The following is a 51,960-nucleotide window of genomic DNA, read 5'->3' as shown; positions in this document are numbered from 1 at the left end:
ACGAACGGACCAAGCTCTCTTACGGTGCTATGCCCAGGGGGTGACGGTCCCGCCCATCCGATCCCCGGCCGGCGGCCACCGACCGGGGATCACCGAACCTGCTACGAGTCGGCGAGAATCAACATGCAAGGGGGTCTGGAGGGCAAGATCGCTCCACCACTCCCTCAGCCCCCAGCACGCCCCAGATAGCCGAACTGCTTCAGCAGCCCGTCGATGGTGCCGTCGGCGACGAGGGCGTCGATAGCCTGGTCGATCTGGCTGCGCAGGAAACTGTTGCGGGCCGAGACGAGCGCCCCGACATGGGTTTCGGAAGCCGGGATGGGGTCGTTGGCGATCACGTGCAGTTCGGCCGCCTCAGGTCGTTCCTGCTGCAAACGCGCCAGCACCGGCTGCCACAGGATCATGCCGGCAATGGTGCCGTCGAGCACGCGGGTGGTCATCAGGTTGGGGTCGGCATAAGGCAGCCGCACCCAGCGCTCGGGCTTGCTGCGCTGCTGCGCCCAGGTGATGTAGTTCATCTCGCCCATCGAGGCGATGGCGGTACCCAATCGCTGGTCTTTGGGGATATCGCCGAGGCGCTGCCAATCGGGGTTCTTCACCGCGAGAACGAAGGGGATGGTGGCGTAGGGACGGGTGATCGAGAAGCTCTCCGACGCCGGGGTATTGGGCGACACCGAAACGCCCATGAACATGTCGCAGTCATTGTTCATGGCGAGGTTGAGTTCGTCCATGAAGCCGTCGCCGGTGAGCGGGAAGCCACCAAAGCCCTCCATCACCTTTACCTCGAGGAACAGCGCCTCGCCCAACGCCTGAGCCACGGCCTCGTCGAACTGGCGGCTGAGGCTGGTGCGGTCGAAACAGACCTGGATGGTGTCGCCGGCCTGCCGGCGGGTGTTGTCGAACTCTTCGGGCGGCACGCTCGAGGTCTGGGCCAGGGCCGCGCCAGTCGAGAACAGCAGCAGCGCCGGGGCGAGCAATTTCAGCATGATAACTTCCTCGAGCGTTTTCACAATTTAGGCGCACCGGAGAAGGTGGTGTGCTCGACCTTCGACCACCCACCGGCTGTCATCCCTGCGAAAGCAGGGATCCATTTCGCCTCCCGTGCCAGCTGCGAGTTGGGTCCCTGCCTTCGCAGGGATGACATCGAGGGTTAGGCGATTGCAGTGGTTCGACCTATCCGTGACCTAATAAAGAAAGGGGCCGGCGGCCCCTTTCGCAGTCGTTCCGATCAGCTCACTCAGCTGGCCGCTTTGGGCAACTTGAAGACGAAGATCGAGTTGCCCGAACCGGTCGGCAGCGGGATCTCCGGGAAGGCCGAGGAGATCGAGCTTGCGGCATTGGAGTAGCCGGTGGGCACCACGAGATACTGCTCGCCGTCGATCTCGTAGGTCGAGGGGTAGCCGCCGACCGGGGCGTTGAGGCGCTGCGACCAGACGACCTCGCCGGTCTCCTGATCCCAGGCGTTGATGTTGCGGGCGGCGTCGCCACCGAACACCAGGCCGCCGGCGGTCGCCAGCACCGACGAGGTCATCGACGGACGGCTGCGATACTGCCACTTGTGGTCGCCTTGGGTGGTGTTGATGCTGACTGCATCGAGCAGGCCCGCATCGGTGATGCCTTCAGGCAAGACGCGCGGGCCGAACTTGACGGCGCCCACGGCATTGCCGGCGGTGAACTCGACCTGGGTCGGGGCCACGGTGTTGCAGGCTTCGGTCAGCGGCACGTAATAGGCCTGGGTGAGCGGGCTGTAGGAGCCGGTCATCCAGAGCTTGCCACCCGACACCGAGGCGCAGACGAGGTGCTCTTCACCAACGGCCTGCGAGATCAGGTCGGTGTTGATCTGCACCGTGCCATCGGCATCGACGCCGGTCACCACGTTCTGCTTCACCGTATCCTTGTGCCACAGGTACTTGCCGGTATCGCGATCGAGCGCGAAGACGATGCCGTTCTTGCCCGCGGCGGTGATCAAGAGGTGCTGCGTCTTGCCGTCTACTTCCTGGTCGACCAGGACGCGCTCGAACGGGCTGTCGAGATCCCAGTTATCGCGCGGCAGGTGCTGGTAGTACCACTTGAGCTTGCCGGTCTCGACGTCGAGGGCGAGCGTCGAGTTGGTGTAGAGCACGCTGCCATCGCCCGAGCCGCGGATCAGCTCGGAATAGGGGCCGGGCATGCCGATGCCCCAGAAGGTGGTCTTGGTTTCCGGGTCGTACGCGCCGGTGGTCCAGGGCGTGCCGCCCCAGCGGTTTTCCGGCGGCACATCGCCCCAGCTCTCGCCCTGCTTGGGGTTATCGGGATCGTCGATGGTGTTGAAGCGCCAGAGCTCGTCACCGGTGTTGATGTCGTGCGCCATGATGAAGCAGCCGCCGGCGGTGCCGGCGATCGAGCAGCCGGAAATGGCCGAGATGATCTTGCCGTCGGCGATCAGCGGGCCAACCGTGTAGCTGTAGCCCTTCTGGGTATCGAGGACCTGCTTCTCCCACACCGGCTTGCCGTCCTTGGCATTGAGCACGACGATCTTGGCATCGACGGTGGTGAGGATGACCTTGTCGTCATAGAGCGCGATCGAGTTCTTCTGCCGGCGCGCCTGGTTGATCTGGTAGCTCCAGGAGGCAGGCAGTTCGGTGAGCGTCGGGCGATATTGCCAGATCAGGTCGCCGGTCTTGGCGTCGAGCGCTTCGACGATGTTGTTGTTGGTCTGCAGGAACATGATGCCGTCATGCACGAGCGGCGCGGTTTCCTGGATGCCGGCTTCGGCCATCGGCCAGGCCCAGGCGAGCTGCAGCTTGCCCACGGTATCCTTGTTGATCAGGTCGAGCTGGCTGTAGCCCTGGTTGTTGTAGTTCCCGCGGAACATCAACCACTCTTCCTTCGGCGGGTTCGCCAGCATGTCGGCGGTGACCGGCGCGTAGTTCTTGGTGCGCTCCGGGGCCGGCGCAGCCGCCGCATCCTGTGCAAGGGAAGGACCGGCAAACAATGCCAATGCGGTCGAAGCGACCAACACGGACTTCAAAAGTTCGATTTTCATCGAGACCTCCTAAAAGCGGCACACCTCAGCAGTGCGCCAGATAACTCAGTTGGCAGCGGGCGCGGCGACCGTGGGGAGCGTCTTGCCCCAGGTGAAGGCCTGCGGAACTGCGGGAGCGGTTGCGGCGGGGGCTGCTGCTGCGCCGGGGGCCGGGCCACCGGGCAACTGCTTGCCCCAGGTGAAGGCCTGCGGCACGGCCGGCGCGGCGGCCGCCATGGTATCGGCGGGAGCCGCCGGGGTGGCGGCTGCAGCAGCGGCGGCACCGGCCTGGGTCTCGGCCGGCAGCGAAATCGCCGCAAGCTTGTCCGGATCGGTGGTCAGCGGTTCGTCGCCCGGCTCGGCGCCGTTGAACTTCATGATGTAGGCGATGATGTTGAGATAGGTCTCATCGCCGAGCTGGCCCGGCGCCGAGGGCGGCATGGCAACATGGATAAAGTCATAGAGGCCGCCGGCCGTCGCCCAGTTCTGCATCACGTCGGAGCCAGCCAGACCCGGGGCATCGGGGCCCTCGAGCTGCTTGCCGTGACATTGGGCGCAGTTGGAATTGTAGGCGGTCTCGCCTGCGGTGGCCTGTTCGGCAGTGAAACCTCCGGCAAAAGCCGGCCCGGCGGCGACAGCCCCGGCCAGAGCCGCGACGACTGCCAATGGGGTGATTTTTGAGGACAATTCAGTCTCCCGAGATTTGGGGCAAGCGCGTCCCAGAGAGCCGACTCCGCCAACACGCAAGGCCTCAGCCTCTGACATGTCAGTGGGTCGCGCTCAACCTCACTTGAAGGGAAAATGGTTCGGCGCGCACTGCCAAACTCAAAATAGTTCTACACAAAATAGTTAGGGAACCAACTCTTGCGAGAATCGTTGGTAGCCTTTTGTGCCGTATCGATCCGCAAGCCGTGCGAGTTCGCCCGAGCGCTCCAGTTTGCCGATGGCGGCTTCGACCGCCCGCTTCAGCGTCTGGTCGCCCTTCCAGAGCCCGAAGGCCATGCGGTATTGCGGAAATTCCGCCGCGGGCAGGGCGAACACCTCGACACCGGCGGGCAGGACCAAGGCCGCGAGGCCCGAGCGTTCGGTGACGCCGAAGCTCGCCGCGCCGCTGTCCAATACCCCGGTGAACTGCAGCGCAGAGCGCGCCGGCATGGTGCGCCAGCCGTTGCGGCGTAACCAGCCCGAGACTTGCAGCCGATCGAGCCCGCTGCTGCCGGCAAGCACGGCGACAGTCGCGCCGGCTTCCGGCAGTTCGGGGCTCTTGCCCACGCCGACCCAGCCGGTTTCGATCGGGGTGGGGATGGTCTGGAGGAAGCTGCGGGTCTGCACGGTGTCGGCGACGCCGCCGGCGATGATGTCGCACTGGGCGCGGGTCAGCGCCCAGTTGCGCGGGTTGAAATCCTTGCCGATCGAACTGAGGGTGTTGACGGAAAGCCGCAGCCCCAGATCGGCGGCCACCTTGGCCGCCAGCTCGATGTCGAAGCCGGGCTCGTTGGGGTCGCCGGTGACGAGCGGCGGATAGCTCGGCGGCACGCAGAGCTTCAGCACCCCGGTCTTCTGCCGATCGGCGAGCGAGGTATCGGGCGGCAGATAGCTCAGCGCCGTCAGCAGTGCCACGACGATCGCGAGGTTGATCGCCGGCTGCATCCAGCGATTGCGGACCCGCCTCATTGCCGCGCGAAATCGATGATGGCGATGAGGAAGAACCCGACCGCCATGGCGACGATGATCCCGATGCCCCAGCCCGGGGTGAACTGGTTGAAGTTGATCAGCACGCCGCGCAGCGCATCGACCGCGTAGGTGATGGGGTTGATCTGCACGAGGAACACCAGCCACTCGGGATAAGTCACTGCCTGCTGGGCCCGGGTGAGCGCCGGATCGAGCGGGAAGATCGAGGACGAGGTGAAGTAGAGCGGCAGGATCACCGTGTTGGAAAACACTCCGAACCCCTCGAAACTGCGGACCCGCGCCGCGAGGATCACCCCGAAGCTGGTGAGCCCGAAGGCGAGCGTGAACATCAGCGCCAGTGCCAGCGCCACCTGTTCGAGGCTCAAGGTAACATCGGCAAAGCGGGCGAGGATCAGCACCAGTGCGCCGTGCAGCGTCGCCACGGTGGCGCCGCCCAACACCTTGCCGAACAGGATCAGCCAGCGCGGCATCGGCGACACCAGCACTTCGCGCAGGAAGCCGAACTCGCGATCCCAGATCACCGACACCGCGAACTGGATCGAGGTGTACATGATGTTGAGCACGATCACCGCCGGGAACAGGAACTGGAGGTAGGTGAACGGGATGACGAAGCGGACTTCGCCATAGACCTCGCCGCGGAAATAGGGATTGAGCCCGACGCCGAGGATCAGCAGCCAGATCAGCGGCCGGCTGATGCCGCCGATCAGTTGCGCCCGGTCGCGCGTGGCGCGGGTGATCTCGCGCAGCCAGACGCCGTAGAGGCCGCGCAGCGCCATCATGGTGCGGTTCATCGCCGGCCTCCGCGCCGCCCGGCGGCCTTTTCGGCATTATGGGTATCGTCCGCCCGATCACGCAGCTGCCGGCCGGTCAGCGACAGGAAGACGCTTTCGAGCGTCGGATCCTGGAACTGCACCTCGGTGAGCTGGTCGCGGAACGCGGCGAGGAAAGCGTCGACCTCTGCGCCGTCATCGGCGGGGAGCGCGAGGCCATGCGCGCCGAGCGGTTGTGCATCGGGCCGGCGCGCCGCGATGGCGCTCAGCGCCGCCGCGTCGCGCGGGATCACGTGCAGCCAGCGATGGCCATGCTGCGTCTTCAGCGCCTCGGGCGAGCCCTGGGCGATGATCTTGCCGTGGTCGATGATGCAGATGGTGTCGGCGCCCTCGACCTCCTCGATATAGTGGGTGGTGGTGAGCACGGTGAGGTCGCGGTCGCGGCGCAACTCATCGAGGTAGCGCCAGATGCGCACCCGGGTCTGGGCGTCGAGCCCGGCGGTCGGCTCGTCGAGGAACAGGATTTTCGGCTCGTGCAGCAGGGCGCGGGCGATCTCGAGCCGCCGCCGCATGCCGCCCGAAAAGCTGCGCACGATCTCGTCGCGCCAGTCCTCCAGTTCCACCAGCGCCAGCACCGCGGCGCTGCGCTCCTTCCGCTGGCGCGACGGCATGCCGTAGACGAGGCCGTGGAACTCGAGATTCTCCCAGGCGGTCAACCGGTCATCAAGGCTCGAATCCTGGAACACCACACCGAGCGAGCGCCGCGCCTCGCCCTGCTGGCGGACCACGTCCGCCCCGGCCACGCGTGCACTGCCGCCATCGGGCTTGCGCAGCGTCGAGAGAATGTTGAGCAGCGTCGTCTTGCCGGCGCCATTAGGCCCGAGCAGGGCAAAGCTCGAGCCGCGCGCGATCTCGAGGCTCACATTGTCGAGCACGGTGTTCACGCCATAGCGGGCGCTGAGCGCGTCAACGCTGATGGCGATGGCGGGTGAAACTGGACCGGCCCCAGGCTGCGGCGAAATCATGCCGCCTGATAACATCCGGCTTTCGGGCTCGTCTAATCATCTTGAAGGCATAGTGACGCAATTGCCCGGTTCCGGGACTGTGCGCTACGCCACGAGTCCGTTGCTCGATGGTCGCTAAACTGGACTGCCGAAAATCTCGAAGGCGCCCCAGTTGGCGGGATGCGCAAACGCCGCCGGTCCTTCGGACTGCGTCATCGCAACGATCGCTCGGCGAAGCGTCTCCGCCCAGTCAGCTTCGGCATCCGCCTGCCTGGCCCCGAACCATTTTACGTTCAGGGACAAGGTGGCCGCCGACGGAACGGACCAGTGCGTGACCGCTACGGATCGAGCTCCGGCCGACAGGAAACCACGTGCCAGCCCGGACAGGCCTGAAGCATCGGCCGTTCCATCCCCGGCCGCAGTGTTGCAGGCCGAAAGGATGACGAGGTCGGCATTTAGCTTCAGCCCCATGATCTCGCTGAGGCCAAGGTAGCCGTCATCGAGCACCGAAGCGACCTGCGGCGGTGTGAAGATCAGTCCTGGCTCATCGACACCATCGAGCTCCCCGGCCATCAATCCATGCGTCGCGAACAGCAGCACGCGGTAGTCGGAGAGCGGGGTGCTCTTGAGCTTGGTTTCGCTGGCATCGACCGCGACGAAAACATCGTCGCGGCCGGCGCCGCTCAAGTGGGCGAGGGCGAAAACCTCCACCTGCGTTTCAGGTAAGGGAGCCAGTGAGTTGATGCTCGTGCCACTGGCCAGGCCGGCCATCTCCGTCCTGGTCGTAAAGCTGGCCTCGGAGTCGAGCAGCGGATTGCCAAAGCCCACGAACGGCAGTGCGGCGGTTGGGCCCTGGATTGCGCGGTCGCGCAGGCTGGAAACCGTTGGCAGGTAAATCAATGCTTTGTCCGCGCCAAGCCAGCCGATCTCGGGGCTTCGGAAATCGTCGACCGTCGCGGGCGCGTGTTCGGGAACGCGTGTCGGCAGGATCGAGAAGGGTAACGACTGCAGCGGACCATCGACGACAATCACCAGACGGCTGAAACCGCTCGTTGCATCGAGGGCCGGCCCAAGCAGCTCCTGCAGCAGCCCATGGGCATCAGCGAACGGGAACCCAAGCGGCAATGTCCCATCGGCCCGCGGTTCAACGGTCTGACGAATGGCAGCAATCCTGGAGGTCAGCTCTGCGGCGGGGATCGGCGCCGACCAAAACACCGGCTCACCCGTCTGCAACACCAGGGATCCGACCAGTTCCTCGGCGCCCGCATGCAAGACCAACAGCGCTTCGTTGGGCCTGAGCAGCTCTCTCACCTCGTTCAGCGCCAGCGGTGCAATCCCGACAAGCGTGCGGCTGGGAAGATACTGTTCCAGCACTTCATCCGCAGTCGCGAGATTACCGGTCAGCCGAGCCACTTCGGTTTGCTCGAACTCCGGATCGCCGATAGCCAGGGAGGCCCGATAATAGTTGAACATCTGCAACTGCTCGCTGGCTGCGTCGCGCGCCGCCAGGGCCTGTTGCGCAGCGGGATCGACCAGCACACGCTGCCGCTGGGCAGCCTGTGCCGTGATTGCGGTACTCCCGAGCATCGCCAACTGCATCGACTCAAAGGCTTGCGTGCTCATGGCGGTGTCGTCTCGAGCGGCCAGCACGGCGAGTTCGGCGTTCTGGGCAAGCGCCGCCTGCAGCCGCTGCAGCTTGATGATCATTCTTTGGTCGCCGGTGCGCCAGTTGGCGGTCAATGTCTCGAGCGCCATCTCGTGGGCCGCGCGCAAGCGCTCCCGCCCCGCGCCGGGCCTGCCGACACCCTCATACCGGGCAAGGCGGACAAGCGATGGAACGAGTTGCTCGGCATCTTCGGCACGCGCAGCAGCGACGACATCCGGCGAGGTGCCGATAAGCTCGATCTTCTTTTCAAAGATGCGCACCGCGTGTTCGTCGAAGACCATTGCGGCATGGGCGTAGCCGGCGCGCCGCGTCAGCCGCGCCGTCCAGTCGAGTTGCTCGACATACCCTTCGTCGCCCCCGAACTCCTCAAGATGGCTGAAATGGTTGGTCAGGAGCCCGTCGTAGTAGCGGCGCTTCCGCGCCTTGTTGTCCTCGAACATGAACTGGGCAAAGTCCGCCAGCCAGCCATTCAGCGGTGATGGTCTTTGTGGGTGGATGTGCCCCAGCGCTACGACCGTTGCCAGTTGGGCGTCGGTCATCGATCGGCCGCGCAGCCGGCTGATCCGTGACAGCTCTTCTGCCGGAACCACATCCATGAGGCCAGCGGTCCCATCGACAATGGCGGTGAGAAAGTGCTGCGCGCCGCGCTCCAGCTCCGCTTCGCTCACCAGGCTCGCGGGAAGGCTCCGAAGCATCAGGAAGGCGTCCGGCGACCCTCCGATCGCCTGCGAGCGGACCCAGCGCAGCACCTGCCTACCCACTGCGGCGCTGCACTTCTTGCAGACATCCCCCATAATGTAGGCCTGTACCAGAGGCGTAGGCTCGGCTGTATTCATCACTCGCATGTTGCCGGGAGCGATCGTTGCTTCTTCGCCCAGCCGATCCTCGATGGTGGCGATGATACGTTGCTCCATCGCCGCGTCGTCACCCGACAGTTCGTCCAGTTCCAGCAAAAGCGCTGTGTGGCTGTCCCTGTCGCGATAATCCCATGACGACATATCGCCGCCGGTGGGAGCGACGCCATATCGCAGCAGGTCCTGCGCCGTTGACACCGAGCCCTTGTCCCATTCTGCCCGGGCGAGCGCCCGGGCCAGGCGGATGGCGCCGGGGCCGTTGGGAGCGGCGGTGTCGGCAAGCCGGAACGCCTCGCGCCGAAAGTCGAGGGCCACCATGCCGCGATCAAGGTCGTCATAGATGCTGGCGAAAGTATCCATCGTACAGGCAGCGGGCGGCTCGTCGGGCAGGCAGCCCGAGCTGACAATGTAGCTGGCGGCCTGCCGGAAGAGATCCGGGCGCACGAAACGAACCGTGATCAGGTTGAAGGCATTGGAGGCTGCCCCGTTGATATCGGTCGCGAACATGCCCTCGTTGAGCGAATGGATAACCGCAAAGTCCAGCAGCCGATCGCGTTCGGCCTTGGTGCCGGAACTGAGGAAGATGTTGAGCAGCGCCGCGGTCGTCGCCTTGCTGACTTCGAGGCACGGTGTGGTGCCGTAGGCGAGCAACTCGTAGGCGGGAATCAACCGCTTCAGGTCGCGGCGCGCTCGTTCCTCCACCCTCGGCAGGATCTCCCGAGCCGTCCCAAGCAGGTCCACGAGCTCGCCCGGTCCAGCCTGATAGCCGTAACTGACATCGTAGATGCGGCCGGCCAGCTCAGCGCCAATCGCTTCCAGTTGCGGGTCCTGTGGCAGCGCACTGCAATCGAGGGCCACGGGTACGACCGGTGCCGGGTCTGGCTGCGATCCTGCAAGTGTCACCCCCGACAGCCGGCGGCCGGAAATGGCGCCGGCGAACTCTGACGGCACCGCTCCCGTCTGTTTGAGAAAGCACACTCGGGCGGCGACATTGTAGGTGTAGGCGCTGCATTGTCCGTCCGATGAACAGAGGCCCTGGCACTGCGAAAGCGAGAGATTGGCAAGCCTGCTGTCATCCATGCCCGAGCGGTAGTCGAAGCCATTCAGGTCCTGGTTGGGCAGCAGTTCAAAGCCGTCGGGATTGGAGCGGCCAAGCATCAGGTGCTCAAGCTCGGTCGGGCTGAGATCGCCGTCAGGGGTATTGCCTGCCGACTCCTCGAACCTGCGCACAGCCTCTCGCGTCTTCGGCCCTATGGCGCCATCAGCTGTCCCTTTGAGCCAGCGCCCGGCGATCAGCGCCTGCTGCAGATGGACACGATCGACATATGGCAGCTTGCCGGGGTCAACTGCGACAGCCACAGGAACGGCGGCAACCAATGCCGCTGCGATGCAGAGCAGATACCGGATCATTCCTAGAACGCTCCCAGGAATTTGCGGTTGGCGACCTGTCCGGTCGCAAAGCGCTCAGTCCAGTAGCCGTAGGTGGAGTATCCCGTACTATTCTTCAGCGCGGCATAGCGGGAGAAGTAGGTCCAGAACGAACGCACTTCGTTTCCGAGGAACGTATCAAGCACAGCGAAATCACAGAGCTGCTCGTTGGCGCACAATGTCGCCCGCTCGAAGAAACTGAATACCTGGTCGGCATTCCGGCTCGCTTCTCGTGTCGCGGCAGTCGCCGGGCTCGTCACCTGTTCACCGATATTGGCAAGCATGCTGTTGCGCTGCGCTGGACTGCCAGCGAGGGCGTCGATCTCGGCGGCTGCCTCCGAATAGATCGGCCAGATAACCCGGTTGAGCTTGTCGAAGGCAGTCCGGTAGCCGGCCGAATTCCATTCGGCGACGTACTCCAGCGAGCGATCCACCCGCAATTCATGCTGCGCCTGGAAGTACTGGTAGCCGCCCACCACGATGGTGCCGAACACCACCACCTTGGCGAGCGGCGCGAAGATGTCGTCGAGGCCCCGCGAATAGCGCTGGACTCGTGGCCAGGCAAAGTCCTTGTCGACTCCCGCCTCCTCGGACGCATTGTGCTTCTTCTGATCTTCGAACTCGGCTTGCTGTTGGTTCACGGCGCGTGCCTTGCGCGTGGGGCGACGGGTCACGGGCACAATTCCGCGAGGACATAGAGTTGTGCTGCCGGCAGCGGCTTCTGACGCCTGGAAACCGCGTCGCCCAAGCAAGTCAGCGACTCCGCCGTCAGCATGAATGACGCGTCGAGCAGACCGTCGCCGCCGCTTCCCGTTGGAAGGGCGCCGGAGCGTGTGCGTTTCGTGTCGCCGCAAGCCGCCAGATTGATTATCGCGAGTGACTGGTTGGATGCCGTCAGCTTGCTCAGCTCTGCTTGCCAAGTCTGCTCGAAACAAGCAGCCAGGGCCTCATCGAGACGCACCGATGCGTTGCAGAACATGCACGGCTCAGCTGCTGTCGCGGCAGCTGAGATCATGGTTGAAGCGGCCATGTATCCTAACGTCTTCAGAAATGACAACAGCGCCCCCCAAGTTGCTGTGCGCCAATTCAATCATGGGAGCCGCAGCAACTCAACATGTCAATATAGCTCGCCGTGTTGTTGAGGCGATCGAGGCCTGAGCCCGACGGGTCTTTGTCTCCAAGGGCTCCCGTGACCACATGCTTGTTCAGATAGGAGAGCGCTTCGGCGGCCCCGCATCGACTCGGAGCCACACCAGCCTCGCGCAGAGCAGACCCCGCGCGGCCTAGTTGCCGCCGGCGACCACCATGCAGTCGTAGTGGTTCGATTGCAGTTGCCGGCACGCCGCGCGATCGGCAAAGCCGGCGAAACGGGCGCGATAGAGCATGGCAGGACCGCTGCCGGTCTGTTCGGTATAGGGCCGTGCATCGAGCAAAGCGCCGGCCAGATCGCGCTGCGCCAGATCGAGCAGCGAGAGTGCCGCGGTCTCGCTGTCGGCGGCGGCGATCTGCACCACCCACTCGCTCGAACGGCCGAACACCGCACCCTCGGTGGGCACGTCGCCAAACTCGATAGCGGCGGCAGCGATCTGCTCGGCGATACTATCCTGCCGGTGCAGGCGCGGCAGCGGCACCGGGGTGACGCTGGCGACGATCGGCTCGGGGTTGCCCCCGGATGCCATCGGGAATGCTGCTTCGAGCAGGTTCGCCATGCGATTGTCGCGGCTCTTCGCCGTCTTGCCGCCGAGCACGACGCCGATGAGCGCCTTGCCGCCAAGTTTCACCGAGCTGGCGATGTTGAAGCCCGAGGCGTCAGTGTAGCCGGTCTTGATGCCGTCCATGCCTTCGTAGCGGTACATGAGGTTGTTGTGGCCGCGCATGTTGCGTCCGCGGAAATTGAAAGATCGCTTAGAGAAAAGCGCGTACTCCCTCGGAAAGTCGCGCATCAGCGCGATGGCCAGCGTGGCAAGGTCACGGGCCGTCGTCACCTGCAGCTTGTCGGTGAGGCCCGAGGCATTGCGGAACACCGTGCTGGTCATGCCGAGCTGCCGGGCTCGCTTGGTCATCAGCTTGCCGAACTTGCCTTCCGACCCGGCGAGATAATCGCCAAGCGCCTCGGCGGCGTCGTTGGCGGAGTGGATGATCATGCCCATCACCCCCTCGCGCACGGTGAATGTCTTTCCAGCCGGAACGCCGAGCTTGGTGGGCACCGTCGCCGCCCCGTTCTTCGTCATGACGATCCTCTCATCCCAGGCGAGACGGCCGTCGCGAAGGGCCTCGAAGACCAGGTAGAGCGTCATCATCTTGGTGAGCGAGGCGGGGCGATTGATGACGTCGGCACCGTCGGCCGACAGCACCTGACCGGTGTTGGCATCGATGATGATGTGGGCATAGCCGGCCAGCGCCGGAAGTGGCTGAATGGCTCCAACAAACAGGGCCAATATGAGCAATAACAATGATCTGGTCATAGTAGGCGTCTCGCCGTGCAAGGGATGCAATGGCGAAGTGATAGAGCGGTTGGAACGCAGCAATTAAGATAAGATTGCGGCAAACGCAGCGATGACTAATTAACCGTGAACAAGCCCAATCTCCGCTCCGCTCCCTGCCGGCGAACAGCGCGGGCCCGCCTCAGCGCGCCTCCGTCGCCCGGCTGACCAGCACCACCCCCAGGCGGGAATGGCTGCCGACAAGATGGCTGGCCAGCACGTCGGCTTCGGTGATGCTGGCGAGGTGGATTTCGCTGGGGCTGGCGCGGCCATAGTCGTAGAGCACGCCGATGGCGCCGTCGGCGAACTGGCTGATGTCGGGGCAAGAGCAGTCATACGCCCCTCGAGCAGCAGGCCGCCCTCCCAGGTCTGACCCTCATCGCCGGAGAGGAAGGCGGTGAGGTCGCGGCGTTTCGTCGTCGCATTGCCGATCGCGGTGCCGTGCTTGACCAGCAGCAGGTTGCCCGAGGCGAGCCGGCGGATGGCGCGGCGGGCGTTGATGTAGCCGATGCTGCTCGGCAGCGGTTCGCTCCAGCTTCGGACGATGTCAGGTGAATTTGTCGTACTGGTCGTGCCGGCGCAGCCAGCCCATGCCCTCGGTTTCGTTGCGTCCCTTGGGCGCGAGGTCGAGCATGGCGTAGGTGCCCATCATTACCTCGACGCCGCGGCCGAAGGTCGAATAGGTGCGGTACACCTTGCCCGCCTCATCCTTGATGAAGGCGCTCACCCCGGGCCATTCTTCGCCCGTCTCGTCCCATTGTCCAAAATTGTAGTCGATGTGCCCGCTGGCCACTTCTTCGGGGGTGAAGCTGACGCGGAAATCGTAGTTGAACGCGTTGCCATTCGAGGACACCCAGCGGAACTTCCACCCCATGCGCCGGCGGTAGCGTTCGATATCGGCCAGCGGAGCCCGCGACACCGCGAGCATGGTGACATCGTGATGGGCGAGGTGCTGGTTCATGCCGTCGGTGTGGTCGGCCATGAACGAGCAGCTGCGGCAGCCCTGTTCCCAGCCCGGGGCGAACATGAAGTGCTGGACAATCAGCTGCGACCGGCCATCGAACAGCTCAGCCAGGGTGCGCGGGCCCTCGAGCGTGTCGAACACATACGGCTTGTCGACCGCAACCCAGGGCAGGGCGCCACGCTGGCTGGCGATTTCGTCGCGGAGGTGAGTGAGCCGCTTTTCCGCCTGCAACAGCTCGCGGCGGGCGACCAGCCATTCGTCCTGGGTGACAACTGTATGCTGCATTTTCAGTCTCCTTCGATGCGGTTGAAAGTGTGACGCAGCGGGGTTGCGAGCAGTCGCAGCCACGGCGCGGCGTGGAAGATGCTCATCAGCAGGTACATCAGCGCCATGTCGTTGATCGGCAGCAGCGGCAGCGTCGAACTGCAGATGCTGGGGCCGGACATGCCGACAGCGGATACCAGCGCCAGCAGCGCAAACAGCGGGGTGGCGGCGAACGCCAGCATCGGGATTTGCGGTGCGCCTGTTGGTGTCATGGCAATGCTCCTTTCCGATGCATTGCTCGTACGCCGGTCGCATCGAGGCCTGGGAGTTACAAATGTGACGCTATTGCCCAACCGGGAGCCGGCAGGGCGCCCGGCGCGGCTGCAGCTGCTAGCGCGATCGACAGTGTCTCGGTCTCGACGCCCAGGCTAGACGCCTCGGGGACCTGGGGATTGGGTAGTCGCCACCCTGCAGCGGTTGGCCGCTCACCGGCCATCGCTAAGGGTTGGACATCGGACCTGGCCGATGACAGGAGGCTATGCCTCCGGCGCCTCATCGGCCGCATCAGGCCGCCAGACCATTTCCTGCTTCATGTCGGCATCCTGCACCAGCACCTGGACGTATGGCTCATTGGTGGCCCGGGCCGCCGCGATCGCCGCGTCGATCGCCTCCTGGCGCGATTTGAAATGCGCGAAGATGCTGCCGCGATAGGTGTACTGCCAGATGTCGTCGCGGTGGTTGACGATAAAGTGGTGCTGTTTGGCCATCGCCGATCTCCTCCACCGGAGAGCAACGCCGCGAGCGGGCGGGTCGTTGCCTTGGTTCATGGCGCGTAGCCGAAAGCGTTTCGGGCTCAGGGCTGCGAGAGGATCAGCTCTACCGCTCCGTCCAGCTCGGCACCCCAGTCGGCCGGCTCCGGCGGGACAACAAGATCGGGGCGGAGTTCGGCGGCGCCGGGAAGAAACTCGTAGTGAAGTGTCGAGACACCGACGCGTAGCCCGGAATTGGGCAGGGTGAAATGCCGGACTTCCTGCCAGCTATTGGGGGCGGCGCCGGCCGGCTCGCCGACGAGCACGGCGGTGGTCGTCGTCTTGAAGTCGGCGGCGTTGGTCATCGCGGCCGAAAAGGTGGCGCGGCCAACAAGCACGTAGAGCACGCCAGCTTGATCGAGCCAGGGACGACGGCGGATCTCGTCGATCAAGGCACGGCCGGCATTGTAATCCCCGCCGGTATTGTCGCGCAGGTCGACGATGAGGCGACGCGGGTGCGTCGCGTCGAGATCGTGCAGCAGGGCGGCGGCGTGGTCCGCGAGCTGATCATAGGAGCGCCAGTTCACGTAGACGCTGCCATCGGCAAGCGGTGCGGTCCAGAAGCCCTGGGTCGCGTGCCGTCGCCATAACGGCATTTCGCCATTGAGGAGGGCTTGCTCGGCGGCGTCAGGCGCAGCGGCCAGTTCAATCGTATCGCGCTCGCCGGTCGCCGCCTCGACGGCCAGCGTCACCGATGGAACGTTGCCGATGCCGGCGGTCGCGAGAATGTCGGGGTTGGACAGCAGGCCGGGCATGCCTTCTCTGATGAACCATTCCGTCTCGCCGGCGGGAATGAAAGCGCGCAGTTGCTCGACCACCTGAGCGACAGGCACGTTGTTCACCGCCACCAGACGCGAGCCGAGGTGGCGTCGATGGGCGACGGAAATGCCGACCACTTTCAGGCCATCCTCGAACCAGAAGAACTCGACCGGCAAACGTTGCTGCGCGCGGGGCAGGGCAACCTCGGTGTGGCCGTCGCCGGGCAGCGCGGCAAGCCTGCGAAATTCCATTGCCACGCCCATGCCGTCGAGGTCGGGTATCGCCGCACGAGCGCGCGCCACCGCGCTCTCGAACTGGGCGCGCGAAACCCGATGGAACGGCGAGGCGTGCTTATGGGTGAGGATTTCTGCCAGGTGGTCGAGATCCTCCAGCCACTGGGCGGTCGTCAGATCCAGTTGCTCCTCGGGCGGCTCGAAGAATGCCTGGGCGTCGAGCAGGGTGCGCTCGGCGCTGATGGTGCCCCTGGCCTCGCCGAGGGTGAAGTTGCCGGTCAACCTGTCGCCGTCGATGACGAGCGTCAGGTCGCCTTCCCCGCCGGCGCCGCTGAAGCGGCCGGTGATGCGGCCATCGCGCTCCGTCGCGGTCGCTTCGAATGCGCCGATCGGCATGGCAATGCTCGCCTCGACCGTTGATCCCGCCCGGCGAAGCTCCATGTGGGTCGGCAGGGGCGGCTGCGACTCGATCTGGGTTTCCCCGGCGAAGCGTTCCATCGCGTTGGGCAGTTGCTGGCCGAAAGCGGCGCCGGTGCCGGCGCCCAGCACCAACCATAGGAGGGCGCCGAGCGCCCTGGCAATCGTCGTCATCTGAGGGCCTTGAAGAACGAAGAAATGCTCGCCTACCCGCGCCGCCGATGCGTCAGGGCGCGCGGCGCGTGAAAGTCAGGTGCGTCACGCCGCCGGGCGATGAGGTGGCCTCAATCGCATAGTTCTGCTCCAGCGCCTCGAGGCCATCCCACAGTCGCACGCCACGGCCGAGCAGGATCGGGGCCACCGCAACATGGGCGTGGTCGACAAGTCCTCGAGCAAGGAAATCGCGGATGACGATGGCGCCGCCGCCGATGCGGATGCCCTGACCGCGCGCCGCTTCGCGGGCCATGCTGAGCGCCTCGGCCGGCGGGGCATCGACAAAGTGATAGGTCGTGCCGCCCTCCATCTCGATGGGCGCCCGCACATGCCGGGTAAGCACGAAAACCGGGGTGTGGAACGGCGGGTTAGGTCCCCACCAGCCTTTCCAGTCAGGGTCCTCGTGCCAGCCGGGATAGCCGAACTTGCCCGCGCCCATGATCTCGGCGCCAATCCCGACGTCGTGCCGGCGGACGAAGGCGTCGTCGACGCCGCCGCTGCCGCCCGGCTCGGCCGAGCGCTCCCGCCACCATCGGGTCAAGAACATCCACTCGTGCAACCGCTCGCCGGCATGCCCGAACGGCGCCTCGCGGCTGGTGCCTTGGCCGGTGCCAAAGCCATCGAGCGAGACGGAAAAATTCTGAACGTAAACGAGCGACATCGTCATACTCCGTGGGCTTGCCTGGTTCGGTGCGCTTACTTCGTCGTGTTGCCGGCGCCCGATCGATGGCCGGACAACCAGGGCAGCGTCCAGTTCAGCGCCAGCGTCCGGCCGGGACCGTGCACGGCAGCGAACAACAGTCCGGCGACGAAGGTCAGGTGGTTGATGAAAAGCCCCATCTGCATCGGGTTGCCCGGCCAGGTGCCCGGACCGTAGAACGCAAAGCCGAGGAACAGCACGTAAGCGGCGGCCAGCACCGCGGCCTCGGTGAACAAGGCGCCGGTGAGGAACGCCAGCAACAGGCCCAGTTCGAACAGCGCGGATGCCCAGGCAAAGAACATGGGCACCGGGAAGCCGATAGCCGCAATGGCGGCTGCGGTATGCTCCATCCCGGCGAACTTCATCAGCATCGCGACGAGGAACGCGCCGCTGAAAATCAGTCGCGCGACCACAATGGCGGTTGTGCCAAGCATTCAATTCCTCCACTAAACTGGCGGTGGGCAAGGCCTTTGCTTGCCGGCAATTGCCTGTGGTGCAGCATGAACGACGCTTCCGGCAGGCACAGGGTCGATTCTTGCGGTTCAGAGCGGCCGCCTCCGAAAGGGCGTGAGGGGCGGGTCGCGCCGCAGCCGACCCCTGTGTCCAGGATATCCGAGTGGGTTTCAGGGGCTCGTAACCGCCAGCTGGCATGGCCGGGCATCACGGTAGACTACGCATGGTTGCCTCCTTGGGAGGGGCAGACCGAGGTGCGCGCCAACCGCGTCAAAGTCGTATTCTCAGCCCACGAGAGCGTGGCGGTGGAGCATGAGGGCGTCGTGCAGGACGTGCGGGTAAGCCCCGGCAGCGCCTACCTGATGGGTACGAGTGCGACCCGGCTGCAGCGCGTCAGGGAGCACAGCGACACGCTGGATATGTACCCCGATCTCGAACTGCTGATCGCCGAGGCTGAAGCACGGGGGCTGCCGCGCTTCGCCATCGAGCCGACCATGGGAGCAGCCCCGACCCCGGCGTTCGACGTCCACCCGACTTTCCTCGGCCTTGCCCACCGGTTCCGGCAGGCCTGCATGGGCGCAGTTGCGCTGTCCGACATCGAGGCTTCTACCCTGGCGTGCCGCGCGGTCGATGCCATCCTGTCCCTGCATGGGGCCGGCAGGAAGGTGAAGACCACCGGGAAACTTGACCTGAGGCGGCTGAGGGCGGTGTGCGACTGCGTCGAGGCGAACCTGGCGAGGAAGCTTTCCTTGCCGCACTGGCCGAGATCTGCGAGCTGAGCCCGTGGCATTTCGCGGTTCAGTTCAAGGCGGCCACAGGTATGAGCCCCGGCCAATACGTGCTCGGCCGACGGCTGGAACTCGCCAAGCGACTGGTGCTGACGACGGATCTGTCGGTGTGGAATATCGCGTGGTCGGCGGGCTTTGAGAATATCAGCCATTTCCGCCGGCAGTTTCGCAGCCATATCGGCTTCTTGCCCGGGGAGTTGCGACGCGCTACCGGCCGGCACCAGGCTCGGTGAGCACGGGGCCGAGCGCAGCCAACGCGCAACGTTGACCGGCAGTGCGCTCGCCGTTGGCGCTTCGCTCGATCCGATGAGCAGCTACTTTGCGACAACAGCGTCCTCGCTATGGACGACATTCGGGCCCCATTCCGCGCCGCTGGCCGCGGTCCGCCTTGCGCGCTGCGGCAGCATGAATGTGCTTCCTTCCTCTCAGGATGCCTCGCAAGCGGCATAGTCGTCATGGTAATTGCTGCTCCATGAGCGACCTCCCGCCGCCCGAGCCGACGCTCCCCGACCCACCCGGGCGTGACCGGTGGAGCGTCTGGCCGGCGATGGCCTCCGCAATGCTGCATACCGGGGTGCTGGCGTTGCTGCTCTGGCAGCCGCTGCCGGACAGTGCCGAAGCCGCAGGGCCGGCGGCGATAGACGTGGAGCTGGTGCCGCCGCCGGAGCCGGTCAGCGCCAGCGAGCCGCCCAAGGAAGAGCCCGCCGAGGAGCCAGCGAAGGAGGCTTCGGCGGCGAGCTTGCCGCCGGGAGAGGTAACCTCGGCCGAACCACCGCCAGCGGAGCAGGCAGCTGCTCCAACGCCTGCTGCGGCAGAGGGATCCCCGCCCGAGACGCCGGCCGAAACGGCGCCCCCAAAGGCTGTATCCGAGGCGTCCGCCACTGAAGCATCGGAGCCGGTGCGGGGTACGGAGACTTCAGCAGAGACAGCTCCGATACCGCTGTCACGCCCCAAGGTGAGGGGGCTGACTGCCCCAGCCAGCGTGCCGGATGGAGCCGTCTCGGCGGTCACGGCCGACACTGGCGAGACGGCGGAAGGAGCAGCCCCGCCTGGTTTGCCGGCGGAGCCCGATGTGGCAACGCTCGAGCTGGGGGCGCTGCGCCGCGCCGAACGCTTCTATCTCGAGGCGATGCTGAGTGTTCCGAGCATGGCGCGGGCGCGCGCGATGCTCGAAACGCTGCCGCCCGAAAAGCGGCTGGCGCAAACCTGCAATATCGAAGCACTGGCCCAGGTCGGCAATGCCGGTGAGGGCCTTACGCCCGACGCGGTGATGGCGGACGCCTATGCCAGGTCGGAAATGACAGGTACCCGGCTTGCAGCGAGCGGCGCGATCTTCCGCTCCGGAGACAGGTGGTATGGCCTCGCCTTCGACTGCACGCTCAATGACGACCTCACGCGCGTCACCGCGTTTTCCTATCGGCTCGGCGCCGACGTGACCGACGCGGTGCTCGCTCGACTGAACAGGACCTAGCCGGAACGGCAGGCGGCCAGGCCCGCCACCGCGCGATCGCGTCCCCTGCAGCAGTGGGCGCTGGGTTCGCCGCATCGGCCCGGCGGATCAGCTCGTTGGCGCGCCGTGCCGATAGTGGGGCTCGGGCGGATCATCGGCCAGCGGTTCAGACAACGACCAGGCGACGGCAAAGGCAAAGGCCAACGCCGCCGGCAGGATCAGTAACGCGATCCAGATCGTCCGGCGTAATACAGCAGCCACGTCACGCGCTCCCCAAAGCGACCTCTGCCGCTTTGCACGCCGTGCCGTCCGGGAGCCATATGGACTGAGGTCGCTATCGGGTGGCCGGCCCCGCGACGCTGGCCCCGATCTGGCAGGTCCAGCGCCGGATCAGCTTGCTCATGCTGATGCGGGGTCCGACCGATTTTCACCGCGGCCGCATCGGCCTCGACCACCTGACGCTAAGCTCGGCCGAGGCGTCCAAGAATATCGGCCACCATCGTGCGCGCTTCCTCTGCGGCCGCGAGGATCGTCCCCGACTTGCGGGTGACTGCAAGGTCCAGGCCCGGATAGTAAAGCCCGCCGGCACCCATGCCGTTGACGTGGTTTGGTTGCCGGTTCGCCGTCAATGCGCCGGGCACCTTGAGCCAGCTGAAATCGCCATCAAAGCCGGTGCACCAGATGACGGTGCTGATGCCGTGTCCCGCAAGGTCCAGCGACCTGATGGGCGGTGACGGGAGATGTGCCGCCACGACTTCGGCCGGGTCATCGGTTGCGGGCGGCGCCGCAATGCCGGCGCGCGCGATATGGTCGTCGATCCGTGCGCGCAGGGCGGTGGCCGCTTCATCAGCAAAGCGGACATTCTCGGCGGCGTCATCCCCGAAGGTCAGCATCAAGCCGTCGACGCCCACGAGCCGCCGAGCAGAGTGACCCCTTGCGCGCTGAGGGCCTGCAGGCTGAGCGTCTCCAGCGCGCCTTGCAAGCTGCGGGCAGGCACAGCGCCCGACGGGAGAACGAACTCTTCGCGTCGCTGCTCCAGCGCGCCGGTCTCGACCAGCCAAAGGGCCAGGTGCCTCCCGCGATAATCTCGCACGAGCCGGCCTGTCTTGCTTGTCGCGAGAAAGACCTGTCGACCCGCGTCGGCCAGGTCTTTGGCAATCTGCCCACCCGACTGGCCGCTGCCGACCACCAGCACGGCGCCCGGTTCGAGAGCCGTGGCGGACCGATAGCTCGATGCGTCGATCTGGGCGATTCCCGCCGGGATCTGTCGTGACAGGGCCGGGCGTCTCGCCCGATTGAGGCTGCCGCTGGCGGCGACCACGTTCCGCGCTATCAACTGTCGGACATCGGTTCTGACGGCGAAGTTGTTCGCCGGGTCAGGCGTCACTTCTACGACTGCCTCGCCCAGTTGAATCGGCAGGTCGTGCCGAGCGGCATAGTCCTCCAGCAGGGCGACGAACTCGTCGCGGCTCATGGCGCCTTCCGGCTCGGTTCCCTCATAGCGATCACCGGGCAGCATCGAGAGCACATTTGGCAGATTGAAGTGGAAGGAATCCCAGCGTTGCGAGCGCCAGGTTTCGCCGATACGCCCACGTTCGATCACCACATGGGGAACGCCTGCGACGCGGAGGCCGTGGCTGACACTGAGGCCAGCCCAACCGGCGCCGACCACGACCACGTCCAGGATTTCGCTCACGTCGGTTCCCGCAGAATCGCAATCCGGCTACGATCGATTGTTGCTTGATCTCTTCGTGCCCGTCATTGCCTTGCGGCAGCAGCTTAGCTTGCGCCCGGGGTGGTGTCAGCCCGCGCTGGAGCCGGGTACGTGATCGTCGGACATCTGGTTGGTGGCTGAGGCGGGCAGCCCGGCTTTCCTCGCGCCCGCGAGCGCCAGCAGAGGCGCCTCAGGCCTTCAGCACGATCACCTTGGTGTTGACCGGGGTCTTGTCATAGAGGTCGAGCATGTCCTGGGTGATCAGCCCGATGCAGCCGCTCGAGATGCCCTTGCCGATGGTTTCGGGCACGCTGGTGCTGTAGAGCGTGTAGAGCGTGTAGACGCCGTTCTGGTAGAGATAGAGGGCGCGGGCGCCGAGCGGGTTGTCGAGGCCGGGTTTCATGCCGCCGGCATATTTGGCGGCTTCCGGCTGGCGCTCGATCATCTCCTTGGGCGGCGTCCAGATCGGCCATTCGGCCTTGCGCCCGATATAGGCATCGCCGCTCCACAGGAACCCGGCGCGGCCGACGCTGACGCCATAGCGGGTCGCATAGCCGTCGCCGGCGATGCGGTAGACATAGTGGTTGCGCGGGTCGACGATGATCGTGCCGACTGCTTCGTTGCTCGCGTATTTCACGGTGCGGCGGTAATATTTCGGGTCAATCTTGCTGATCTTGGCGGCGGGGATCGGGAACCGCTCGTTCGGCCGCGGGCCGTAGACCTTTTCGGCTTCAGCCAGACTCATCCCCGCCGGGGCGCATCCGGCCAACGCCAGGGCGCCGAGGCCGGCCAGCGAGCCGAATAGCATGGCGCGGCGGCTGAAGTTCTCCGGCCGAGCGGCCGCATCGCCTTCAAGCACGGAAATCCTGTTGTCGATGGTCATGGCCTATCCCCCATTGCCCGCGTCCTGGCGGTCACGCTGCGCAATCAACCTGTGCGCCACCCGGCGACCGCAAAGTCTTCGGCGGCGACGACCGCCCGGAAACTTCCAGCTTGCTGGCCGCCCCATAGCCCTTGCTAAGCAAATGCGAACCACAACTATGTTGGCAATGCGGCGACCGCGACAGATTGTGGTAGAATTTCCGGGCCTGTTGCCGGAGCCAGTCAGGTCTCGCAGCCAGGCGCCACGGCACCCTCCCTCGACACGCGACTTTGCCAGCCGGCGGCCCGCGCCTCTTTCTCGGTGCAGGACCAGCGTTCCATGTGCGGCAGGCCATGACGCCGGTGCAGCATGGCGGGGGAGAACCCGGTTCCAAGCTACGAACGCGTCAACCCGATGCTGTTCGAGCGCGGGGCAGCGGCGCGCATTCAAACCTTGTGGCTGCATGGCAATTCCGACCAGTACTATGCGATCGAGCACTGCCGGGAGAACTTCGAACGATTTCGATCGGCTGGTGGCGAGGGGAGGTTCGTTGCCGCGCCGATGGGCCACGCGCTGCTGTTCAAGCCGGCGCTATGGGCCGGCCAGCTCGACCGCTACCTGGGTGAGCTAACGGCCTGACCCCGCGCCGACCCGGCAGCCGGCCGATGATGCGCGCGATGCTGCGCCACCCCTGCGCATGACCCATGCGGCTGGCCGCTCGATTGTATCTTTCCCGGACAATCGACGCGATATCAGTACGTTTTCGTACAATTCCGGACGGGCTGATAAAACTATCAGTTTTCACAAATAGATAGTAACCAGTAACACCAATGAAGGGGCAGTTTTCGACGAGAGTTTCAGCGCTTGAACTGACTTGACTTGCGCGTAAAGTACTGGTGCGAGAGGGTGGCCAATACAATGTTTCGCATCGATTTGGCATTGAAGCGTGGATTCCGTTCCGGCCGGATGGGCGCGTTGCGGTCGGTGGTCGCGGCGGCCACGTTGCTGGGTGGGGCCGGCGCGGCATGCGCAGCAGAGGTGATCGTCGGGCTGACCGCTTGGCCGTCGGCTCAGGTGACCGGTCACATCATCGGAGAGCTCGCGGCCGAAAAGTTCGGCGACACGCCGGTCTTTCTCGAGCGCGGGTCGGTCGGGCTGCTGACGGCGATCGCGAAAGGCGAAGCCGACATTTACCCCGAACTTTGGTCGCCCAACCTCGATGCCGCGGTGCAGCGGGTGGGCGGGAGCCTTACGATCAGCCCGCGCTCGGTCGCCGGGCACCAGGGCATCTGCGCCACCAGCGCCGCCGTCAGGCAGACCGGCATCAGGTCGGTGGCCGATCTCACGAAGCCCGAGATCGCCGCCGCCTTCGATACCGACGATGACGGCAGGGGAGAACTGTGGATCGGCGATGGCTCGTGGTTCTCGAGCAATGTCGAACGGGTCCGTGCCCGCAGCATCGGCTACGACCAGACAATGCAGTTGCTCGAAGGCGCCGAAGCGGTGGCCATGGCTGCGGTCGACGCTGGCAGCGCGCTCGATCGGCCGGTGGTGTTCTACTGCTATTCGCCGCACCACGTGTTCGTGCTGCACGACATCGTCGTGCTGGAGGAGCCGGCTTACGACGCGGCGCGCTGGAGCATCGTCGCCCCGGCCGACGACAAGGACTGGCTCGCGCATTCGCGCGCCGAAACCGGCTGGGACAAATCGAGCCTTTCCATCGCCTTTGCCACGCGGTTGACCACCGAGCGACCGGAACTGGCCGAGATGCTGGCGCGTATGCAGTTCGAGCCGGGCGACATCGCAGCGATGAGCTATGCCGTGGAAGTCGACGGCAAGTCGCCCGAGGCGGCCGCCGAGGAGTGGCTGGCCGCCAATCGGGCCCGCGTCGAGGGGTGGTTCAAATGAGCGGCGGGGTGTCGCGGCGCCGGCTGCTGGCGCTGGCCGGGGCAGGGCTGGCAGCCGGCCTCGTCGGCGCGGGGCCGGCACGGGCGCAGGCGGTCTACTCGCAGATCTACGACGCCAAGCGCAAGAAGTGGATCGACTATGATCCGAGCCGCGCCCAGCAATATTACCAGGCCTATGGCTCGGTGCCGGCGGAGTTCAAACGCCAGCTCGTGCCGTTCCGCACCGCCGAAAAGCCCGGCACCATCATCATCGATGGCGACCGGCATTTCCTCTACCTGGTACAGCCGGATTTTAAGGCCATCCGCTATGGCATCGGGGTCGGCCGCGACGGCTTCGGCTGGGCCGGCATCGTCAGCATCGGCCGCATGGTGGAGTGGCCGTCCTGGACCCCGCCACCCGAGATGATCGCCCGCGACCCACGCTCGGCCCAATGGGCCAACGGCATGCCGGGCGGCCCCGACAACCCGCTCGGCGCCCGCGCCATGTACCTCTACGAGGGCGGCAAGGATACGATTTATCGGATCCACGGCACGGCCGAGCCCTGGTCGATCGGGCTCAACATCTCGTCGGGCTGCATTCGCCTCAACAATGATGACGTGACCGATCTCTATTCGCGGGTCGCCATCAAGACCAAAGTCATCGTCCTGATGTCGGGGGCCGCGCTCTATCGCGGCGTCTAGCCGAGCCGGAGGCTCATGATGCTCAAACCGCTACAGGTTCTCGGCGCGCCGGCACTGCTGCTCCTCGTGGCTGCCTGCGCCTCCACCGCGCCGCCTGCTGCAACCATCCGCTCGAGCGCGCTGACCGCGCCGGCCGACCTGCAGTTGCTTTGCGCCGGCGAGGCGGCGACGCGCTTCAGCGTTGCTGCCGACAAAGTGCTGCCCTCGGCGTCGCGCCCGGGCACCGTGGCCGGCACGTTCGAGGTGGACGTGCGGCTGCCGATCGGCGGGGCGCGCTGCATCATCGATGACAAGGGCAGCATCGTCTCGCTCGAACGCAGCTAACGAAATCAACGGTCTAGAGGACGTACCTAGTCAAAAGAGTCAAAAGGAGGAACCGAAATGCATCGACTGGCCAAATCACTGCTGAGCGGCATCCTGATGCTCGCCGTGCTCCAATCGCCCATGCCCATGGCGCAGGATATCGCGCCGATGGTGATGGTGCCCGATCACCCGGTCGGGGTTCCGGTCAATGGCTGCTTCCGAGCCAACGAGAACCTGTTCGGGCCCTACCGGCTCACCTTCTGCCTCGAGCGGCGCGGAACCTACGAAGTGCGCGGCGGCGGCGTCCGCTGCGATGGCCGGCTGACCTGGCGTACCTCGGGGCGCGATATTCTCATCGACCTGCAGCGTGCCTCCTGCGGGCGCGGCCGGGCCTGGGAAGAGGCCACCATCGATTGCCGCAGCTATGGCGGGCTGCTCGGGGCGATCGGCCGGGTGATCGTCGGGCAGTCGCCGCGCATTCGGACGCTCCGCTGCACCTATCACCCCACCGTAAGGGGCGAGCGCAGCCGCACGTTCACCGCGACCCGGAACTGACGGGGCAGGGCATGATCCGCCACGACGCCACGGGCCGCGGGTCCGACGGGCCAGGTTTCGTGTAGCCGTCGCGGGCAGCATCAGCCTTCTGGTGGATTTCACGCCGGCCAGGCCGCGAGGCTGTCGCTTGACACGCTTCGCAATCGCGCTGTATCTAACCAATCAGTTAGCTAACCAATCGGTTAGATAGTGGAACTGGACATGCAGCCCGACCAGGTCAGCCTCACACTTTCGGCCATTGCCGACCCGACGCGCCGGGCCATCCTCGTGCGATTGATGGATGGCGAGGCGTCGGTGAAGGAGCTGGCCGCGCCGTTCGAGATGAGCATCCCGGCGATCTGCAAGCACCTCAAAGTGCTCGAGGGGGCGGGCCTGATCAGCCGCGGGCGCAATGCGCAGCTCAGGCCCTGCCGGCTCGAGGCGGCGCCGCTGCGCGAGGCGTTCGACTGGATCGAGGAGTTCTCGAAATTCTGGGATGGCAGCCTCAACCGGCTCGACGGGTTGCTCGAACGGCTGCAGTCGGCCGATGGCTCAGGCAAGAAGAACTGAGGCGCGTCATGGATCGCGATCCCCTTGAACAGCGCGAACTGGTGATCACCCGCCGGCTGAAGGCGCCGCGCAGTCTCGTGTGGCGCACCTTCGAGGATCCGTATTTGCTGGCGCAATGGTGGGGCCCGGAGAGCTTCACCTCCGAAATCACCAGGCTCGAGTTCAGCGCCGGCGGCGCCTGGCACGTCACCATGCGGGCGCCGGACGGCGCCGAGCGCCTGGTGCGCTACAAGTTCATCGAGATCGTCGCGCCCGAGCGCATCGTCTACCGGCCGGTGCGCCCGCCCGAGGTGGCCGGGCGGCCCAACCTGCCGCCGACCTATGTCGCGACCCTCACGTTCGAAGCCATGGGCGAGGAAACCATCTTCACCATGCGCGCCGAGTTCGAGAGCGCTGCGAACCTCGACTTCGCGATGACCGGCGGGTTCTACGCCGGCACCAACCAGGCCCTCGACAAGCTCGAGCGGCAGCTCGCGTCACGCTGACAAGGACGCGATCATGCTGCGACGGACCTTCGTGAGCTTCACCCTTATCGCTGCGGCCCTCGTCGCGGCGCCCGCCATGGCCCAAACCGCAAAGGATTTTCCGATGAGCACACCCAGCAGCACCGGCAGGGTCCCGGTCGACGGCGTCGAAATTTACTACGAGATCCACGGCAATGGTCCGCCGCTCGTGCTGCTGCATGGCGGCGTCACCCCGTCCACCACCTTCGGCGCACCGCTCGAGGCGATGGCGAAGACGCAGCAGGTGATCGCCATCCACCTGCGCGGCCATGGCCACAGCAGCGACAGCGAGGCGCCCTGGAGCGGCGAGGTGATGGCCGACGATGTTGCCGCGGTCCTCCGGCACCTCGGCCTCTCCAAGGCGCGTGTCATGGGCTATTCGCTCGGTGCCGCGGTGGCGCTGCAGGTGGCGATCCGCCACCCGGACCTGGTGGAAAAGCTGGTGTCGGTCTCGGTGGCCTTCAGCACCGAGGGCGACTATCCCGAGGTGCGGCAGGCTTTTGCCGAGATGACGGGGAAAGCCGCCGCCATCGGCCAGCAACTCGCCGCCTCGCCGCTGGCCGCGCTCTATCCCGGCGTCGACTGGGAGCGGGTGATGCGCAAATCCGCCGCGATGAACCAGCCCGAGCGCGACTGGAGCGAAGCGATCAAGACCATCAAGGCGCCGACGCTGCTGGTGTTCGCCGATGCAGATTCGATCCGGCCCGAGCACATGGTGGCGTTCTGGAAGCTGTTGGGCGGCGGCCAGCGCGACGCCGGGCTCGACGGCTCGCAGCGCCCCGCGAGCCAGCTCTCCATCCTCCCCGGTACCACGCATTACAGCGTGATCGAGGCGCCGCTGCTCATCGAGGCGGCGACGGCGTTTCTGAGGCAGTAGCGCCCGTCACTTGCCGCCCAGCGCGTCGCGCAGGGCGAGGCCTTCGGTGACCCTGAGGTCGAGGTCGGCTTCGATGTGGTCGATATGGCGAAGCAGCAGGCGGCTGGCTTCGGGGGCATCGCGGCGCTCGAGCGCCGCGAGGATGTCGCCATGCTCGTTATGGCCGCAGCTGGAGGCGCCGGTGCGGCCGTAAAGGGCGATCACCAGCGAGGAGCGGGCCACCAGCTCCTCCATGAAACGGGCAAGGATGGCGTTGCCGGCAACGCTGGCCAGCAGCAGGTGGAAATCGCCCGAGGCGCGAATCTCGGCGCGTCGCGCGGTGGCGCCGCGCTCGTGCAGCAACTGCGATTCAAGCGCCAGCCGCTGGCGGAACGCCGCGATGTCGCTCGAGGTCAGGCGCCGCGCCGCTTCGAGCGCCAGCGCCGGTTCGATCAGGCGGCGGGAATTGAATACCTGGCGCGCCTCTTCCGGAGTGGGGTTGGCAACGAAGGCGCCACGGTTGCGCTCGGCTTTCACCAGTCCTTCGAAGGTGAGCATCTGCAGCGCCGCCCGCACCACCGTGCGGCTGACGTCGAACAGGGCGCCGACCTCGGCCTCGCTGAGCTTGGCGCCCGGCGCCAGCCGGCGATCGATGATCGCGTCGCGCAACTGCTCGCGGATGGCAAGCGCCCGATCCTCGCCGCCGCGGAGCGGCGCGAACGGCTGGCTGCTGGTTTTCAGGTCGAACCCCATGCCGCCCATTCATAACGGGAATCGGTCAGCGGGGAAGGGTGAAACTGAATACATCCGACGCCAGGATTGCATACAATTTTGGCGACGTTCGCGAACACGTGCCTAAATAATAGACTGCGTGACAATATGCCCACAAATTGCACATGTCACCCGCTTTGATGAAGTCGAGCATTAACAACGGGTTACCGGGAGAGCGCCGGGTTGGCATGGCCCCTGCATTGCACTTCTCGCCAACGGGGGTGCCGGATGACCAAAGCGGCCGAGATCGATCTAGCCTCAGTGACCAAGCGCTATGGCGGCACGGTCGCGGTTGACGCAATCAGCCTGAAGATCCCGCCCGGCACCTATTGCTGCCTGCTGGGGCCATCGGGCTGCGGCAAGACCTCGACGCTCAGGATGATTGCCGGGCACGAGTCGGTCTCGGATGGCGATATTGCGCTGGGCAACGCCATCGTCACCAACCGGCCGCCGGCGCGTCGCGGCACGGCGATGATGTTCCAATCCTACGCGCTGTTCCCGCATCTCGACCTCGTCGACAACGTCGCCTTCAGCCTCAGGATGAAGGGGGTCGGCAAGGCCGAGCGCCGGGCCAAGGCGCTCGAAATGCTGCAGCTGATGCAGATGGAGGCCTATGCGACGCGCCGGCCGGCGCAGCTGTCGGGCGGCCAGCAGCAGCGGGTAGCGCTGGCGCGCGCGCTGATCACCGACCCCGAGGCGCTGCTGCTCGACGAGCCGCTGTCGGCGCTCGACCCCTTCCTCAAGGTCCGCATGCGGGCCGAGCTGAAAAAACTGCAGACCCGGCTCGGCATCACCTTCGTCCACGTGACGCACAGCCAGGAAGAGGCGATGGCGCTCGCCGACCTGATCGTCGTGATGAATAACGGGCGGATCGAACAGGCGGCGCCGCCACGCGAAGTGTTCGAGCGACCGGCCACCGCGTTCGTCGCCCGCTTCATGGGCGACCACAACGTCGTCAGCGGTCGCGCCGCCACCGGCATCGGCGGGCTGGCGCTGCTCGAGGTGCCCAATGGCGGCCGCTTTGCCGCGACCGGCCGCACCGCCGGGGATGGGGCGCCGATGGATATTGCCATCCGCACCGACCACGTCCGGCTGGGCGAGCCGACGCAGCAGGGCCTCGGCTTCACCGGCACCGTTTCCAACATCGAATACCGCGGCGCTTCGGTGAAGCTGTCGGTCGATGGGGCGGGGATCGAGGACTTCACCGCGATCATCGACGAGACCAGCTTTCACCGCAAACCGGTCGTCGTCGGCGATGCGGTGCCGCTCAGTTGGGACGCCGGGGACGCCATTGTCCTCGGCCGTTTCGAGGGTTGAACGAGAAACAACAACAGGGGTTATGGCTATGAACTCAACGAGAGAAACACTGAAGGCGGCCGGAATTTCCCGCCGCAACATGCTGAAGGGCGCTGCGGCGGTGGCCGGCGCGGCGATCGGGGCAGGGGCGCTGGGCGGCTTCCCGACGGTGTGGGCGCAATCCAACATCACGCTGCGCCAGTTCGGCACAGGAGTCTCGAACCTCAATGCCATCGCCGAGAAGTGCAAAGCCGATCTCGGCATCACGCTCGAAATGACCGCCACCGACTCCGATGCCGCGGCGCAGCGCGCGGTGACGCAGCCCGACAGCTACGACATCGCCGATATCGAATACTGGATCCTGAAGAAGGTGTTCCCGGCCGGGGTGATCCAGCCGATGGATGTGTCGAAGCTCACCTACTACGACAAGATCGTGCCGCTGTTCAAAACCGGCAAGCTGACGCCGGACAGCGTCATCGCCCAGGGCACCGCGCCGCACACCGTCGGCTATGTCGACGCCATGGATTCCAAGGAATTCGCCAAGGCCGAAACCGGCTTCTTCACCATGGTGCCGACCATCTACAACGCCGACACGCTGGGCATCCGGCCCGACCTCGTCGGCCGCGAAATCTCCAGCTGGGCCGACATCATGGATCCGGCCTTCAAGGGCAAGACCTCGATCCTCAACATCCCCTCGATCGGCATCATGGATGCGGCGATGATCATGGAGGCGATGGGCAACATCAAATATGCCGACAAGGGCAACATGACCAAGGCGGAGATCGATGCGACCATCGATTTCCTGATCAAGGCCAAGCAGGACGGGCAGTTCCGCGCCTTCTGGAAGAGCTTTGACGAGAGCGTCAACCTGATGGCGTCGGGCGAAGTGGTGATCCAGTCGATGTGGTCGCCGGCGGTTGCCGCCGTCCGTTCCAAGGGCATCGCCTGCAAGTACCAGCCGCTCAAGGAAGGCTATCGCTCATGGGGCGGCGGGCTCGGCCTTGCCGCGCATCTGAGCGGAGCGCAGCTCGATGCGGCCTACGAGTATATCAACTGGTACACCTCGGGCTGGGTCGGCGGCTACCTCAACCGCCAGGGCTATTACTCGGCCGCCATGGACACCGCCAAGGCGTATATGAGCGAAGACGAGTGGGGCTTCTGGATCGAGGGCAAACCGGCGGCGGGCGACATCCTCAGCCCCGATGGCGTGGTGATGGAAAAGGCCGGGGCAGTACGCGACGGCGGCTCGTTCCTCGAGCGCATGGGCCATGTCGCCTGCTGGAACTCGGTGATGGACGAAGACCGCTACATGGTCACCCGCTGGAACGAGTTCATCGCGGCGTAAGCCTCTTCACCTCTCCCTTCGGGGGAGAGGTTGACGCGCAGCGTCGGGTGAGGGGGCCTTGGCTCCGAGCGCGGGGCAAGGCCCCCTCACCCTGTCCCTCTCCCCCAAAGGGAGAGGGGACGCTCACTCAACGCTCCGTGGAGACTGTCCGTGGTCGTCGCCGAACAAGCCATCATCGCCTCCGAACCGAAACCCGCGACCCGCCGCGCGCCATTCTCGTTCGGCGCCATCGCCTCCTACCTGCAGGCGATGCCGCTGTGGCTGATCCTGGGGTTTTTCCTGCTTATCCCGATCGTCTTTCTCGCGGTGGTGAGTTTCTGGGATTACGATTTTGCCCGGATGTATCCGGCGCTCGTCCTGACCAACTATGCCGATACGCTCGGCAGCTGGGTGACCTGGAAGACCTATCTCAACACGCTGAAATTCGCCGCCATGGTCTGGGCGCTGACCCTGTTCGTCGGCTTCTGGGTCGCCTATTTCCTCGCCTTCCACGTCCGCAAGGCGACGACGCAGACCGTGCTGTTCCTCATCTGCACGGTGCCGTTCCTCACCTCCAACATCATCCGGATGATTTCGTGGATTCCGGTGCTGGGGCGGAACGGGCTGGTCAATTCGACGCTGATCGAGCTCGGCCTCATTCCGCAGCCGATCGAGTGGCTGCTCTATTCCGATTTCGCCGTCGTGCTCGCCATGGTGCATCTGTACACGCTGTTCATGGTGACGCCGATCTTCAACACCCTGATGCGCATCGATCGCTCGCTGATCGAGGCGGCGCGCGACGCCGGCGCCAATGCCTTCCAGATCCTGTGGACGGTGATCCTGCCGCTGGCCAAACCCGGCATGGCGATCGGCACCATCTTCGTCGTCACCCTGGTGATGGCGGATTTTTCCACCGTGCAGGTGATGAGCGGCGGCCAGAGCGCCTCGGTGGCGCTGATGATGAAGAACCAGATGTCGCTGCTGCAATATCCGGCGGCCGCCGCCAATGCGGTGGTGCTGCTCGCCATCGTGCTGCTGATGGTGGGTGGCATCCTGCGCGTCGTCGATATCCGCAAGGAGCTTTGAGATGGGCGACAGGCGTGGCCTCGGCTTTTACGTGCTGGCAGCCTTTTTCGGGCTGTTCGTGCTGTTCCTTTATGGCCCGATGTCGGCCATCTTCATCCTCAGTTTCCAGGGGCCGTCGGGTGGGCTGACCTTCCCGCTCAACGGCGTGTCGCTGCACTGGTTCTTCAACCTGTTCGAAAAGCAGGCGGTGGGTGATTTCGGCGCCAGCTTCACGCGCTCGCTGCTCCTGGGGTTGATGGTGATGGCCATCACGGTGCTGGTGGCGCTGCTCGCCGGGCTTGCCTTCCGCCGCCGGTTCGTCGGCGCCACGCCATTGTTCTATTTGACCATTGCCAGCCTCGTCGTGCCCTCGATCATCGTCAGCCTCGGCATCGGCGTGCTGTTCCAGCAGATCGGCATCCGCCCGAGCTGGTTCGGTTCGGGGTTCGGGGCACACCTGACCTGGACGCTGCCGTTCGGCGTGCTCATCATGTTCGCGGTGTTCAACCGCTTCTCGGCGAGCTATGAGGAAGCGGCGCGCGATCTGGGCGCCTCGGCCTGGCAGACCTTCTGGCACGTGCTGCTGCCGATGATTGCGCCGAGCCTGATCGGGGTCGGGCTGTTCGGCTTCTCCTTGAGCTATGACGAGTTCGCCCGCTCGCTGCTCACCATGGGCAGCTTCAACACCCTGCCACTCGAAATCTACGGCATGACCACCAATGTCACGACGCCGGTGCTTTATGCGCTGGGGACGGTGACGACGCTGTTCTCGTTCCTGATCATCGGCGGCACCGTTGGGATCATCGCGCTGATCAACCGCAGGCGGCTCAAGGCGTGAGCTCCGCCAACTGCCAATCGGCTCCGTTCCGGCATACGCTCGCCCGATGAACTTCGAGATTCGACCGATGACGCGCGCCGACCTCGATGCGGCGCTTGGCTGGGCGCGTGACGAGGGCTGGAACCCGGGCCTCGACGATGCCGCCCCATTCTACGCACAGGACCCCTCCGGCTTCCTGATGGGCTGGCTCGGCACGGTCCGCATCGGCTGCATCTCGGTGGTCAAATACGGCGCCGACTTCGCCTTTCTCGGGCTCTACATCGTGCATCCGGCGCATCGCGGCAAAGGCTTTGGCAAGCGGCTGTGGGATGCCGGCCTCGCCAGCGCCGCGGGCCGGACGATCGGGCTCGACGGGGTGCCGGCACAACAGGAGAACTACCGCAAGTCGGGCTTCGGCTTCGCACATCGCAGCGCCCGCTGGGGCGGCGGGCTCAGCGGTCTCGTGGCGCGGCGCAGCTATGTGCGGCCGCTGACCTCGGCCGACCTTGCAGCGGTCTCGGCATTCGACCTGCGGCACGTCGCTGCACCACGTGAGGCGTTCCTTGCCGCGTGGCTGGCGCCATCGGCCAGCCGGCAGGCGGAAGGCTATTTCGAGGAGGGCCGCTTGCGCGGCTACGGCGCCATCCGCCGCTGCGTCACCGGCTGGAAGATCGGCCCGTTGTTTGCCGAAACGCCTGCCATTGCAGAGAATTTGCTGGCGACGCTGGCCGGCACGGCCGGCACCGACCAGGTGTTCATCGATGTTCCCGAACCGAACCGGGCCGGCATCGACATGGTCCGGCGCGCCGGTTTCACCCCGGCCTTCGAGACGGCCCGAATGTATCTCGGCGAAGCCCCGACGCTGCCGCTCGAGCAGATCTTCGGCATCACCACGCTGGAGCTGGGCTGAGTTTCGCACCGGCGGGACCGGATCGGCGGAACGGTCGGACGCTGCTACGCGCCAGTGGGCAGCTCGCTCGCTTGCGACAGTGCCGCGAGCGACTGGGCCAGGGTTTCCACCCAGGCGTCGTCAGTTTGCCAGCCGAGGTGCTGGGCGGCCGCGAGGAGGGCGCCGCCGACCGGCGGCAGGCGGGGCAGGGCGGGGGCGCGGCCGACACGGGCGGTGACGGCGCGCCTGAGCGCCGGGCTGGCGAACAGCCCGCCGGCATAACTCCACGGCAGCGTCGCAACGCCGAGCTGTCGCTCGAGTGTCAGGATATGGAGGGCAAGCTCGTCGGCTGCCGCGTCGACGATAGCGCCGGCGGCGGGATCGCCGGTTTCGGCGAGGGCAAGGGCAAGGGGCGCCAGCGCTGCGATCTGCATGCGCGGTGCATCGAGCCGGGAGGCCCAGCCAAGAAACTGGTTCATCTGGTCGTCGGATGCAAAGCCCAGCTTGTCGAACATTGCCGCGACCAGCCCGGTGGCGGGGGCGCGCCCGTCGATGGCCTTGCTGGTTGCGCCCAGCACCCGGCTGCCGATCCAGTAGCCACTGCCCTCGTCGCCGATCACGTCGCCCCAGCCGCCGGTACGGTGCGAGTGGCCCTCGGCGTCGCGCGCCCAGGCCATGGAGCCGGTGCCGGCGAGGATCAGGATGCCCGGCCCGCCGGCGAAGGCACCGAGATGGGCGGCATCGACATCATTGAGCAGGCGCTGCGGCAATGCGCCGAACAGATCGCCGATGGCCTGCTGCTGTGCCGCCGAGGCCGCCTCGACTTCGCCGAAGGCGGGCAGCGCGGCGGCGACGCCGCCGAGACCTGCGGTGGCCGCAAACGGGGTGGCCAGCTCGGCCAGCGCCTCGCGCCAGTCCGGGCTCTCCAGCGGACTGGTGCCGCGGCCGCGCTGCAGCCGGAACGCCCAGCCGCTGCGGTCGGCAGTGGCGATCAGGGTCTTGCTGCCGCCCCCGTCGATGCCGACGATGATCGCCTCGTCGGCGGCACTCGCGGGGAGGGGAGGTTGGCGAGGCATGGGCGGCGCTCCAGCTTTCGATAATCCGGCGGGCCTGCCGCCGCAATGGCCCCCGCACATAGCCGAAACCCATGGCGTCCGCCACTCCGCCCGGCCAGGCGGTCAGGCCTCGCTGGTCAGCGCTCTGCTGGCTTGGTCGCCGGCGGGGGCGCGCGCCACCCACCAGAGCAGCCCGAATATGCCGACGGCAACCACGCCGATTGCCGCCGCGGCCGCCACCGCGATGCCGGTGGTCGCTGCCCCGGCGACGAGCGAGAAGGCAAACGGCGCGGCAGAGGAGGCGATAAGCCGCGCCGCGCTGATCAACCCAAGCCGCCGGCCATAGCCGACGGAGCCGAACAGCACCAGCGGCAGGGTGCCGGAGACGATGCTGTAGAGTCCGTTGCCGAGCCCGAACAGAATGGCGAAGGCCGCGACGCCGGGCAGCCACGGCGTGCCGAGCAGCAGCACGGCGAGGCCGATCGGCAAGGCCAGCGCGCCGATCAGGGCCAGCATGGGCTGCGACAGGCCGCGGCCGAACTGCAGGTTGAGCAGCCGGCTCAGCACCTGTGCCGGGCCGAACAGCAGGGTGGCCGCGGTGACGGCCGCGCCGGCGCCGAGCGCGGACAGCATCGGCACCATGTGGACGGTGACGGCCGAGGAGACGAACCCGACCAGCGCGAAGCCGGCAAGCATCAGCAGCAGCGTGCCGCGTTGCCGCTCGGGCGGAAGCAACGCAACGGTGGCGGGGGCGTCGCGCCGCCCGGCCGAGCGCAGGCGCTGGCCGCGCGCCAGCCAGAAATGGATGGGCACACAGACGAGGAGGTTGGTCGCGGCGTAGATCAGGTAAACCTCGCGCCACGAAAGCATCTCATGCAGCGCGCCGGTGATCGGCCAGAAGAGGGTGGAGGCGAAGCCGGCAATCAGCGTCAGGTGGGTGATGCGGCGCGGCGCTTCGCGCGGCGAAGCCTGGGCAAGGGCGGCGAAGGCGGTGGCATAGAGGACGAAGGCCGAGGCGACCTCGATCGCCACCAGCCCGGCGGCAAAGACGATGCCGCTGGGGGCGAGGGCGGCCAGCACCAGGGCGAGCGTCGCCGCGAGCGAACCCCAGCCCATCAGCTGGCCCGCTCCGTGCCGGTCGGCGAGCCGCCCGGCGAACGGCGCGACCAGCCCACCCACGAGCAGCGAGGCAGAGAGCAGACCGAACAGCCACGCTTCCGACCAGCCGAACGTGGCGGCCATCGCCGGGGCCAGCGTGCCGAAGCTGTAGTAGAGCGTGCCGTAGCCGATGATCTGGGTGACGCCGAGGGCCCAGATCATCCGGGCGGGTATGCCGGTCATGGTCAGGTCAATGCGATGGTGCTGAGCGTGGTGCGGGCTGTGGCGCCGCACCCGCAGCCGGCCTCGCCCTCCGCCTTTGCCACCTCGTCGGCGACGCAGCACGAGGTGGTCGACTGGGCCGGGCCGCCGCAGCAGGAGGTGGCGGGCACTGCGTCGTCGGCGAAACTGACGCTGCAGACCCCGGTTTCCGGCAGCGCCAGGTGCACCTCGCGGGCCGCGACGGAGTCGCCGGCGAGTTCGGCTACCACCGAGCGGGCCTGCTCGAAGCCGGTGGCCATCAGGAAGGTCGGGGCGCGGCCATAGCTCTTGGAACCGATGATGTAGAAGTTCGCCTCGGGCTGAGTCAGCTCGACCACGCCATGCGGTGGCACGGTGCCACAGCTATGAAAGTTCGGATCGATCAGCGGCGACAGCGCCGGCGGCGCCTCGGTGGCGGGATCGACCGCCACGCGCAGCTCTGACAGCATCTCGAGATCGGGGCGGAACCCGGTGGCGACGACGATGCGGTCGACCATGAGCGTCAGCTCAGTCTGGTTGAGGGTGCCGATAACGGCGAGCCGGCCATCGGCCGGCGCCAGCCGGTTGGCGGCGAAGGGCGCGAGGACCTGCAACCGGCCGGCATCGATCGCCTGCTTGGCGGCAAGGCCGAGGGCGCCGCGCTCGGGCAACTGGTCGTTGAGCCCGCCACCGAGCAGCCGCTCGAGGCGGTTGCGCCGCAACGCCCACAGCACGCGGGTCTCGGGCGCCTGTTCCTGCAGCTTCAGCAGCGCCAGCGCGGTGTTGATGGCGGAGTGGCCGCTGCCGACCACCAGCACGGTGCGGTCGGCGAACTTTTCCTGCGCGGTGCCGAGAATGTCGGGGATGCCATAATCGATGAACTCGGCGGCTGCCCGCTCGCCGAGCACCGGCAGGCCATCCACTCCCATCGGGTTGGGGCGGGCCCAGGTGCCCGAGGCATCGATCACCGCCCGCACCACGCTCGCCTGTTCGCTGCCATCGGCATCGACCCAGCGCAGCTCGAACGGCGCGCTTTCGCGGTTGCGGTTCGACACCTTGTCGAGGCCGAGCCGGGTGATGGCGGTAACGCGGGCCGAGAGCCTGATAGTGGGGGCCAGCACCGGCAGCGCCGCCAGCGGCGCAAGATAGCGCTCGACGAGCTCCCGTCCGGTCGGCAGGCCCGTCGGCTCGGGCGCGTCCCAACCCGCCGCTTCGAGCAGCGCCTTGGCGGCGCTGTCGATGTTGTATTGCCAGGGTGAGAACACCCGCACATGGCCCCATTCGAGTAGCGACGCGCCGACCGAAGCGCCGCGCTCGAAGACGATGGGGGTCAGGCCCCGGGCGATGAGATGCGCGGCGGCGGCAAGGCCCACCGGGCCGGCGCCGATCACCGCAACAGGGAGGTTGGTCTCGAGCTTCATCGTAAGATTCCTAGTTTCTAGAAATATCGAAATTGAGGAGTCGAGAAGGGGCTCATGCCGCTTCCGTCGTCGCCTCCGATGAGGCGGCGCAACCTTCGGCGTCGGCGCAGCATTCGTCGGCGAGGTAACCGATCAGGCCATTCATGCTGGCATAGTTGGCCCGGCAGATCAGGGTGGTCGCTTGCCGCTCCTGGCTCACCAGTTCCACCTCGATCAGCTTCTTCAAGTGATGCGACAGGGTGGAGGAGGGGATATCGAGCTTGAGCTGCAGCTTGCCCACCGGCAGGCCATGGTCACCGGCGCGCACCAGGGTGCGGTAGATGGTCAGGCGGGTCGGATTCCCGAGAGCTTCAAGCTGCGCGGCGGCTGTTTCGATGTTCATGGAAATAGAATGGCAGTGCGACGGGCAGACGTCAAGGCTATTTCTATGATTGTCGAAGTAGGTCATTGGGCATCGAGCCCTGCGATCACCACACCCACCGTGTCATCCCTGCGAAAGCAGGGACCCAGCTTGCAGCACGCGCAACTGGCGAGTTGGGGCCTAGCTTCCCTCATATGCGCTAACTGAAGGGTGAGCCCCGGCATGAGTTTGTCACCACCGTCACCCAAGAACTCGATGTCATCCCGGCGCAGGCCGGGACACATCCTGGGATCTGGCGCCTCTTGCGCAAGAACCTCGCCGCCTCAGCATGCGCCGGGGTGACACCGCGGGTGTGGAAACATCTGCGCCAAAAACCCCTCGCTCAACCTGGCGCGCATGAGCCTCGCTGGCCTGATATTGGGTGGGGTCAACGATCGAGCCCAACGGGCTGTCCGGTGCCGTCGGTGGCTGAAACGACCCCGATAGACGGTTCGGCTACCCGCGGGGCGCGACCCGCTCCGAACAGCCAGCCGGAAAGGGCCAGCGCCAGCAGCGCCCCGACCAGTTGGGCGAGGATGAAGCCGGGCGCATCGAGCGGACGGATCCCCGAGAACGTGTCGCTCAGGGCGCGGGCGATGGTGACGGCCGGGTTGGCGAACGAGGTCGAGGCGGTGAACCAGTAGGCGGCGGTGATGTAGAGGCCGACCAGCGCCGGAACCGCTGCCGGCCTGGCGCGGAGGCCGCCGAGGATCACCGCGACGAGCCCGAAGGTGGCGACGGCCTCGGAGAACCACTGGGCCGTTCCGGTGCGCGGCGCGGTCGCGAGCTGCAGCGCCGGCAGCTCGAACATCAGGTGGGCGATGACGCTGCCGGCAAGTCCGCCTGCCAGTTGTGCGAGCACATAGCCGGCGGCCATCGGCCAGGCGATCTCGCGACGCAGGGCAAAAACCGCCGTGACGGCAGGATTGAAGTGGGCGCCCGAGATCGGGCCGAGGGTGGTGATCAGGACGAACAGCATGGCGCCGGTGGGGAGGGCGTTCCCCATCAGCGCCATGGCGGTGTCGGTGGTGAGCCGCGTCGCCATGATGCCGGAGCCCACCACCGTGGCGACCAGCAGGGCGGTGCCAAGGGCCTCGGCCGCGAGCCGTCGCGCCGGCGTCATGCCGCCCCGGACGCCTTGCTGGTCGAGCCATCCATGGCGCCGATGCCGCGCAGTTTCGAGCCGAGCGCCATCCGGTCGATGCTGTCGAGCGGCAGGTTGATGAAGGCGGCGATGCGGTTGCGCATGAAGCGCAGCGCATCCTCGAAGGCCTGACGCTGCTTGAACTCCGGCCCCCCGACCGCAGCGGGGTCTTCGATGCCCCAATGGGCGGTCATCGGCTGGCCGGGCCAGATCGGGCAGGTTTCGCCTGCCGCGTTGTCGCAGACGGTGAAGACGAAATCCATCTGCGGCGCTCCGGGCCCGGCAAACTCTTCCCAGGATTTCGAGCGCAGCCCGTCAGTGGAGATGCCGGCCGTGGCGAGCGTTTCGAGCGTCAGCGGGTGGATCTGCCCCTTGGGCATGCTGCCAGCGGAAAAGCCACGGAAGCGGCCATTGCCGACATGGTTGAGCACCGCCTCGCCCAGCACCGAACGGGCCGAGTTACCGGTGCAGAGGAACAGGACGTTGTAGACGCGATCAGCAGCAGGCATTGGAGGCTTCCTCGGGGACGCAACAGGGGGAGAATTCGGCAACCAGCGGCGCGCAGAGCTCGGGGCGGCCGCCGCAGCAATCGGAAACGAGAAAGCTGGCGATCTCGCGCACCCGCTCGAGCTCGGCGCGATAGATGATCGAACGGCTGTGCCGCTCGGACGAAATCAGCCCGGCCCGGCTCAGCACCGCCAGGTGCGTCGACATGGTGTTCTGCGGCACCTCGAGCAGCCGGGCGACCTCGCCGGCCGGCAGCCCCTCGGGTTCATGTCGCATGATCAGCCGAAAAGCGTCGAGCCGGGTCGGTTGCCCCAGGGCGACAAGCACATCCATGGCGTCAGTTGATTCCATATATCGAGGATTATCGATATGATGGTCACGCGTCCAGTGAAGGTTTTATGACGGCCTCGGCGGATCAAGGCGTGCCCGGCCTCCCTCCGAGCTGGGCCCTTTTCAGGCCGATCCCCGATGCCGATCAGCCAGCGTTTGCCGCATCCGACAATCGCACCGTCGACATCGGCATCACTGCGCCACCGACGTATGGTTGCCGTCCGGAGTGCGACAAGGCGACATTCAAGCGGCTGCTCATTCTGTCATGTAGCGCTGTAGCGTCTTGCCAATTTCCTCGACCAGCTTCTTGCGCGGCATTCCAACGAGTGGTGGAATCTTCAAGATGTGGCGGCAGAGCGCGAGGCCCAACGTCTGCGAAACGACAAGTGCCGCGCGGTCCCTTGCACCGGCCTCGCCGGACAGGGCGGCGATGAGTGGCACTGTCTGCGTCTCAAAAATCTCGCGAATGCGCTCAGCCGCCTGCTCGCTCGACGCCGCCGATCGCAGCAGCAAGGGGAGACCCTGCTCCTCCCCCTCCCACAGCCGTAGGTAAATCTCGGCCAGGGTCCGCCCCAGATCCTTGCGCGCGATCTTGTGTGGGAAGGCAGCGCTTAGTTTGAAATCCGCCGCGACGGCGAAGAGCTGCTCCTTGCTGCCGAAGTAGCGCATCACCAGCGCAGGATCGACCTCGGCGGCCGCCGCGATGCCGCGGATAGTCGTGTTCTCGTAGCCTTTTTCAGTAAAGGCGGCGCGGGCCGCTGCGAGGATGGCGGACTTGGTCCGCTCAGATTTCTTGATCGGTGCTGTGGTCATAGCAGCCATGTAATTCAACGCGTGTTGACATTCAAGCCGTGCGGTCGTATTTGGCACCACGTCAACGCTTGTTGACTTTTCCGACTATCATCGCAGCGCGACCACTTTGGAGATCGCCATGACCTTGCAGTCCACGTCCTTCGGGCGGTTGCGCCCGGCTGTCAGCCGCCGGTTCGTCATCGGCGGACTCGCCGCCGCCGGCGGTGCCGCCGTCCTGGCCGGAGTGTCCAATATGCCCCCCGCGGACTACGACACCGCGCTTGCCGAGCAGCTTCGTCCCTTTGCGACCGAGCCCTACCTGCGCGAGATGGTGCGCGCCGCAACGCTCGCAGCCAACAGCCACAACACCCAGCCCTGGCGCTACCGCATCGCCACCGGCCGCATCGACATCGTCCCCGACTTCTCGCGCCGCACGCCGATCGTCGATCCCGACGACCATCACCTCTTCGCAAGCCTTGGCGCGGCGACGGAGAATCTCGTCATCGCTGCACTGCACTATGGCCAAGCCACCGATGTGGTGGCGCCGACGTCGGTCGACGGTGAAATCGCCGTGCATCTCACCGGCACGACGAGCAATGACGCGCCACTCTTCGATGCCATCACCGAGCGCCAGAGCTCGCGCTCGACCTATGACGGCTCGGCGATTGCGAACGAGACGCTCCGCGATCTCGTCGCCATTGCAGGCACCGACAGCGTCGAGGCGATTATGGTCACCGACACGCCGCAGCGCGAGGAGATCATCGACCTCGTCCTTGCCAGCAATCGCGCGCAACTCGATGACGGCGCGTTCCGCTCCGAGCTCAAGTCGTGGCTGCGGTTCAATCCAAACGTCGCGGCGCGCATGAAGGACGGCCTCCTCAGCGCCGCCTCCGGCAATCCGAGCCTCCCCGAATGGCTCGGGCCGCTGATGTACGATCTCACCGTCAAGGCCGACGGCGACAACGACAAGGTTGCAGCGCAGATGCGATCGTCCTCTGCGCTCGTCGTCTTCTCTGCGACCACCGACGATCCGGCCGGATGGGTTGCCGCGGGCCGATCCTATGAACGCTTCGCGCTCGCCGCAACACGCGCCGGCCTCCAGCACGCCTTCGTCAACCAGGCCGTCGAGGTCGCGGCACAGCGCGCACAGCTACAGTCCACCCTCGGTCTCGGCACACGCCGGGCCGACATGATCATCCGCATCGGTCGTGGTCCGACTCTTCCCCGCTCGCTCCGTCGTCCCGTCGACGACGTCCTCATATCGTGAGGCCGGCCATGCTTACGCTCTTGCCCCGTCTACTAATTGCCGCCGTTCCGGTGATCGCACTCCTCGTCGCAGCGGCCTTCGTGCTGCCCGCCGAGTTCCCATTTTTCCTGCGCCAGCTGCTGCTCGCGGCCATCGGTATGGGCGGCATCGCGCTGGCCGAGGTCGCGATGTTCCGAACACCACTCGTCGACCTCGGCCGGCGTCTCGGCTTCACTCCGACGAGCCGGCGAACGGTGATCATCTCACTCATCGCCAGCCTGCCGATGTGGCTGTTCCTTCCGCTTGCGTCGCTGGCAGCTGGAACGCCGGTTCACGTCGCGTCAAACGGGCTCGCGCTCGTTCTCGGCATCGTCCTTGTCAACGGCCTCGCCGAAGAGGTGATCCACCGCGCCTTCTTCTTCGGCCGCCTCCGCGAGCATACGAGCCTCGCGAAAGCTGCCAGCCTGGGTGCGGCGCTCTTCGGCGCCCAGCACCTCTATCTCATCGCCACCATCGGCGTGGCCGGCGTCGCGTCCGTCGTGCTCGCCCTGCTTCTCGCCTACCCGCTGTCCCGTGCCTACGAGATGGGCGGCCGATCGATCGTCGGCCCGGCCATCCTCCACACGAGCTCGAACGCCGCCTTCCTCGTGTTCGGCGACGCGTCCAACAGCGGACTGCTGATGCTCCACATGCTCGTGGTGCTGGTCTCGATCTACACCGTCTTCCTCTTCCGCCAACCCCCTGTCCCCGCGACGGCGCATCCCGCCGCCGCTCCCGCTTCCCTCTGATCTGGAGACATCAAGATGTCCAAGCGCCTCGGAACTTCGGCCACCATCGCGACGAGTGTCGCGACGCTGGCCGTCCTCCTCTACGTCGCGACCGGCCCCGCCCTCGCGACCCTCATGCTCGTCGTATCGGCCGTCGCCTTCGCCGCCTGGCTTCGCGATGACCAGCGGACCGACGCCACCGCCGCCGTCGTCCCCTACCTCTCCGTCATCGTCGTCAGCCTCTTGTTGAGTGCCGTACGCTATTGGTCGGGCTACGCAACCCACGCCGTGACGGCGCTCCCGGCCCTGTTCGTGCCGCACTACGCGTCGGCTGACGTCACGTGGTTCGTCACCACTGTGACCCTGCCGGTCTCGCTCATGCTCCTCGGCGGCTATGCGCTGCTCCGCGGTCACGCCATCGGTCGCTACATGGCGTGGTGGACCTTTGCCTTCGCTATGGCCGACGGCGCCACCCAGGTGGCCGTCGAGTTCGCGACCGCGGGCTACGACCATCGTTTCTTCCTCGGCGCGGTGCTTGCTGCTGTCGAGATCGCGCTCGGCGCCCTTGGCTGGCTCCGTCTCGTCGGTCGCTCGGCGCCTGCCCCGGAAACCATTCAGAAGCCGCTCACCCGCCAGGCGACGATTCTGTGGTCCGTCGGCTTCTTCGTGTTCGTCGCGGCCTATGGCGTCACGCTCTACAGCCAGGCCGGGTACCTGCCCGTCATCATCATCGTCGGCTCGATGTTCGGCGGCCTCTTTGCTTGGCTGCGCACCACCGCCATCGTCCCGGCCAACCGTCTCAAGGTCGTGCCGCTCTATCTGCTGATGCTCGCGCTGTTTTACATCCACGTCGGCGAAGAAGGACTGTCCGGCTTCGCCCACGGCATCGCGCTGATCAGCGGCGTGCCGTGGTCGGAAGCCTCGTTCTTCGAGATCATCGGCCTCGTCGGCCCCGCCATCTGGGTCGCCGCCGCGCTCGGCATGTGGCTGCGTCAGCCCTGGGGCAACTTCCTCGTCTGGTTCATGATCGTCGGCATGATCCTGGGCGAACCCACGCATCACATCGTTTTCCCGGTGATGGCGGCGGTGAAGCTCGGCGTCGGCTACACCTACTTCGGAGGTATGGTCACGGCCCTGTTCCCGATGATCCCCGCGATCATCCTCGCCGCCAGTATCTTCGCCGACAGTCGTGTCGCTCGCCGGAGTGAGATGTCACCGGCTGAGGCCCTGCCTGCGACCTGACGGCGAGCACACCAGGGTGGGCAAACATCTTGCCTACCCTGGCAGCCGCAGTCCTCTCAAGCTTCCGTCAATGCTTGCTATGGGCCAGAAGCCGACTTCTATTGGCGGAGCGTGCTGGTCCCGTGGTGTTTCGGCGGCTACCTCCAGCGAGTAGAGGATCGACTAGCAGCTCGCTCACCGCTGGCGGCCAATCTTGCAGAGGTCGTTGGCAGTGAGCCGCGCTCTACTTACGGTGGCGTGCTTGCCGCTGGCTTTGCGGTGCGCTGGCCGCCCCTCCGCCAGCTTCGCCGGTACCCCTCCCATGCCCCGCGGGGGAGGATCAGGGGAGAACGGTGTCCGCCTGCGTGCAGTCTCCCCGGCGCTAAGCCGCGTTCGTCACCGGGCACTGGCCCATCGGGTCGGCAGGCATCGCCGCCTTGGCGTTGAACACGTATTTGCCTTCGCACACATCGACATCGGCGGGCCGGCCGTCGGCGCCGAGCGCGTCATAGCCCTGCTTGAGGTTGCGCCAGAACTCGATATTGGGGTTCGTGGCATGGCGGGCGAGGTTATCCTCGGTCATGCGGAAGGGGTAGAGCTCGAGCTTGAAGCTGGGGTTGCCGCCGTTGAAGCTCTCGCGCGCCAGCGCATAGATTTCCTTCATCTGCTCGTCGGTCATGGCGTAGCAGCCCACCGATTTGCAGTCGCCATGCACCATCAGGTTGGAACCGGTGCGGCCATGGGCGCGGTCGAGCTTGTTGGGAAAGCCGGTGTTGAACGACAGGTAGTAGCTCGACTTGGGGTTCATCATGCCGGGGGTGACCCGGTAGAAGCCCTCGGGGGACTGATAGTCGCCCTCCTTGATCTTGGGGCCGAGTTCGCCCGACCACTTGCAGATGGCATAGGTCTTGAACAGCCTGTAGCGGCCGCCGGTGTCGGGTTTCCAGACCTCGAGCTCCGAACTTTCCTTGAACACCCTGACCAGCATCGGCGCCGCCGGCGAGGTATCCATCGCTGCGAGCACGCTGGTGGTGCGCGCCGAAAGCGGCTGCTGGTCCTTGGCGATGCCAAGGGCAGAGCAGCCGGCGAGCAACCCGGCAAGCATGGCAGTGGCAAGCAGCAGCAGGGGGGAGGTCAAACGCATTGTCGGTACCGGGAACTGGGAGGCACCAAGGATAGAAAAGGTTGGTTACTCAAGCCTTTCGAGGGCGAGCTTTGACAAGGACGTGATCGACATTGCGGGCGCAGCCCGCGACATCCTTGGGTCGGACGTCAAGGCTGAGCAGGGAAAGCCGGCCGGCGGGCCCCGACGAGCGCTCGCGGTCGCATCCATATCCGTAACTCATAGGGCAACAGCTGTCCGCCGCCGAGCAAGCCGGGCAGGGCCCCGGCGAGGCCGCTACCCGCTGCCCAGGCTAGCGCTCGAGGCAGATGGCGACGCCCTGACCGCCGCCGATGCACATGGTGGCGAGGCCCTTATGGGCGTTGCGCCGCGCCATTTCATGCAGCAGCGTCACCACCAGCCTTGCGCCGGAGCCACCCAGCGGGTGGCCGAGCGCGATGGCACCGCCATTGACGTTGATCCGCTCGGGATCGAGGCTCAGCTCGCGGTTGACGGCGAGCGATTGCGCGGCGAAGGCCTCGTTCAGTTCGATGAGGTCGAGTTCGGCCGCCGTCCAGCCGGCCTTGTCGAGCGCCGCGCGGGTTGCCGGCACGGGCCCGAGGCCCATTTCCATCGGGTCGACGCCGGCCGAGGCATAGGAGGCAATGCGGGCCAGCGGCTCGAGCCCGAGTTGCCTGGCGCGGCGGGCCGACATCACCAGCAGCGCTGCGGCGCCATCGTTGAGGCCAGATGAGTTGCCGGCCGTGACGCTGCCCTCGGGGTCGAATATCGGCCGCAGCGCCGCCAGCTGCTCGGGCGTGGTGTCGGCGCGCGGGTGCTCATCATGCTCGACCACGATGCTGTCGCGCTTGCGCCGCACCTCGACCGGAACGACTTCCTCGGTGAAGCGCCCGGCGGCCATGGCGGCTGCCGCCTTCTGCTGCGAGCCCAGGGCGAACTGGTCCTGCTCGTCGCGGGTGATCTGATACTTGCGCGCCAGGCGCTCGGCGGTGACGCCCATATGCACATTGTTGAAGGCATCGACGAGGCCATCGACCAGCATGGCATCCTGCATGGTCACTTCGCCCATCTTGAAGCCGGCCCGGCTCTGCGGCAGCAGATGCGGGGCGCGGGTCATCGAGTCCTGTCCGCCGGCCAGGACGATATCGGCGTCGCCGAGGCGGATGGCCTGGGCCGCGAGGTGGAGCGTGCGCTGGCCGCCGCCACACACCTGGTTGATGGTCATAGCCGGCACGGCGTGCGGAATGCCGCCACCGACGGCCGACTGGCGCGCCGGATTCTGCCCGGCGCCGGCCTGCAGCACCTGACCGATCAGTACATCGTCGATCGCTGCGGGATCGACGCCGCTGCGCTCGATGACGGCACGTATGGCGATGGCGCCAAGCGCCGTCGCAGGCAGGTCGGAGAAGGCTCCGCCAAAGCGGCCGATGGGGGTGCGGGTGGCAGCGACGATGACGGCGTCTTCAGACATTGCTCTCAATCCACAGGTCGTACTTGGCGAGTCAGGACCGATTGTTGTACCGTTCGGTCCACAAACTGCTTATAGCGATGCGGTCGCGGCAGCAATCAATAAACCGACCGCCGCAAGGGGAAGAGACTTGGATACCGATATCGTCTGGCGCCCGAACGCGGCATGGGTCGCGGCTGCCAACCTGACGCGCTTTGCCGACATTCATGGCTTTGCCGGCGCCTCCTATGACGTGCTGCATCGCTGGTCGACCAGCCAGCCCGGCGCGTTCTGGAGCGCAGTGTGGGATTTCTGCGGGGTGATCGGCGACAAGGGCAGCGTCAGCTATGTGCCCGCCGCCGATGGCGGCATGCTTGATGGCCGCTGGTTCCCCGAAGCGCGGCTCAACTTCGCCGAAAACCTGCTGCGTGGCGCCGATGCCGAGCCGGCGCTGATCGAATCCGACGAAGCGGGCATATCGCGCCGCATGACGCGGGGAGACCTCCGCAATGAAGTCGCCCGCGTAGCCGCGGGGCTCAGGGCCGCCGGCGTGGTGGCCGGCGATCGGGTGGCGGGCATCCTGCCCAACCGGATCGAGGCTTTGGTGGCGTTGCTGGCGACGGCGGCGCTCGGCGCCACCTGGTCGTCCTGCTCGCCGGATTTCGGCACCGTCGCCATTCTCGACCGGCTCGGGCAGATAGCGCCCAAGGTGCTGTTCGCCACGCCGCGCTATCGCTATGGCGGCAAGGAGCACGATATCTCGGGCCGCATCGCCGAGCTTGTTGCCCAGATGCCGAGCCTCACCGACCTGGTGCTGATCGATGGCGAGTTGCCCGGTAGCGCCACCCGGACGCATCAATGGGGCGAGTTCGGGGAGGCGGGCGCGCCGCTGGTCTACACCCGGGTGCCGTTCGCGCAGCCGCTCTATGTGCTCTACACCTCCGGCACCACCGGCAAGCCGAAAGCCATCGTCCATTCGACCGGCGGGGTGCTGTTGCAGCATCTGAAGGAGCACCAGCTGCATGGCGACGTGAAGCCGGGGGACACCGTCTCGTGGTACACCAATACCGCCTGGATGATGTACCACTGGGTGATCTCGGCGCTGGCCTCCAATGCCAGCGTGGTGCTGACCGACGGCGCGGCCATTCCGAAAAGCAGTGACGGGCTCGATGTCGGCCTGCTCTGGCGGGTGGCAGCGGAGGCCGGGGTCACGCATTTCGGCATCAGCCCGAAATACCTGCTGACCGTGGCCGAGGCCGGTTATCGGCCGGCCGACCGGGTCGATCTCACCCGCCTCCGCTCGGTGCTGAGCGCGGGCGCGCCGGTGGCGCCGGATCAGTTCGAGTGGCTCTATGATGCAGTGAAGTCCGACATGATGTTCGCCTCGATCTCGGGCGGCACCGAGATCATCGGCTGCTTCATGATCGGCAACCCGACGCTGCCGGTGCGGCGCGGGCAACTCACCTCGAAAGCCCTCGGCCATGCGGTGGATGTGCTCGACGAGCGCAATGCCTCGGTGATCGGCCGGAAGGGCGATCTGGTCTGCACCGAGCCGTTCCCCTCGATGCCGCTGACCTTCTGGGGCGAGGGCGGCGACAAGCGCTATCACGACACCTATTTCGCCCAGCGCCCCGGCATCTGGACGCATGGCGACCTCGCCGAGCAGACCATCCATGGCTCGGCCATCATCTATGGTCGCACCGACACGACGCTGAAGCCGGGCGGCGTGCGCATCGGCACCGCCGAGATCTACGCCACGGTCGAGAGCTTCCACGAGGTCGAGGATTGCCTGGTGTTCGGTGCGCCGACCGCCAATGACGAGGAGATCGTGCTCTGTTTGAAGCCGATCGAGGGCGGCGCCATCTCCACCGAACTCGCGGCCCGCATTCGCAAGGCCATCCGCGAAGCGGCGTCGCCGCGACATGTGCCGCATCGCATCCACGCCATCGCGGCGGTGCCTTACACCTTGAACGGCAAGCGGGTGGAAGGCGCGGCGCGCGCCACCATGCTGGGTGAAGTCGTGAAGAACCGCGACTCGCTCTCCAACCCCGAAGCGCTCGAGATTTTCCGCACGCTCAGCCGGGACAGCGCCCTGTGAGGCAACCGTACGGCGCCATAATCGGCATCGGCGAGCTGAAGCCGGTGCGTTCGACCACGGGCGCCACGACGCTCGGGATGATCGCCGAGGTGGCGCGGCTGGCGGTGGCAGACGCGGGGCTCGAGCCCGGCGCCATCGACGGGCTGCTCGTCGGCCCGCAGGTCGGCGAAACGCCGCAGCACGTGCCGGCGACGGTGGCCGAGTATCTGGGGCTCAGGCCCGCCATGGCCAATGTGGTGGATCTGGGCGGTGCATCGGGCGCCGGCATGGTCTGGCGTGCCGCGGCGGCGATTGCCGCCGGCATGTGCGAGACGGTGCTGTGCGTCCTCGCCAATTGCCGCGAAGCCGAGCCGCCGCGTTCGCCCAACCGCAACCCGATCCGCGAGTTCGACGTGCCGTTCGGCGCCTCGGGCGCCAACGCCACCTATGCCATGATCAAGCAACGCCACATGGCGGAGTTCGGCTCGGCCGATGCGGATTTTGCGCTGATCGCCGCCGCGGCGCGCGCCAATGCGCAGCGCAACCCCGACGCGATGTTTTACGGCAAACCGGCGAGCGTCGCCGACGTGCTGGCCTCGCCGCTGATCGCCAGCCCGCTGCATCTGTTCGAAATCGTCATGCCGGTGGCGGGTGGAGCAGCAGTGGTGGTGAGCTCAGCTGCAGCCAAGGGGCGGCAGCAACCGGCGGTGCATCTGCTCGGGGCAGGGGAGAAGGTGACCCATCGGGCCCTGTCGCAGGCGCCGTCGCTGACTTCGGGGCCGCTGCAACCGGCCATCGCCCGCGCGCTGGCGCAGGCCGGGGCTGAGATCGGGGAGATCGACATCCTGTCGCTCTACGATTGCTACAGCATCATGGTCGCCACGACGCTCGAAGATGCCGGGCTCGCCGCGCCCGGTCGGTTCGGCGACTGGCTGCGCGAGGCCGATCTCAACCGGCTCAACCCGCATGGCGGCCAGCTCGGCTTCGGCCAGCCCGACCTTGCCGGCGGCATGACCCATATCGTCGAGGCCGTGCGCCAGCTGCGCGGCAACACGCCGATGCGGCAGATCGCCAATGCCCGCCTGGCGCTGGTCACCGGCAATGGCGCAACGATGAGCGAAGCCACCGCGCTGGTGCTGGGAGCTGCGGCATGAACCTCTCCGAGCTGAAGGTCCCAGGGCCGACCCGCACGGCCCTCACCGCGCCGTTCTGGACGGCAGCTGCCGAAGGGCGGTTCATCGTGCAGCACTGCGCGGATTGTGCGAGCTGGGTGTTCTACCCGCGCCAGATCTGCCCCCATTGCTGGTCGCAGCGGCTCGAATGGCGCGAGGCGTCGGGGCGGGCGCGGCTCGAGAGCTGGTCGGTGATCCATCGCCCCGGCCATCCCGGCTGGGAGCCGGCGGCGCCCTACGCCATCGGTATCGTTCGGCTGGCAGAGGGCCCAAGCATGTTGAGCCATATCCTGACGGCTGACCCTCAGTTGCACCTGCCGCTGCAGGTCCGTTTCACCCAGGTGGGGGCGGAGATCCTGCCCTGCTTCGAGCCCGCAGATGAGTGACCGGCCGACACCCGCCGCCTGGCGCATGCTGGTGCTGCTCACCGGCGCGGTGATCCTGTCGATGACCACCTGGTTCTCGGCCACCGCCATCCTGCCGCAGCTGACGGCGCAGTGGCAGCTCTCGGGCCTGGCGCAGACCTGGATGACCAATGGGGTGCAGCTCGGCTTCGTTGCCGGGGCGCTGACGCTGAGCCTGTTCAACCTGCCCGATATCGCGCCGCTGCGCTTGTTGATGGGGATAGCGGCGGGGCTGGCGGCGGCGTTCAACCTGTTGCTGCTGCTGGCGCCCTCGGCCGAGGTGGCGATTGTCCTGCGCCTGTTGACCGGGGTGGCGCTGGCCGGGGTCTACCCGCCGGCGCTGAAGCTCGTCGCCACCTGGTTCATTCGCGGCCGCGGGCTCGCCATGGGGGCGATGATCGGCGGGCTGACGCTGGGCTCGGCCTTCCCCCACCTGCTGCGCGCGCTGTTCGCCGGGCTCGACTGGCGCTTCGTCGTCGCGACGGCCAGCGCCCTGACGCTTTGTGGGGCAGGGGTGTTCCTGGCGCTCGTCCGCGAGGGGCCACACCCGTTCAGCCGCGCCGTGTTCGACCCCCGCCAACTCGGCAGGGTGGTGCGCAATCGCGCCGTGGCCTTGGCCAATCTCGGTTATTTCGGCCACATGTGGGAGCTTTATGCCGCCTGGGGCTGGTTCCTCGCCTTTGCCGGCGCAGCCTCGGTAACGGCAGGCATGAGCCCGGCTGAGATTTCGCTCCTGGTCTTCGCCATGGTCGCCTCGGGCTTTGTCGGCTGCCTCGTCGGCGGCCTCATCGCCGACCGCATCGGGCGGACACTCACCACCATCATCATGATGGCGCTGTCGGGTTCATGCGCGCTGCTGATCGGGGTGAGCTTTGCCGGCCCGCTCTGGTTGTTCGTCTCGATCGCGCTGCTCTGGGGCGCGACCATCGTTGCGGACTCGGCGCAGTTTTCCGCCATGACCACCGAGGTCGGCGACCCCGACCTGATCGGCACGGCGCTGGCCTTCCAGCTCGGTATCGGCTTTGCGCTGACCATCGTCAGCCTGACCGTGGTGCCGATGCTGGCCGCGGCCATCGGCTGGCAATGGGCCTTCGCGATATTGGCGCCCGGGCCACTGGTCGGGATCATCGCCATGCTGCTGCTGCGCCGGCTGCCGGAAGCGGAGCGGATTGCACAGGGGCGGAAGTAGGGGGCGCAAAACCCGGTAGCTCCCCGCGACCCCCTCTCTTGCGAAAACTAAGGACTTAGCTGCGCTAAGCCCAAGTCTTCGCTTTCTCCCCCGCCAAGGGGGAGAGTCCCGACTGATCCTCCGGAGCAAGTGGAAGGCACGGATCATCTCCCCCTTGGCGGGGGAGAAAGCAAAATCTTAGGTTTAGCCGTTTGGCTAAGCCTTAGATTTTGCAAGAGAGCATCTGTGTTCTCGGTCAAGCTGTTTTGGGCTGAGTAGGCTCCCATAGGCGGTTCTGCGTGAGC

At 66.3% G+C, this 51,960-nt stretch carries 54 protein-coding genes and 1 pseudogene; 23 read left to right on the top strand and 32 right to left on the bottom strand.

What is annotated here, in order from left to right:
* Positions 1–164: 164 nt before the first annotated feature.
* From VGV07_RS01305 to VGV07_RS01225, 17 genes are all read right to left on the bottom strand, one after another.
* Positions 165–986, bottom strand: a complete 822-nt coding sequence (locus VGV07_RS01305; protein ID WP_326866877.1) for a transporter substrate-binding domain-containing protein — start codon at positions 984–986, stop codon at positions 165–167.
* 251 nt (positions 987–1,237) lie between these two features.
* Positions 1,238–3,025 carry a pyrroloquinoline quinone-dependent dehydrogenase gene (locus VGV07_RS01300; protein ID WP_326866875.1) on the bottom strand — a complete coding sequence of 596 codons (1,788 nt, stop codon included), beginning with the start codon at positions 3,023–3,025 and terminating at the stop codon, positions 1,238–1,240.
* Positions 3,026–3,070: 45 nt separating this feature from the next.
* Positions 3,071–3,691, bottom strand: coding sequence for a cytochrome c (locus tag VGV07_RS01295; protein WP_326866874.1), 621 nt, complete (start codon positions 3,689–3,691; stop codon positions 3,071–3,073).
* A 162-nt stretch (positions 3,692–3,853) separates the two neighbouring features.
* On the bottom strand, positions 3,854–4,678 hold the full coding sequence (locus tag VGV07_RS01290) for a substrate-binding periplasmic protein (RefSeq protein ID WP_326866873.1): 825 nt from the start codon (positions 4,676–4,678) through the stop codon (positions 3,854–3,856).
* Positions 4,675–5,487 carry an ABC transporter permease gene (locus VGV07_RS01285; protein WP_326866872.1) on the bottom strand — a complete coding sequence of 271 codons (813 nt, stop codon included), beginning with the start codon at positions 5,485–5,487 and terminating at the stop codon, positions 4,675–4,677. Before VGV07_RS01285 ends, VGV07_RS01290 begins: the two co-directional genes overlap by 4 nt.
* Complete coding sequence (locus VGV07_RS01280) at positions 5,484–6,491, bottom strand: ABC transporter ATP-binding protein (protein ID WP_326866871.1); 1,008 nt, start codon at positions 6,489–6,491, stop codon at positions 5,484–5,486. The genes VGV07_RS01285 and VGV07_RS01280 overlap by 4 nt, the downstream gene beginning before the upstream one ends.
* Before the next feature lie 114 nt (positions 6,492–6,605).
* Positions 6,606–10,400 carry a CHAT domain-containing protein gene (locus tag VGV07_RS01275; RefSeq protein WP_326866870.1) on the bottom strand — a complete coding sequence of 1,265 codons (3,795 nt, stop codon included), beginning with the start codon at positions 10,398–10,400 and terminating at the stop codon, positions 6,606–6,608.
* 2 nt (positions 10,401–10,402) lie between these two features.
* Complete coding sequence (locus VGV07_RS01270) at positions 10,403–11,059, bottom strand: DUF4760 domain-containing protein (protein WP_326866869.1); 657 nt, start codon at positions 11,057–11,059, stop codon at positions 10,403–10,405.
* 29 nt (positions 11,060–11,088) lie between these two features.
* Entirely contained in the window at positions 11,089–11,475 is a 387-nt protein-coding gene (locus VGV07_RS01265; protein ID WP_326866868.1) for a hypothetical protein, read from the bottom strand.
* A 226-nt stretch (positions 11,476–11,701) separates the two neighbouring features.
* Positions 11,702–12,883: a D-alanyl-D-alanine carboxypeptidase gene (locus VGV07_RS01260; RefSeq protein ID WP_326866867.1), complete on the bottom strand. Its 1,182-nt coding sequence runs from the start codon at positions 12,881–12,883 to the stop codon at positions 11,702–11,704.
* A gap of 160 nt (positions 12,884–13,043) precedes the next feature.
* The gene (locus VGV07_RS01255; RefSeq protein WP_326866866.1) at positions 13,044–13,187 is read right to left on the bottom strand and encodes a hypothetical protein; all 144 of its coding nucleotides are present in this window, start codon (positions 13,185–13,187) and stop codon (positions 13,044–13,046) included.
* Positions 13,188–13,448: 261 nt separating this feature from the next.
* Complete coding sequence (locus VGV07_RS01250; RefSeq protein ID WP_326866864.1) at positions 13,449–14,150, bottom strand: thioredoxin family protein; 702 nt, start codon at positions 14,148–14,150, stop codon at positions 13,449–13,451.
* Between the two features lie 2 nt (positions 14,151–14,152).
* Positions 14,153–14,401, bottom strand: a complete 249-nt coding sequence (locus tag VGV07_RS01245) for a hypothetical protein (protein WP_326866863.1) — start codon at positions 14,399–14,401, stop codon at positions 14,153–14,155.
* A gap of 264 nt (positions 14,402–14,665) precedes the next feature.
* Positions 14,666–14,896: a hypothetical protein gene (locus tag VGV07_RS01240; RefSeq protein ID WP_326866862.1), complete on the bottom strand. Its 231-nt coding sequence runs from the start codon at positions 14,894–14,896 to the stop codon at positions 14,666–14,668.
* 86 nt (positions 14,897–14,982) lie between these two features.
* Positions 14,983–16,521 carry a hypothetical protein gene (locus VGV07_RS01235; protein WP_326866861.1) on the bottom strand — a complete coding sequence of 513 codons (1,539 nt, stop codon included), beginning with the start codon at positions 16,519–16,521 and terminating at the stop codon, positions 14,983–14,985.
* 52 nt (positions 16,522–16,573) lie between these two features.
* Positions 16,574–17,221 (bottom strand): dihydrofolate reductase family protein, encoded by a 648-nt coding sequence (locus VGV07_RS01230; protein ID WP_326866860.1) that lies wholly within the window; start codon positions 17,219–17,221, stop codon positions 16,574–16,576.
* Positions 17,222–17,256: 35 nt separating this feature from the next.
* Positions 17,257–17,694: a DoxX family protein gene (locus tag VGV07_RS01225; RefSeq protein WP_326866859.1), complete on the bottom strand. Its 438-nt coding sequence runs from the start codon at positions 17,692–17,694 to the stop codon at positions 17,257–17,259.
* 273 nt (positions 17,695–17,967) lie between these two features.
* Between VGV07_RS01225 and VGV07_RS01220 the strand changes: the two genes are divergently transcribed.
* From VGV07_RS01220 to VGV07_RS01210, 3 genes are all read left to right on the top strand, one after another.
* A complete protein-coding gene (locus VGV07_RS01220) occupies positions 17,968–18,492 on the top strand; it encodes a hypothetical protein (RefSeq protein ID WP_326866858.1) in 525 nt (174 codons plus the stop codon).
* On the top strand, positions 18,423–18,734 hold the full coding sequence (locus VGV07_RS01215) for a helix-turn-helix transcriptional regulator (protein ID WP_326866857.1): 312 nt from the start codon (positions 18,423–18,425) through the stop codon (positions 18,732–18,734). The genes VGV07_RS01220 and VGV07_RS01215 overlap by 70 nt, the downstream gene beginning before the upstream one ends.
* 239 nt (positions 18,735–18,973) lie before the next feature.
* Positions 18,974–19,972 carry a DUF930 domain-containing protein gene (locus VGV07_RS01210; protein ID WP_326866856.1) on the top strand — a complete coding sequence of 333 codons (999 nt, stop codon included), beginning with the start codon at positions 18,974–18,976 and terminating at the stop codon, positions 19,970–19,972.
* 87 nt (positions 19,973–20,059) lie between these two features.
* Here VGV07_RS01210 and VGV07_RS01205 read toward each other — a convergent pair whose 3' ends face one another.
* The 4 genes from VGV07_RS01205 to VGV07_RS01190 form a co-directional block, all read right to left on the bottom strand.
* Positions 20,060–20,212 carry a hypothetical protein gene (locus VGV07_RS01205; RefSeq protein ID WP_326866855.1) on the bottom strand — a complete coding sequence of 51 codons (153 nt, stop codon included), beginning with the start codon at positions 20,210–20,212 and terminating at the stop codon, positions 20,060–20,062.
* Positions 20,213–20,412: 200 nt separating this feature from the next.
* Positions 20,413–20,847, bottom strand: coding sequence for a hypothetical protein (locus VGV07_RS01200; protein WP_326866854.1), 435 nt, complete (start codon positions 20,845–20,847; stop codon positions 20,413–20,415).
* Positions 20,844–21,647, bottom strand: a complete 804-nt coding sequence (locus VGV07_RS01195) for an NAD(P)/FAD-dependent oxidoreductase (protein ID WP_326866852.1) — start codon at positions 21,645–21,647, stop codon at positions 20,844–20,846. Before VGV07_RS01195 ends, VGV07_RS01200 begins: the two co-directional genes overlap by 4 nt.
* A gap of 208 nt (positions 21,648–21,855) precedes the next feature.
* Complete coding sequence (locus tag VGV07_RS01190) at positions 21,856–22,548, bottom strand: L,D-transpeptidase (protein ID WP_326866851.1); 693 nt, start codon at positions 22,546–22,548, stop codon at positions 21,856–21,858.
* Between the two features lie 348 nt (positions 22,549–22,896).
* Here VGV07_RS01190 and VGV07_RS01185 point away from each other — a divergent pair, with 348 nt between their 5' ends.
* The 8 genes from VGV07_RS01185 (at position 22,897) to VGV07_RS01150 (ending at position 27,902) form a co-directional block, all read left to right on the top strand.
* A complete protein-coding gene (locus VGV07_RS01185; protein WP_326866850.1) occupies positions 22,897–23,166 on the top strand; it encodes a hypothetical protein in 270 nt (89 codons plus the stop codon).
* A gap of 279 nt (positions 23,167–23,445) precedes the next feature.
* The gene (locus tag VGV07_RS01180) at positions 23,446–24,435 is read left to right on the top strand and encodes a glycine betaine ABC transporter substrate-binding protein (RefSeq protein WP_326866849.1); all 990 of its coding nucleotides are present in this window, start codon (positions 23,446–23,448) and stop codon (positions 24,433–24,435) included.
* Positions 24,432–25,115, top strand: a complete 684-nt coding sequence (locus tag VGV07_RS01175) for a L,D-transpeptidase (RefSeq protein ID WP_326866848.1) — start codon at positions 24,432–24,434, stop codon at positions 25,113–25,115. Before VGV07_RS01180 ends, VGV07_RS01175 begins: the two co-directional genes overlap by 4 nt.
* Positions 25,116–25,133: 18 nt before the next feature.
* The gene (locus tag VGV07_RS01170; protein WP_326866847.1) at positions 25,134–25,439 is read left to right on the top strand and encodes a hypothetical protein; all 306 of its coding nucleotides are present in this window, start codon (positions 25,134–25,136) and stop codon (positions 25,437–25,439) included.
* A gap of 57 nt (positions 25,440–25,496) precedes the next feature.
* The gene (locus VGV07_RS01165) at positions 25,497–25,973 is read left to right on the top strand and encodes a hypothetical protein (RefSeq protein ID WP_326866846.1); all 477 of its coding nucleotides are present in this window, start codon (positions 25,497–25,499) and stop codon (positions 25,971–25,973) included.
* A 201-nt stretch (positions 25,974–26,174) separates the two neighbouring features.
* Positions 26,175–26,522, top strand: coding sequence for a metalloregulator ArsR/SmtB family transcription factor (locus VGV07_RS01160; RefSeq protein WP_326866845.1), 348 nt, complete (start codon positions 26,175–26,177; stop codon positions 26,520–26,522).
* An 8-nt stretch (positions 26,523–26,530) separates the two neighbouring features.
* Entirely contained in the window at positions 26,531–27,007 is a 477-nt protein-coding gene (locus VGV07_RS01155) for an SRPBCC domain-containing protein (RefSeq protein ID WP_326866844.1), read from the top strand.
* Between the two features lie 13 nt (positions 27,008–27,020).
* Positions 27,021–27,902, top strand: a complete 882-nt coding sequence (locus tag VGV07_RS01150) for an alpha/beta hydrolase (RefSeq protein ID WP_326866843.1) — start codon at positions 27,021–27,023, stop codon at positions 27,900–27,902.
* 6 nt (positions 27,903–27,908) lie between these two features.
* Here the strand turns inward: VGV07_RS01150 and VGV07_RS01145 are convergent, their stop codons facing one another.
* On the bottom strand, positions 27,909–28,634 hold the full coding sequence (locus tag VGV07_RS01145; protein WP_326866842.1) for a GntR family transcriptional regulator: 726 nt from the start codon (positions 28,632–28,634) through the stop codon (positions 27,909–27,911).
* A 246-nt stretch (positions 28,635–28,880) separates the two neighbouring features.
* On the opposite strand from VGV07_RS01145, the gene VGV07_RS01140 reads away from it, so the two are divergent.
* The 5 genes and pseudogenes from VGV07_RS01140 (at position 28,881) to VGV07_RS01120 (ending at position 34,064) form a co-directional block, all read left to right on the top strand.
* Complete coding sequence (locus VGV07_RS01140) at positions 28,881–29,969, top strand: ABC transporter ATP-binding protein (RefSeq protein ID WP_326866841.1); 1,089 nt, start codon at positions 28,881–28,883, stop codon at positions 29,967–29,969.
* Positions 29,970–29,997: 28 nt separating this feature from the next.
* Positions 29,998–31,293, top strand: coding sequence for a PotD/PotF family extracellular solute-binding protein (locus tag VGV07_RS01135; RefSeq protein WP_326866839.1), 1,296 nt, complete (start codon positions 29,998–30,000; stop codon positions 31,291–31,293).
* 234 nt (positions 31,294–31,527) lie between these two features.
* Positions 31,528–32,358: pseudogene (locus VGV07_RS01130) on the top strand (ABC transporter permease); the annotation flags it as partial.
* A 1-nt stretch (position 32,359) separates the two neighbouring features.
* The gene (locus tag VGV07_RS01125) at positions 32,360–33,175 is read left to right on the top strand and encodes an ABC transporter permease (protein WP_326866837.1); all 816 of its coding nucleotides are present in this window, start codon (positions 32,360–32,362) and stop codon (positions 33,173–33,175) included.
* A gap of 67 nt (positions 33,176–33,242) precedes the next feature.
* Positions 33,243–34,064 (top strand): GNAT family N-acetyltransferase, encoded by an 822-nt coding sequence (locus VGV07_RS01120; protein ID WP_414649899.1) that lies wholly within the window; start codon positions 33,243–33,245, stop codon positions 34,062–34,064.
* A gap of 44 nt (positions 34,065–34,108) precedes the next feature.
* Here VGV07_RS01120 and VGV07_RS01115 read toward each other — a convergent pair whose 3' ends face one another.
* From VGV07_RS01115 to VGV07_RS01080, 8 genes are all read right to left on the bottom strand, one after another.
* Positions 34,109–35,119, bottom strand: coding sequence for an N-acetylglucosamine kinase (locus tag VGV07_RS01115; RefSeq protein WP_326866834.1), 1,011 nt, complete (start codon positions 35,117–35,119; stop codon positions 34,109–34,111).
* A gap of 102 nt (positions 35,120–35,221) precedes the next feature.
* A complete protein-coding gene (arsK, locus tag VGV07_RS01110; protein WP_326866833.1) occupies positions 35,222–36,439 on the bottom strand; it encodes an arsenite efflux MFS transporter ArsK in 1,218 nt (405 codons plus the stop codon).
* 2 nt (positions 36,440–36,441) lie between these two features.
* The gene (locus VGV07_RS01105) at positions 36,442–37,857 is read right to left on the bottom strand and encodes an FAD-dependent oxidoreductase (RefSeq protein WP_326866832.1); all 1,416 of its coding nucleotides are present in this window, start codon (positions 37,855–37,857) and stop codon (positions 36,442–36,444) included.
* A 52-nt stretch (positions 37,858–37,909) separates the two neighbouring features.
* A complete protein-coding gene (locus VGV07_RS01100; protein ID WP_326866878.1) occupies positions 37,910–38,239 on the bottom strand; it encodes a metalloregulator ArsR/SmtB family transcription factor in 330 nt (109 codons plus the stop codon).
* Positions 38,240–38,645: 406 nt separating this feature from the next.
* Complete coding sequence (locus tag VGV07_RS01095) at positions 38,646–39,380, bottom strand: MIP/aquaporin family protein (protein WP_326866831.1); 735 nt, start codon at positions 39,378–39,380, stop codon at positions 38,646–38,648.
* Positions 39,377–39,910, bottom strand: coding sequence for an arsenate reductase ArsC (locus tag VGV07_RS01090; RefSeq protein ID WP_326866830.1), 534 nt, complete (start codon positions 39,908–39,910; stop codon positions 39,377–39,379). Before VGV07_RS01090 ends, VGV07_RS01095 begins: the two co-directional genes overlap by 4 nt.
* Entirely contained in the window at positions 39,897–40,259 is a 363-nt protein-coding gene (locus VGV07_RS01085) for a metalloregulator ArsR/SmtB family transcription factor (RefSeq protein WP_326866829.1), read from the bottom strand. Before VGV07_RS01085 ends, VGV07_RS01090 begins: the two co-directional genes overlap by 14 nt.
* Positions 40,260–40,493: 234 nt before the next feature.
* Entirely contained in the window at positions 40,494–41,060 is a 567-nt protein-coding gene (locus VGV07_RS01080) for a TetR/AcrR family transcriptional regulator (RefSeq protein ID WP_326866828.1), read from the bottom strand.
* Positions 41,061–41,157: 97 nt separating this feature from the next.
* On the opposite strand from VGV07_RS01080, the gene VGV07_RS01075 reads away from it, so the two are divergent.
* The 3 genes from VGV07_RS01075 to VGV07_RS01065 are packed head-to-tail and all read left to right on the top strand — an operon-like array spanning position 41,158 to position 44,285.
* Positions 41,158–42,297 carry an Acg family FMN-binding oxidoreductase gene (locus VGV07_RS01075; RefSeq protein ID WP_326866827.1) on the top strand — a complete coding sequence of 380 codons (1,140 nt, stop codon included), beginning with the start codon at positions 41,158–41,160 and terminating at the stop codon, positions 42,295–42,297.
* 8 nt (positions 42,298–42,305) lie between these two features.
* Positions 42,306–43,064: a CPBP family intramembrane glutamic endopeptidase gene (locus VGV07_RS01070; protein ID WP_326866826.1), complete on the top strand. Its 759-nt coding sequence runs from the start codon at positions 42,306–42,308 to the stop codon at positions 43,062–43,064.
* A 15-nt stretch (positions 43,065–43,079) separates the two neighbouring features.
* A complete protein-coding gene (locus VGV07_RS01065; protein ID WP_326866825.1) occupies positions 43,080–44,285 on the top strand; it encodes a hypothetical protein in 1,206 nt (401 codons plus the stop codon).
* A gap of 361 nt (positions 44,286–44,646) precedes the next feature.
* On the opposite strand, the gene VGV07_RS01060 is transcribed toward VGV07_RS01065, so the two are convergent.
* A complete protein-coding gene (locus VGV07_RS01060; protein ID WP_326866824.1) occupies positions 44,647–45,408 on the bottom strand; it encodes a murein L,D-transpeptidase family protein in 762 nt (253 codons plus the stop codon).
* A 271-nt stretch (positions 45,409–45,679) separates the two neighbouring features.
* Positions 45,680–46,858: an acetyl-CoA C-acetyltransferase gene (locus tag VGV07_RS01055; RefSeq protein WP_326866823.1), complete on the bottom strand. Its 1,179-nt coding sequence runs from the start codon at positions 46,856–46,858 to the stop codon at positions 45,680–45,682.
* A 127-nt stretch (positions 46,859–46,985) separates the two neighbouring features.
* On the opposite strand from VGV07_RS01055, the gene VGV07_RS01050 reads away from it, so the two are divergent.
* From VGV07_RS01050 to VGV07_RS01035, 4 genes are read left to right on the top strand one after another with little or no spacing between them, the layout of a single operon-like run.
* Entirely contained in the window at positions 46,986–48,932 is a 1,947-nt protein-coding gene (locus VGV07_RS01050; protein WP_326866821.1) for an acetoacetate--CoA ligase, read from the top strand.
* The gene (locus VGV07_RS01045) at positions 48,929–50,065 is read left to right on the top strand and encodes a thiolase family protein (protein ID WP_326866820.1); all 1,137 of its coding nucleotides are present in this window, start codon (positions 48,929–48,931) and stop codon (positions 50,063–50,065) included. The genes VGV07_RS01050 and VGV07_RS01045 overlap by 4 nt, the downstream gene beginning before the upstream one ends.
* Positions 50,062–50,469 (top strand): Zn-ribbon domain-containing OB-fold protein, encoded by a 408-nt coding sequence (locus VGV07_RS01040; RefSeq protein WP_326866819.1) that lies wholly within the window; start codon positions 50,062–50,064, stop codon positions 50,467–50,469. The genes VGV07_RS01045 and VGV07_RS01040 overlap by 4 nt, the downstream gene beginning before the upstream one ends.
* The gene (locus VGV07_RS01035; protein WP_326866818.1) at positions 50,462–51,676 is read left to right on the top strand and encodes an MFS transporter; all 1,215 of its coding nucleotides are present in this window, start codon (positions 50,462–50,464) and stop codon (positions 51,674–51,676) included. The genes VGV07_RS01040 and VGV07_RS01035 overlap by 8 nt, the downstream gene beginning before the upstream one ends.
* The last annotated feature ends 284 nt before the right edge of the window (positions 51,677–51,960 follow it).

Source organism: Devosia sp. (assembly GCF_035944845.1).
GTDB lineage: Bacteria > Pseudomonadota > Alphaproteobacteria > Rhizobiales > Devosiaceae > Devosia_A.
The sequence above is the reverse complement of the archived record's forward strand: the minus strand, read 5'-3'. Positions and strand labels throughout refer to the sequence as shown.

What these genes read in the sequence shown, in the direction of transcription:
- VGV07_RS01125 (WP_326866837.1), top strand. Translation starts at nt 32,360, where the DNA reads ATGGGCGACAGGCGTGGCCTCGGCTTTTACGTGCTGGCAGCCTTTTTC.
- VGV07_RS01160 (WP_326866845.1), top strand. Translation starts at nt 26,175, where the DNA reads ATGCAGCCCGACCAGGTCAGCCTCACACTTTCGGCCATTGCCGACCCG.
- VGV07_RS01095 (WP_326866831.1), bottom strand. Translation starts at nt 39,380, where the DNA reads ATGACGCCGGCGCGACGGCTCGCGGCCGAGGCCCTTGGCACCGCCCTG.
- VGV07_RS01290 (WP_326866873.1), bottom strand. Translation starts at nt 4,678, where the DNA reads ATGAGGCGGGTCCGCAATCGCTGGATGCAGCCGGCGATCAACCTCGCG.
- VGV07_RS01170 (WP_326866847.1), top strand. Translation starts at nt 25,134, where the DNA reads ATGCTCAAACCGCTACAGGTTCTCGGCGCGCCGGCACTGCTGCTCCTC.
- VGV07_RS01230 (WP_326866860.1), bottom strand. Translation starts at nt 17,221, where the DNA reads ATGTCGCTCGTTTACGTTCAGAATTTTTCCGTCTCGCTCGATGGCTTT.
- VGV07_RS01210 (WP_326866856.1), top strand. Translation starts at nt 18,974, where the DNA reads ATGAGCGACCTCCCGCCGCCCGAGCCGACGCTCCCCGACCCACCCGGG.
- VGV07_RS01100 (WP_326866878.1), bottom strand. Translation starts at nt 38,239, where the DNA reads ATGAACATCGAAACAGCCGCCGCGCAGCTTGAAGCTCTCGGGAATCCG.
- VGV07_RS01305 (WP_326866877.1), bottom strand. Translation starts at nt 986, where the DNA reads ATGCTGAAATTGCTCGCCCCGGCGCTGCTGCTGTTCTCGACTGGCGCG.
- VGV07_RS01080 (WP_326866828.1), bottom strand. Translation starts at nt 41,060, where the DNA reads ATGGCTGCTATGACCACAGCACCGATCAAGAAATCTGAGCGGACCAAG.
- VGV07_RS01175 (WP_326866848.1), top strand. Translation starts at nt 24,432, where the DNA reads ATGAGCGGCGGGGTGTCGCGGCGCCGGCTGCTGGCGCTGGCCGGGGCA.
- VGV07_RS01145 (WP_326866842.1), bottom strand. Translation starts at nt 28,634, where the DNA reads ATGGGGTTCGACCTGAAAACCAGCAGCCAGCCGTTCGCGCCGCTCCGC.
- VGV07_RS01150 (WP_326866843.1), top strand. Translation starts at nt 27,021, where the DNA reads ATGCTGCGACGGACCTTCGTGAGCTTCACCCTTATCGCTGCGGCCCTC.
- VGV07_RS01245 (WP_326866863.1), bottom strand. Translation starts at nt 14,401, where the DNA reads ATGACACCAACAGGCGCACCGCAAATCCCGATGCTGGCGTTCGCCGCC.
- VGV07_RS01035 (WP_326866818.1), top strand. Translation starts at nt 50,462, where the DNA reads ATGAGTGACCGGCCGACACCCGCCGCCTGGCGCATGCTGGTGCTGCTC.
- VGV07_RS01085 (WP_326866829.1), bottom strand. Translation starts at nt 40,259, where the DNA reads ATGGAATCAACTGACGCCATGGATGTGCTTGTCGCCCTGGGGCAACCG.
- VGV07_RS01280 (WP_326866871.1), bottom strand. Translation starts at nt 6,491, where the DNA reads ATGATTTCGCCGCAGCCTGGGGCCGGTCCAGTTTCACCCGCCATCGCC.
- VGV07_RS01115 (WP_326866834.1), bottom strand. Translation starts at nt 35,119, where the DNA reads ATGCCTCGCCAACCTCCCCTCCCCGCGAGTGCCGCCGACGAGGCGATC.
- arsK (WP_326866833.1), bottom strand. Translation starts at nt 36,439, where the DNA reads ATGACCGGCATACCCGCCCGGATGATCTGGGCCCTCGGCGTCACCCAG.
- VGV07_RS01225 (WP_326866859.1), bottom strand. Translation starts at nt 17,694, where the DNA reads ATGCTTGGCACAACCGCCATTGTGGTCGCGCGACTGATTTTCAGCGGC.
- VGV07_RS01135 (WP_326866839.1), top strand. Translation starts at nt 29,998, where the DNA reads ATGAACTCAACGAGAGAAACACTGAAGGCGGCCGGAATTTCCCGCCGC.
- VGV07_RS01070 (WP_326866826.1), top strand. Translation starts at nt 42,306, where the DNA reads ATGCTTACGCTCTTGCCCCGTCTACTAATTGCCGCCGTTCCGGTGATC.
- VGV07_RS01065 (WP_326866825.1), top strand. Translation starts at nt 43,080, where the DNA reads ATGTCCAAGCGCCTCGGAACTTCGGCCACCATCGCGACGAGTGTCGCG.
- VGV07_RS01060 (WP_326866824.1), bottom strand. Translation starts at nt 45,408, where the DNA reads ATGCGTTTGACCTCCCCCCTGCTGCTGCTTGCCACTGCCATGCTTGCC.
- VGV07_RS01285 (WP_326866872.1), bottom strand. Translation starts at nt 5,487, where the DNA reads ATGAACCGCACCATGATGGCGCTGCGCGGCCTCTACGGCGTCTGGCTG.
- VGV07_RS01185 (WP_326866850.1), top strand. Translation starts at nt 22,897, where the DNA reads ATGGCGGGGGAGAACCCGGTTCCAAGCTACGAACGCGTCAACCCGATG.
- VGV07_RS01105 (WP_326866832.1), bottom strand. Translation starts at nt 37,857, where the DNA reads ATGAAGCTCGAGACCAACCTCCCTGTTGCGGTGATCGGCGCCGGCCCG.
- VGV07_RS01155 (WP_326866844.1), top strand. Translation starts at nt 26,531, where the DNA reads ATGGATCGCGATCCCCTTGAACAGCGCGAACTGGTGATCACCCGCCGG.
- VGV07_RS01250 (WP_326866864.1), bottom strand. Translation starts at nt 14,150, where the DNA reads ATGCAGCATACAGTTGTCACCCAGGACGAATGGCTGGTCGCCCGCCGC.
- VGV07_RS01190 (WP_326866851.1), bottom strand. Translation starts at nt 22,548, where the DNA reads ATGACCATCGACAACAGGATTTCCGTGCTTGAAGGCGATGCGGCCGCT.
- VGV07_RS01235 (WP_326866861.1), bottom strand. Translation starts at nt 16,521, where the DNA reads ATGACGACGATTGCCAGGGCGCTCGGCGCCCTCCTATGGTTGGTGCTG.
- VGV07_RS01055 (WP_326866823.1), bottom strand. Translation starts at nt 46,858, where the DNA reads ATGTCTGAAGACGCCGTCATCGTCGCTGCCACCCGCACCCCCATCGGC.
- VGV07_RS01180 (WP_326866849.1), top strand. Translation starts at nt 23,446, where the DNA reads ATGTTTCGCATCGATTTGGCATTGAAGCGTGGATTCCGTTCCGGCCGG.
- VGV07_RS01090 (WP_326866830.1), bottom strand. Translation starts at nt 39,910, where the DNA reads ATGCCTGCTGCTGATCGCGTCTACAACGTCCTGTTCCTCTGCACCGGT.
- VGV07_RS01240 (WP_326866862.1), bottom strand. Translation starts at nt 14,896, where the DNA reads ATGGCCAAACAGCACCACTTTATCGTCAACCACCGCGACGACATCTGG.
- VGV07_RS01275 (WP_326866870.1), bottom strand. Translation starts at nt 10,400, where the DNA reads ATGATCCGGTATCTGCTCTGCATCGCAGCGGCATTGGTTGCCGCCGTT.
- VGV07_RS01165 (WP_326866846.1), top strand. Translation starts at nt 25,497, where the DNA reads ATGCATCGACTGGCCAAATCACTGCTGAGCGGCATCCTGATGCTCGCC.
- VGV07_RS01260 (WP_326866867.1), bottom strand. Translation starts at nt 12,883, where the DNA reads ATGACCAGATCATTGTTATTGCTCATATTGGCCCTGTTTGTTGGAGCC.
- VGV07_RS01040 (WP_326866819.1), top strand. Translation starts at nt 50,062, where the DNA reads ATGAACCTCTCCGAGCTGAAGGTCCCAGGGCCGACCCGCACGGCCCTC.
- VGV07_RS01140 (WP_326866841.1), top strand. Translation starts at nt 28,881, where the DNA reads ATGACCAAAGCGGCCGAGATCGATCTAGCCTCAGTGACCAAGCGCTAT.
- VGV07_RS01120 (WP_414649899.1), top strand. Translation starts at nt 33,243, where the DNA reads ATGACGCGCGCCGACCTCGATGCGGCGCTTGGCTGGGCGCGTGACGAG.
- VGV07_RS01300 (WP_326866875.1), bottom strand. Translation starts at nt 3,025, where the DNA reads ATGAAAATCGAACTTTTGAAGTCCGTGTTGGTCGCTTCGACCGCATTG.